This is a genomic window from Chloroflexota bacterium, from assembly GCA_020161265.1.
Taxonomy (GTDB): Bacteria; Chloroflexota; Chloroflexia; order Chloroflexales; family Herpetosiphonaceae; genus Herpetosiphon.
In genome coordinates this window covers 1-57,671 of record JAIUOC010000002.1, presented here as the reverse complement: position 1 = coordinate 57,671, position 57,671 = coordinate 1, and the positions used below count along the sequence as shown (strand labels likewise).

Here is a 57,671-nt window from a genome sequence, read left to right as displayed (position 1 = left end):
GCGACTTTGACAAAGCCACCCCGCCCAAACCGCGCCAAGCGATAGCGATCTTTGAACAATTTGCCAACACCCTTCAAGCCTTCAGGAAACACCCCAACCAACTCATCACGCTCTAGCAGCGCTTCGGCGTTGGCTGGTAATGCTTGAACTTGGCCTAAACGGCTGAGCAATGGCGAGATAAATGGCAACGATGAGAACCAGCTCAGATGCAAATTCCGCAACACGCGGCCAGCATCATGCTCAAAACTGAGTGCTGATCCAACCATCGCCCCATCCCACGGCAGCACACCGGAATGATTACAAACTAACAAGGCGCGGCCTGAATCGGGGACGTTTTCGAGGCCAATTGCTTCGACCCGCCAATATTTCCGGTACATAAACAACAAGAGCGGCTTGGCCAAATCGAGCAATTCATAATCCAGCCCAAATTCATCAACCGCGTAATCGCCACGCCAGCGCCGTTTGACCATATCGGCGTTGGCATCAAGCTGATAGCGTAGCACCAAGCCGATGCCTTTCCAAAAATCAGCATCAAGATAATCGCTGTTGATATTGGCTTTGAGCGTGGTTACGGCCATCTCGATTGCTTTTTTGGGCCAGCGGGTCAGCGATTCACGAATTAAATGAATCACTTCGGCGATTGCGCTCTCGCGTTCATCTTCCGATGGTGGCAAGGCCCGAATTTCGGTTTCTAATGCCGAGAGTAACGAATCGATCCGCGTTTGGCTGGTGCGTCGCAGATCATTATCGATATTAACGACCTCAATTGGAGTTTCAGGCTCGACTGGATATTCATCGGCGGCTGCAAGTGCAGTTTCTTCAGTGCTCGCATCGACGACCGGAATTGTTTGTTCGGCTTCATCAGCACCGCCAGCAGCGCGACGGCGACGTTTTTGGGGTTGATCGCTCATGCTTCATCCTCCTGACGGCGACGATTTAAAAAGGCTTGAATTCCATCGTAGGCTTTGCGTTTGGGCAATAAATCGCTGTAGCTTTTCAAGCGCAACGAGCTACGGAAGGCATCGAGAGCTTCCTCGGCAGTGTGGCGTGGCTCGTAATTTAATTCGCCGCGCATGGCCGTGGTATCGGCAACCCAAGGAAAGCGCAAATAATCTAATTCAAAAGGCATAATTTGGTTGGCTAGCCGATTGTGGCGCACAAAGCTAAACCGCCCAGCAGCGTAGGCCAAGGGGTGAAAAATTGGCAACGGTTGGCGACCAACCCGCCGAATCATTTGGCTCAGCGGCATCACGCCATCGGCAGCAACATTGAACACCCCATTGGCTTCAGCGACCAAGGCATGCAGCAAGGAGCCAATCACATCGGCCTCATGCACAATTTGCATCAATGGGTCAAAGCCAAGCAGGGTTGGTGGGGTTGGTTGGCCTAGGTAGCGCATAGTTGATGATGCGCCGCTGGCTCCAACAATGCCTGGAAAGCGCAAAACCGCGATATTCATGGCGTGGTTACGCCGAAAATCGGCGATAAAACGCTCGATTTCATAGCGATGGCGCAATAATGGCTTACCATCAGTGCCGCGCAGCGGCGCGTTTTCATGCAAATACAAGGGGTTATCAACGTGCGCCCCATAAACCATGGTTGTGCTTTTGATTACCACTTGTTTAACATCAGCAGCGTTTGCCGCCGCCAAAACCTCCATTGTGCCCATCACATTGGTTTGAAAGGCATCTTCGGGCGAAAGCAGGCCGCGACCTCCAGATAAACCAGAGGTAAAGACCATGTGTAAAATGCCTTCGACCTTCTCGGTGCGAAGCAATTCGACCAACAATGGGTTGCGTAAATCGGCCTGAATATACTCAACGCCATCAATTGGGCGTTCTGGTGGAGTAATATCAAGGCCAATCACGCGCACAATCGGAAATTTTGCCAATTGGCGGGCTAATCGCCGTCCCCAGCGACCAGCAGCCCCTGTGATCAGCACTGTGCGTCGTTCCACAAAAGCTCCTTATCCAAAAAAAGCCAAATGCGAGCACAACCGTGGTGAGCACATAGAGCGTGGCAGCGAACGTGGGTGAAGCTCTATGCAAAAAAACGTGGCTCCTCGGCAAGAATAAATCGGTTGACCTAGCGTGGTTGAATTGACAATGAGCCAGGTATCAGATGATCGTTGAACCATTGTAAAAGCTGCTCTTGGCTGCGTTCGGAACGCGCGGCGGCAGCGAGTTCATGGCTCAAGCCCTCGATATCTTCGATGGTTTGATCGTTGATATGGGCTAAACGTAAGGCAACTAACAAGGCGGTCGCAGTATTGCCCGCGCGAAACGGGCGATTTTTAATCAATGTATAGCTCAGGGCGGCTATTTTGGCAGGTAAATCGGGATACAATTCCTCGCCAAAACAGGTCTGGGTTTGACTTACCACCAAACCAATCAGTCGATCAAGGCTGTTGAGTCCGAGCCGACCGCCGAATCGTTCAACTAAATAGCCATGAATATCCAACATATCTTCACGTTTTAAGTAGTGCATATGCCACTTCATTGTTGAGTAAGCCTGCGCAACGTTGCGGCTGGCTCAGGTTATAAGCCGATTAATGATTGAAACTCGCGATCATAGGCATCGACCACGCCCTTGGCCCAAGCCCGTAATTCTGGGCTGAGTGGCTTGCGCAACACCAATTCGCCTTCAGTAAAGACTAATTCGACGGTATCGTGATGCTCAAGGCCGATTGCATCGATCCAGCCTTGCACCACGCTTGGTAAATTTTCCCGCTCGATTACTAATGAACGTGGCATTATGTGGGTCCTTTATATGTGGTTGTTGGTTGTCGGGAGTTGGGGATCGGTACGTTTGATTGGAGCTAGATGATTGGATCATGCTCCCGATCCCCGACCCCCAATTCCTGACAACCAGTTGCTACTCCTCGCCCTGCTTGCGCAAATGCGGGAAGAAGATTACTTCACGAATCGTCGTTTGATTGGTAAATAATAGACACAGCCGATCAATCCCGATGCCCAAGCCGCCAGTTGGTGGCATGCCAACTTTGAGCGCCTCAAGATAATCTTCGTCCATTTGCATGGCTTCGTCATCGCCAGCAGCATAATCGCGGCCTTGCTCCAAGAAACGTTGCTCTTGATCGAAGGGATCGTTTAATTCGCTGAAGGCGTTGGCAATTTCGGCTCCAAGCATAAATAGCTCAAAGCGCTCGACAAACTGTGGATCATCGGCTTTGCGTTTGGCTAAAGGCGAAAGTGGCTGAGGATATTCGGTGATAAACGTTGGCTGAATCAACTCAGGCTCAACAAACTCACTAAATAGCTCATCAACTTGCTTGGCCCAAGTTGGCTTGCGCTCAATTTTCAGGCCAGCTTCGCGAATTGCTTCCCATAGTGTATCAAATTCGCGGCACTCGCGAATATCAACCCCTGTTTTTTCAAAAATGGCATCGCGCATGGTCAAGCGCTGCCACGAACCACCAAGCTCGATCTGCTGCCCTTGGTATTCGATGCTGGTGCTGTTGAAAATTTGCTCAGCAGCAAAGCGAATCATTCCCTCGGTTAATTGCATAATCGATTCATAATCACCGTAGGCTTGATAGACCTCGATCATAGTAAATTCGGGGTTGTGGGTGCGATCAACGCCTTCGTTGCGGAAGTTTTTGCCAATTTCATACACGCCATCGAAGCCGCCAACGATCAAGCGCTTCAAATAGAGCTCAGTGGCGATCCGCAGGTATAAATCTTGGTGCAGTTGATTATGATGGGTGGTGAATGGTCGCGCCGCTGCGCCACCATAAATCCCCTGCAATACTGGCGTTTCAACTTCCAAAAAGCCGCGTTCATCGAGGTAGCGCCGCATTGCCGTGATCAAACGAGCGCGAATCCGGAAGATTTCGCGAACTTCGGGATTGGCTGATAAGTCAACATAACGTTGGCGTTGGCGAGCTTCTTGGTCGCTAAATTGACCTTCGCGCTTGTCGGGTGGCGGAGTGATCGCCTTGCTGAGCATCGTCCAGCTGGTGACATGTACGCTTGGTTCGCCCATTTTGGTGGTAAAGAGCGTACCTGTGACCGCAATAATATCGCCAAGATCAGTCAGATCAACAAAATGCTTGAATGGCTCATCGCCGACATCGGCTTTGCTGAGAAAAATTTGAAACGCGCCATGATCGTCATTTAAATGGGCGAACGCTGATTTGCCCATAACGCGACGTTGGCGCAAGCGCCCCATGATCGTCACCGTGGCGTTGGCCTCAACCAAGGCCGAAAATTGCTCACGCACGGCGGTTAATGTATGCGTGCGTTGCGGCACTCGGGCTGGATATGGCTCGATGCCAGCGGCTTGCAGCGCCTGTAGCTTGCCATAGCGTGTTTGCTGTAAATCGTTTAATTCCATGCTAATCTCAATAGTAGAGTAAAGCGAACCAACGCAGCCCGTGTTAATGCTAAAGAAAAAAGGGCTGTGCTGGATGGCCTACTGCTTGAATCCTGCTGGCTATTATAGCCGAGAACGCGCTGTATAATCCAAAAGGCGCACTCTCCAGTGCGCCTTAGGCTTTGTCACACACTGAATTGAGTGGGGATTGGTTAGCGAATTTTGAGAACTGTCATTTTCATAATCCCGCTGGGGGTGCTGGCGGTGGCTTTTTGGCGGGCGCGTTTACCCATCAAAGCGCTGCCAATCGGCGATTCATTGGAGATTTTGCCATCGCGGGGGCTAGCTTCGGCAGCACCGACAATCATCCATTCTTCTTCTTCGCCGTCTTCATAGCGAATCGTGACTGATGACCCTAGCCGTACCTCGCGGTTATCCCCATCTTCTTCAATCATTTGGGCGTTATTTAAAATGTTACGGATTTCGCGGATGCGCCCTTCGAGGAAAGCCTGCTTATTTTTGGCATCTTCGTACTCACCGCTTTCGGAAATATCGCCGAGTTCTTTGGCTTGACGAATCCGCTCGGCGACTTCCATACGGCCAGTTGTTTCAAGTTCCTCAATTTCCGCTTCCAGTTTCGCACGACCCTCTTTAGTCAGATAAAACGGCTTATCGGTCATAGTACTTGCCTCGATTATGGAATGAAAAAAAACCGAGAGGACTCTCAGTCAAAAGAAACGCCCACGCGATTGCTCACGTGAACGTGTTAGCCATTATACGGTATTCGCTCACCCTTGTCTAGCCATGAAAGTGTTAGAATTTTTGAACTACAAGCCCTCGATTTGTTGTAAAAAACGAGCTAACCATTGCACTCCAACGCACTTAAATGGCTCAGCCTCTGTAGCCAATTGTTGATAGATTTGGCTAGTTGTTGCATGCACTTGGTTAACTAGGCTTGCTGGCATTGGCCAACGTTGGCAAACTACCGTGAATTCAGCCTGATCGCGAATTTCGAGCCTGCCATCATCCATTTTTAAGAGATCAATTTCCAGATCAACTTCCTCAATCAGTTGATTAGCCCAAATATGAGGTAGCACAATATCCACATCAATTAGTTTACCGCTACAATTAAAACACGCTGACCAATAAGCGTTATAGGGGATCAATTTAACAAATGATTGTTCAAATGTACCTTGTTGACCATTACAGTGTTGCCAAACGCTACCAGCTATAATTCCCAGCCAATGTCCAAATTGATCTGTGCCAATCAGGTAACCAATTGCTTGGGCAGTCGGGCGTTTAGGCCATTTAAAGCCATGAATCGCTATTTTTGGATACATATCAAGTGCCATAGATAACCCTTTTAAATAAGCTATGAATTATAGCAATCACAGCATGTTGCTTGAGTGGCCCTTTTGCTCCACTAAAACTCAATTGCCCACTCAACCTACCTTCATCCTTCATCCTTCATCCTTCATCCTTCATCCTTCATCCTTCATCCTTCATATTTTCAGTTAGTGTGATATTGACAAAAAGCAGAATCGCGCTATACTACTCTGCACTTGGTGTCATATTGACTATTAAAGAAGGAATGGCTATGCAACGGGTTGGTATTTTGGGCGGAACCTTCGACCCAATTCATTATGCGCATTTGGCAATTGCCGAAGAGGCGCGAGTGGTTTTGGGTTTAAGTCAGGTGGTGTTTATTCCAACGGCTCAACAGCCCTTGAAACAACAGCACTTTAGCTCAGCCTACCAGCGCCTGGCCATGACCAAACTGGCGATTGCCGACAACCCAGCCTTTACGGTTTCCACGATCGAAGTCGAGCGCAGCGGCGTTTCCTATACGATCGATACCATCCAAGCACTGCACGCGGATCAACCAGATATCGAGTGGTGGCTGATTGTTGGCTCGGATAGTTTGGCGACTCTGCCGCGTTGGCATGCTGCTGCCAATTTAGTGCAATTGGCCCATTTTGCCATTTTAGAACGACCTGGCTTTGAATTGGATTGGCCAGCCTTGCTTGATCAATTTCCAGATCTAGCCAAGCGCAGTGTGCGGATTCAAGGCCCACGTATGGATCTCTCAGCGACTGAGTTACGTAGTCGCTTGCAGGCTGGCTTGCCTGTGCGCTATCTCGTCCCTGATGCTGTTGCCAGCTATATCGCCCAACAACAGCTCTATCTTGCTTAATGTAGCGCTTAACCACGAAAGGATTTACCCGTTCTATGAACGATTATATTATTGTTGGCTCAGGCATCGCTGGTTTATACACTGCCCAACTGGCAGCTCAACATAATCTTAAAGTTGTATTGGTGACTAAAGAGGCAGTTGAGGAATGTAACACGCGCTATGCCCAAGGTGGCATTGCCGCCGCGATTGGAGAACACGATTCGCCCGAATTGCACATTGAAGACACTTTGGTCGCTGGCGCAGGCATCAGCGATCCAGCAGCCGTGCGGGTTTTGTGCGAAGAAGGCCCAGCGCGAGTGCATGAGTTGATCAATTTGGGTGTGCCGTTTGATACGCACGATGGCGCGATTGCCCTGACTCGTGAAGCTGCCCACTCTGAACGCCGGATTTTGCACGCTGGTGGTGATGCAACAGGTGCTGCAATCGAAACAACTTTGGCGGGCGTGGTTGCCAATACCAATGTTGATGTGCGAGCCTGGACTTTAGCCACCGAAATTATGCTGGAAAACGGCCAAGCGGTTGGTGTGCGCACGCTTGATGCCCGAACTGGCGAGCGCGGTGAGGTTCGCGCCAAGCGGATTGTGCTGGCAACTGGTGGGGCTGGCCAATTATTCCAAGCTACAACCAACCCAACTGTGGCAACTGGTGATGGCGTAGCCTTGGCCTATCGCGCTGGTGCGGGTGTCTCAAATATGGAGTTCTTCCAATTTCACCCAACCGCTTTGCGTTTGGCTGGCGCACCTGGCTTTTTGATTTCCGAGGCAGTGCGCGGCGAAGGTGGCTTTTTGCGCAATGTGGCGGGCGAACGCTTTATGCTCAAATTGCACCCCGATGCCGAATTAGCGCCGCGTGATGTGGTGGCACGGGGGATTGCCGCCGAAATGGTTTCAACCGATGCTGATCATGTCTATCTTGATGTGACGCACTTGCCAGCCGATTTGGTGCTGTTGCGCTTCCCTACGATTGCCAAAGTCTGTCGTAGTCATGGCTTGGATATTACCAAAGAACCAATTCCGGTTGCGCCTGCTGCCCACTACATGACTGGCGGCGTGGTCACCGATTTACATGGCCGCACCAGCGTCGCCAATTTATTTGCGGTTGGCGAAGTTTCGATGACAGGGGTACATGGAGCCAACCGTTTGGCCTCGAACTCTTTGCTTGAGGTCTTGGTTTGGGCCAAACGGGTGATTGAAGCTCCCGATGGCGCAATCGAAGCACCAACCTTTCCCCAAACCACCCAAGCGATCACCATGGCCGCCGAAGCTGATGATACGCCATTTAGTCGGGTTGGTTTGCAACGCCTGATGTGGCGCAATGTGGGCATTGTGCGTGAAGCCGATGGTTTGGGTTCGGCCTTGCGGCAGTTGGTTGCTTGGCGTGATGCCCAAGCCGAGCCAACCACCGTTCGCGAGTATGAAGATGCCAATTTGTTGGTAACCGCAACCTTGTTAACCTATGCCGCCTTATTACGCGAGGAAAGCCGTGGAGCGCATGCCCGCCGCGATTTCACTGAAACCCGCGAGGTTTGGCAACGCTACTTGGTGTTGAAGCAAGGCTAATTATTTATTCATAGCGAGAATGGTGGATCAAACTTGATCCACCATTTTGTATTTAATTATTGCCATACATGTTCATTATTTGCTAGCACTTTAGCGCTTGGCTTGCACAGGCAAATCAAGCATGATCAATGTTTTATTGCTTGTAATGGCTAAAGGATGGAACTGCATGCGGCGTTGGTGGTTGTGGCTTGAAATGCTGGTTTTGTTTGGCTTGGTGCCGTTGGTGCTGCGCTTTGTTGTGCCAGCCCGTTGGTGGTTTGGAGTGCTGGGTTTGGCGGCGCTTGGGGCGTGGTTTTGGTTGCGGCGGCGAGCAGTGCCAATTGGGCTTTGGCAAGGGCGGTTTAATCCGCTTGAACAAGCTCAGTTTTGGCGTTTGCTGCAACGTTTTGGCTTGGCTAGTCTGTTGGCGGTGCTGTTGGTGTGGCTTTGGCAACCAGCTAATTTATTCAATTTGCCGCGCCAACAACCTTGGCTTTGGCTCATGATTCTGTTGGCCTACCCAATCTTTTCGGTTTATATTCAAGAATTGGTCTTTCGTGGTTTGTTTTTCGAGCGCTACCGCGATTTGTTGAATGAGCGTTGGCTGCTGCTGCTCAGTGCTGTGCTGTTTGGCTGGGCGCATATTATTTTTCGCAATCCCTACGCTGTGCTGTTGACCCTGATTGGCGGTTGGCTATTTGCTGATACCTATCGCCAAACCCGTTCGTTGCGTTTGGTGTGTTTGGAGCATGCCTTGTATGGCAATTTGATGTTTACGGTTGGCTTGGGCCATTATTTTTTCAGTCGAGGCTTGGGTTAATTGGCAATGATAGTTGGAAATTGCTGCCTTGACCAAGTTTGCTGCTCACCTCAATTGTGCCGCCATGGGCCTCAATAATTTGCTTGACAATTGCTAAACCCAAGCCACGCCCGCCTGTATCGCGGTTGCGCGAGGCATCGGCCCGATAGAAACGCTCGAAAATATGTGGCAAATCATGGGCGCTGATTCCCTCGCCAGTATCGTGGATGCTTAGTTTGATCGATGCATGATCGCGACTACAACTGATGCTGATCGCGCCATTCGCTGGGGTGTGGCGAATCGCATTTTTTAGCAAATTACCCAAGGCCTGCACAATCCGTGTGCGATCAACAGCGATCTTGGGGAGTGGTTGATCAATCCTAAGTTTCAATTGGATGCCTGCATTGAGTGCTGGTTGTTGCCAGCGTTGATGGGTTTCGTGGAGCAATTGCTCAATATCTAATGCTTCTTGGTTAAATTCTAGGCTGTGTGATTCAGTTTTGAGTAGCAAGGTCAAATCATCGAGCAAGCTGACGATCAATTTAATTTCGTGCTCAACATGGCGAGCAGCTTCATCGGCGCTTTGTAATTGATCAGCCAAGCCTTCCATTTCAAGCTGAATCACGCTGAGTGGAGTGTGCAATTCATGGGTCAAGTCGTGAATTAGGCGAGTTTGCAACATGCGCTGTTGGGCCAGCGAATTGGCCATATGATTGAAGGCCTTGCTCATTTGGCCTAACTCATCGTGCGAACGGATTGGCACTTGCGTTTGCCAATTGCCTGCGATAATTTGCTTGGTGGCTTGGGTTAATGCCAAAACTGGTGCGGTAATGGTACGCACCAAGATAAACCCCAAGGCCAAAACGATCATGCCAACGATTCCACCGCTCATCACCAAGGCTTGACCAGTGCTACGCAGAAATGCTCCTTGGTGCTCGGTGTAGGCATGCGTGCCAGTCACAATCAGGGCTGAGCCAATTGGTTGGTTGCTGATTAAATCGTATAGTGGCACGGCATGCTGGCGCAAATCGTCGTCTAGTTGCTGGTCGTTATTCAGTTGCTGAGCGCTGTCATAGCTCACATTGCCCATTGGATCGAGGATAATCAACCGTTCATCGCCATGCAGTAGCGCTTGTAATTCCCATTGCAGCAACATACTATCATGATGCAGCAGCCCCATTCGGGCGTTATTTGGCTGCGCTAGGCCTTGAGGATCGATAAAACTCCAGGCTGATTGGGCGATCAGCGGGAGTTCATTCAAAATGCTGCTGATTGGAATGCTCGACATGGATTTTAGGCGTGCTAGCTCGGCCTCAACAATAGCCTGCACGAGCAGCCGTGGCTCGCTTTGATAGCGCTGAGCTAGTGCCACGAAGCCTTGGGGATGTTGCAAGCTTTGTTGCACTTCAGTGGGGCTAGCATTAAGGTGTTTTTGAATCAGGCTGAGCCAATTGGGGCTGGTTTGATATTCAACAAAATAGCGAATCTCTGATTGTAAGGCTGCGCCAGCTCCAATTGGGGCGACTCCGCCCATGGCTATGGTCATTGGTGCAGTCATCGGGATGGTGGTTATTGGCATTTGGGCTTGCTCAAGGCTCACGATCAACGCCTCAGGATCAACATTATGTGCTAATGCAACGCTCTCGATACTACCGCCACTGCCAACCTCGCCCTGCAAATGCTCAGGGCTAATGCCAATGACCTCGGCGCTATGCTGCCAGAGTTGGCCGCTATCAATGCTGAAAATGGCTGGGGCTAGGCTCAGGGTGTGAGTTTGGCTCAAATTTTCGCTTTGCTGCAATAAAGTTGATATTGCCGACCAATCAGCGTTATAGGCATGACTGGCTTCGAGCCATGGCGCAAGTTGTTCGGTGCGCAACTGGCTTTGGTCGCCCACAAAAATATCAAAGCGTTGAGTCGTGAGCAAATAAGCGCTTAGCCCGCTCAACAAGAGGGTTGCGCTGATCACCAAGCCAAATGCTGCCCCTAATTTCCAGCGTAATGATTTGCCCATAACACCCTACCTAATCAACAAATTTATAGCCAAGTCCATACACTGTCACAATATACTGTGGGTTGGTGCGATCATGTTCGATGCGTTGGCGCAAACGTGCGATATGGGCATCGAGCGAACGATCAAAGCCAGCATAATCGCCAGCAAATACTGCTTCAAGTAGCTGTTCGCGGCTAAGAATTTGGTTGGGATGGCGCATAAATGTCGCCAGCAAGGCCAATTGAATTTTGCTCAATTCGACAGGTTGCTGATTGACGGTGCACGAATGTTGCTCCAAATCCAATTCGATCGGGCCGCGTTTCAAGGTTTGGCTAGCTTGGATTGGCTGGCTGCGCCGCAAAACTGCCCGCACTCGCGCCACCAATTCGCGGGCGTTGAACGGCTTGCCAACATAATCATCAGCGCCAAGCTCTAAGCCATGGATTCGTTCTTCATCACTGCTACGCGCAGTTACCATAATAATTGGCGTATTGCTGGTTTGGCGAATCGTCTTGAATACTGCTAAGCCATCCAATTTGGGCAGCATCAGGTCTAAAACGACTAAACTCGGCTGATAGTGCTGCACCAAAGCCAAGCCTGCTAGGCCGTCGCTGGCCAAATAGGTTGTAAAGCCCGCCTGCTCAAGATATAACTGCATCCAATGGGCAATCCGTTCTTCATCTTCAATAATGATGATTGTCTCGGCCATGCTGCTTCCTTGGTGTAGATTAAGGCTGGTTGCAGGCGTGGTGAATGCTGCAACCAGCCATGTGATCTAACGACTTGAATCGGTGGTTGGCGCGGCTGGTAGTGCGGGCACAGCTTCGATTGCTTCACAGTCAACCGCTTCTTCAGTTGTGCTGGTGCCTGATTCATCGAGTTCAACCGCGAAGCAGGTAATGCCTTCGCCTGGAATGAAATGTGGTGCAGTGCTAACGAAATGTTCGATCATTTCGGGCAGATCGGCGGTAAACAGCGTTGCATCTTCGGCACTCAGTTCGCCATCGCTTACCAGTTGATTGATGTTGGCAGTTTCGGCGGCCACAATTGCATCGATTACGGTTTGTTTGCTTACACCCTTGGCGGCAGCTTGATCGGCGATGCTCACCTCATTCTCAATCCCAGCTAGGAGTTCATCAACACTAACGCCAATCGTTTCAGCAGCTAGCTCAAACCAATCGATTCCAGCAATTGCCCCAACTGCGATTACTGCACCACAATCGCTTGATTCGTCGTCAGCATTGGTTAGCATAGCAAAGGGCTTGGTCACCTGTGCACTAGTGGCTTCAGTGGTGGTTTCAAGCTGATCGGCGGATGAGCCTGAGGCGCTACGCTGATGCAGCATGCCGCCAGCCATCGGTTTATGCATTGCCAATGCTGGCATGTGGCTTGAGTGTCCGCTTGCCTCGATTTCGCCGTGCAACGTGGGCATGAACATTCCTTTACCGCCAGCCATGCTACATTCAATTGTAACTTCCTCAGGATTTGAGCTGATCGTGATGGTTTCGGCTGGCTGCTCGTTTTTGTTGGCGGCAAACGCCGCAGTGTTGTTCGTCCAGAGATAACCACCACAGGCCAACGATACCACTCCAACTGCCAGCGCTAAATGTTTACGCATGTCCGAACTCCTTGTCAATCGCTAATCGGTTTCAATGGCAGTACTATAAAAAATGATTGTGATACAAATTCGACAATCATCACTGCTCAGTTAATAATTTGATGAGTGACCATGGGTTTGTGCTAAGCTTTTGAGTAGCAACAATTAATTGAGGAATTAACCAATGACGATAGATTTACTACATCGCGGCTTAACTGAACGCCAGCGCGGCTTTGTACAACTTGGGCAGGATTTGGCGGCGTTGATTAAACCAAGTGCTGGCTTGCATGATCAGGCTGCGAGCTTTCCCTTCGAGCATTTGCCAGCCTTTTTTGCTGCGCGATATCAGGCCTTGAGCGTTCCGGCAGCATTTGGCGGCCATGGTGCAAGCCTGTTTGAGGCAATTTTGGCTCAAGAGCAATTGGCCTATGGCGATGGCTCGCTAGCCTTGGTTATGGCCATGCCGATTCATGTGCTTGGTGGAATTATCGAAGGCGGCGCGTGGCAACCAAGCCAAATCGAACGGATTAGCCGTTTGGTGGTCGATCAGTCGATATTGCTCAATTCGGCGGCCAGCGAACGTGAAATGGGCAGCCCAGCCCGTGGTGGTTTGTTTGCCACGGTTGCGCGGCAGGTCGAGGGTGGTTGGTTATTGCATGGCCGCAAAATCTATACAACAGGTGCGCCAGCCCTGACCCACGCCCTAATTAGCGCTACGATTGCTGATACCAGCGATACCGCGATTTTTTTGGTCGATCTCAAGCAAGCAGGTATTACGATTGAGCCGACGTGGAATGGCACAGCGATGCGGGCAGCTCGCAATGACGATATTGTGCTTGATGCTGTGTTTGTGGCTGAGGCGAATCTTGTGCAGCGCCGTCAGCCTGGGCTGGTTGATCCAAGCCGTAACAATGCTGGGGCATGGTTTCAACTGAATATGGCGGCGGTCTATCTAGGAATTGCCCAAGCAGCGCGTGATGCTGCCCGTGATTATGCTCGCGAACGTCGCCCAACCGCCTTAGCGGGCAAAGCGATTAGCGAGCTAGAATCGATTCAACGCCAGCTTGGCAAGGTCGAGCAATTATTGTTGAGTGCGCGAAGTTTGCTCTACCAAACTGCCCAATTGTGGGAGCAAGCGCCCGCCGAACGCAACAATTTGCGCCCACTGATTGCCACAACCAAAGCGACAGCGATTGAGCATGCGATCGCCGCAGTTGAGCAAGCTATGATTGTAGTCGGTGGCGCTTCGCTCTCGCCCGATTTGGCCTTAGAACGCTATGCCCGTGATGTGCGAGCTGGTTTGTTTCATCCGCCGACGATGGATGCAGCGTTAGTCGGATTGGGTGCGTGGTTAGTCGAATAACTATTTTTGATGGCGACTGGCCCAGCCTTCGATCGCATCGGCAACCAATGGCCACGTTGGATCAAACATCAAATCATGAGCCGCTTGCGGCACGACAATCAATGGTGCTTGATAGGCATTGGCTAATGCACGCTGCTCAGCCAACGTAAATGCGCGATCACGCTCAGCCGCAATCACCATAATTGGGGTTTTAATCTTGCTTGGCTCTGGTTTATGCATGAGTGCATCGAGCAAAACCTTGACCGATTCACTGCTTAGTTGGCTGTGTAGTGCCTGAGCTTGGGTAGCGGAAGCGTTATCACGCAGAAAGAGGGCTTTGGCTAAGGCTGGCGTGCGCACAAAACTAAACCCGTCGGCAGTCAACAACGTGCGTAAAGCCACGTTTGGTTGATTACGGATAGTTCTCAATGTGAAACCCAATGGCCCTGTTTGAGGCATGCTAGCCAGTAATACCGCTGCTGGCAATTGGCGCTGGAGCAAGGCATGCTGCAACACATAGCCGCCAAGGCTGTGAGCAACCACAATTGGCGCTGGCTGAAGGCTATCAACCAGCGCTAGCAAATCGTCGATGTAATGTTGTAGCCCAACCAAATTAAACAAGCGCGGTATACTGCTGCTGCCATGGCCGCGCAAACTAAGCGTATGCACCGCAAAACCACGTTCAGCAAAATCGTGGGCGGCGTTTTGCCAGCACCAAGCGCCATGCCAAGCGCCGTGGAGCAGCACTAAAGGTCGTTGATAGAGCGGCTTTTTCGGCAAGTATTGCCAATATTCAAGCCTGTTGTTGCTCATGGGCTTCCTCTTGGGCCGCAGCCCGATCCCGTTCCTCGCGAATTAATTGCAAGGTTGTTGCTTGATCATCCAGCGCATGGAAAATTGCCTGCATGATAACGGTATCAGTTGTGTCAAGATCTGCCAAGAGCCGTTGGCGGTTGGTATCGCCTGCTACGAGCAAGCGTAGTCGTTGGGCGAGGGTTTGCCATTGAGCCTGAGCTTCAAGCTGGGGCAAAAATCCATCGAGATCAGTATAGGCATGCTGAACCCCAAAATGAGCAGCAGCTACGGTCAAAATAATTGGTCGCCATTCGCCGATCAGCTTAGCTAAGCGAGCTTCTTCAGGATCAGGCGTTTGGCTGACGGCAACCAAAATAGCCTGGACAATCGCCGCGCTATTAGTGTCGAGGCCAGCGCTGAGTTGGCTGAAATTGCGTTCGCCAGCCCAAATAGCCTCAACTGCTGCCTGAATTTGCCAGCCATTATTATCAATTTGCGGCAACAAAAACTCGACCTCGGCGCGGCGAGTGGCATCGCCATGGGCAATCGCAGCGATCACCTCAATTAAAGGGGTGAAATGGGCCACAGCATCGGTGGTAGCACGTTCAAAGCTTGGGTGGAGATCGAGCATGGCAATCTATCCTTTTTAGCTATTAAGCAAAACAACAGGCTTGATTAAGCTTGATGGGCAAAATCAAACCTGTTGCTATCATATGCGATTGAGTGACTTTGTGTCAATATAACACCTATTGAAGATAATAAAACAACGAGCCATCCTCATTGATGCCTCGTCGTTCGTGGCTGGTTTAAGTGTAAACCACCGAATTCGCACCGCCAAACTCGTTTGGCTCGTAACGATCAGCGCTCCAATCGTTGAGCCAGCGTCCATCGGCAAGATAGCGATACTGGTAACTGTGATTGGGTGGCAGATCCATGGTGGTACTCCAGCCTTCCCCAGAGCGCAACAGCGGGGTCGCGGTTTCGCTCCAATTATTGAACTCGCCAACAAGTGTGATCGTCTGGGCGGTGAGTGGGGCTGGGATGTTAAAGGTTACCCGCACGACCGTACCCTCGAGGCGTTTCTTCAGCATTATGGCACTCCTTTGTGCATTCCAAAATACAACGGCTCCGTTGCATTTCCTCTGCGTCCGAATCCTTGTAACTCTATCCTACATGGCTTTAGAAGCAAGATCAATACCTAAAGTATTGGTGTTTCCTAAGAAATCTAGGCCATAACGCTTGTTGCAAGACAGGACTAAAGAGCTAGCCCTGATCCTTGCCAGCTAGGTGAGCGCCTTCACCTCTGTGAGGAATTGGGTTGGGGCAATTTGACCAGCCTTGAGTTGTTCAAATAGTTGGCGATCACGCTCCAAAGCGGGATCATTGATGGTTGCCCGATAGTTGAGGCTTGCAGCAAATAAGGCCTGAGCTGATGCGATCTGCTGAGCTTCAACTAAGGTTAGGCCATATTGCCATTGGGCGTTGGCGGCTTCCCACCCATAGCCTTGCTGCTCAAACGTGATGATCGCCTGCTCATGGGCGGTGAATGCTGCTGGCTGATCGTGCAATTGCCAATAGGCCTCGGCCAAACTACCAAAAATACAGCCTTTGCTCTTTTTATTGCCAGTTTGATCAGCAATTTCAATTGCTGCATATAAATGCGGTAACGCGGCTTCAGCTTGGTTCAAACACACCGCAGCCTGGCCCAGATTGGATAACGCTAATAACTGTACATACATATTCCCCGCAGCCTGAGCTAATTCGTGGGCTTCGCTGAAATATGGTTCAGCTTCACTAATCATGCCCATATTGGCATAGCATGTGCCAATATTATTAATTTGGTTACACATTTCATAGCGATCGTTTGTTGTTCGACTAATTGATAAGGCTGTTTGATAGAGTTCAAGCGCTTTTTGATGATTCACTTTGCCGCCAAGCAAGCCATAGATCGTCGCCAAATCGTTAGCACTATTGGCAATAGTTTGAGCTGAATCGATTGAATACGCGAGATCTAAGGATTGCTCAAGATAGCTAATTGCCGCCGGAAGATCACCAATATAGCGCTTGACATTACCAATTAGCCTTAAATTATTTGCAATTAAACTTGGCTGATCGAGAATATACGCAGCTTCAAGCGCTTTTTGCACATAAATACCACGCTCTTGTTGATAGTTGTAGCTATGATGGCCAATCGTAGTGGTAAAATGCACAAGATCAAGCATTTGTTGGATATACTGGTTTGAATTTACATCATTAGCCAGCCACGCTAAACAATCATCAAAATGTTCTTTTTCATGATTGTAGGCATAAATTGTTGCTAACACAGTATGCCGATAAGCCTGATGTAATTGCTGAGCTTGGTCGATACATACCTGAACATAGCGTATTTGTGCTGTAACTTGCTCTTGTTGCTCAATTAATTGGTTTTTGGCAAAGCTCCGAATTAAATCGTGCATACTCCAGCGTTCGTTATGCCCATCGTATTGTAATAAATTGTGTCGTAATAAATAATATAGTTGATTTTCTGCTGCGAGATTATGCGGCAACTCCAACATTGCCAAGCCCATTGCGCTGGAAAAATCGGCAATTAACACCGCTAATTGGCGCATAAAATATTGTTGCTCTGGGCTAAGTTGGGCATAACTGAGCGCTAACGAGGCTTCGACATTCAATTGCGGATCATCAGGATCGCGCAGTGCTTGTAGTCGTTGGCTTTGATCGGCAAGTTGATTCAAGTACTGTTCAGGCTTCAAGGCTGGGTTATTTTGCAAAATACTGGCGCTAACTCGCAACGCTAACGGTAAGTAATTACAGGCGATTGCCAATTGTTCAGCACTAACCTGATCTAAACGTGGGCAAATTGCTTGAACAAGGCTGCTTGCATTTGTACTATTTAATGCCTCAAGTTGCAGATTGAGCATGGCGGGCAGGCTAAATCGTTGGCGGCTGGTGATAATCAAACAACAACCAACTGGCGGAATTAGGTCGCGCACCTGTTCAGCATCACGGGCATCGTCAACTACGATCAACACCCGCTTGTTGTGTAACACATTATGATAACGCGCCAGCAGTTGTTCGCGCTTTTCGGGCAATCGTGCTTTAGGATCAAGCGCATTAATCACCAACCCAAGCGCTTGTTCGGTCGTCAAGGCTTGCTCTCGTGCGCCATACATATTGAGAATTAATTGGGCATCGGGGTATAGATTCAACACATATTGGGCAACGATCAGGCTTAATTCGCTTTTGCCAATGCCACCCATGCCATGAATACCTACTAATGCAGCGCTGCGCTTGGCTTCGTGCGCAATTTGGATGGCATAGGTCAGCCGTTGTAGCTCAGTTTCGCGGCCCACAAAATCGCCAACCGCAGGCCGTAATTGGTGAATCGGAGCGCGATCAGCAGGCAAATTTGGGTTGTTTGGCTGGTTTTGATGGGGCTGATTGAGTACCCTGGCAATTTGTTCGAACAAGGCTTTTTGGTAACGATGATAGGTCGCTTGATGAATATTCAACATCTGACAATAGCTATCAACTGGCGCTCCAGGATAGGTCGTGAGCACCTTGAGCAGCGATTGTTGCGGCTGTTCCAAGGGTAATTGATTCAGCCAATGATAAAAATCGCCCAAACCACCAAACTCTTGCAAGCGCTGCCGCCAGATTTGGTCGTCCAATAGCCGCTCAGGCCGTTGAATTACTGTTTGAACTGTCTTGGCCGTCCATTCATAATCTTCACTCATTACGCGCTCCTGCTAGTCCAAATTCGCTTCGATTTTAGCATGCTCTACATGCTTGACAAGCTTTCTATTTAATGATACTTTGTATCAATATAAATCCTGATTCGTCATATGGTTATGGCGAGCACCAACACAACATGGAGACATGGGTCATGAATGAGCGTAGTACTGGCACGGTGGCGTGGTTTGATCCGGAAAAATCGTATGGCTTTATCACAACCCATGCAGGCGCATCGTTGTTTGTCCATCGACGGGCCTTGGGCGATGGACGACGCTGGTTAGTTGAGGGCGAAGAAGTTAGTTTTGTGGTGGTTCGCGGCATGAAGGGTGATGAAGCTAATGATGTTTTGGTGACGAGTGCCTTGCCGCCAACACCACGTATTCGCGCTTACGAACAGCGCGAGGCTGGTGGCTATAGCAGCGAACGCTCATTTGAACGTCGTGATCGCTTTGGTTCAGCTCGCCCAAGCCAACATGCCCAGCGGCGCGAGTGGAGCAATGGCCCGCGTGAGCGTAATCGCGCCTTTACTGGCAATGCGCCAACTGGCGTGCTTAATGCGCGGGTTGATTATATCGACCCTCAAGGGCGGTTTATGTTTGTCGCGCTGAGCGATAATCACGGCGATGCCTATGTTCATTCGACCCTATTCAACCATGTCAGCAATCGAGTGCAAGTCGGTGATACCGTGCGGGTCAGCGTTTCGGCAAGTGATCGCGGCTTACGCGCCAACTCACTTGAGCTTTAAATTGGGTTTTGCATATCCACTCAAGCAGCAAGGCCGACTCAAACGAGTCGGCCTTGCTGTTGTTATTATTGTAGGAATAGCTCGAAGTTGGGTTTCCGGTCGCGGCCTGTGAGGCGGCGGAAGCCTCGCCCGATCGCTCGAACCGTATCCTCGCCTAACGAATAAGCCAAGACCGAACCGAGAATCAAGCCTAGGGCACTTCCGGCTGCTGCTCCAAGCGCAAAGACGACATAGCGTTCGCGTTGTGTAGATTTGTTCATGATGTACCTCGCACGTGATCGTCCTTGACCCGCCGATTACTGAAGAACGACAACTGGCGTAGCTTTTTGCCACAATTTATCGAGCTTGTAAAAATCGCGTTGTTCAGGGCTAAATATGTGCACAACCACATCGCCAAAATCGAGCAAAACCCAGCCAGTTTCGGGTGAACCTTCGATTTTGGGGGTGGCTGCGCCTTCTTGGACTAATTGATCATCAATTTCTTTTACGACAGCCCGCACCATCCGCTCATTGCCAGCCGTACAAATCACCAGAAAATCGGCGAAGGTGGCTAATGGACGAACGTCGAGCATTATAATATCATTTGCCTGTTTCGAGTCTGCTAAATCAACAGCACGGCGGGCAAGAACTTGCGCTTCGATAGGTGGACCTCCACATTTCTAGAACTGTATTTTCTGCTTCCAGTGTACCATGAAACCTTAAATTAGCTGCATGCTCCGCCCAACATGTTCAAAGATGTTGAGGGCTTCGGCTAGATCGGCGTTGCTATGGCTGGCAGTGACGATTGTGCGCACCCGCCCTTTGTCTCGCGCCACGGTTGGGAAGGCGATGCCTTGGGCAAATACGCCTGCTTGGAACAACGCATCGGAGAATTGCATCGACTTGGCTCCATCGCCCACAATTACTGGGGTAATCGGGGTTTCTGAGATGCCAGTGTTGAAGCCAAGCTTGTTCAACCCCGCCTTGAAAAATTTGGTATTTTCCCAAAGTTGTTGATGCAATTGCTCGCCCTCGGCACTTTGCAGCAGTTTGATGGCCGCCAAACAAGTGGCAACAACCGCTGGTGGATGTGAGGTGCTGAATAAAAATGGTCGGGCGCGATGCTCCATTAATTGGCGTAATTTGCTCGATGTGGCGACGTAGCCGCCAACCGCGCCAATTGCCTTGGAAAGCGTTCCAACCTGAATATCCCAATGTTTGATGCCATAATGGCTGACCGTGCCGCTGCCGTTTTTGCCCAACACGCCCGAAGCGTGGGCATCATCGACCATGGTGATTGCACCATAATGCTCGGCTAGCTCGGCGATGCGTGGCAAGGGCGCAATATCACCATCCATGCTAAATACGCCATCGGTCACAATCACCGTGTTGCGATATTTACCTTGGTTGGCCTGCAAAACCCGTTCCAAATCGTCCATATCATTGTGTTGATAGACCGCCCGCGCCGCTTTGGTGAGGCGAATTCCATCGATGATCGAGGCATGATTCAATGCATCGCTGATTACCAAATCGCCATCGTTGAGCACAACCCCCAACACAGCAGCATTAGCGGTAAACCCCGATTGTAGCACTAATACTGCTTCGGTATGCTTGAATTCAGTTAAGCGTTGTTCAAGCTCCTCGTGGATGCTCATGGTGCCAATAATTGTGCGAACTGCGCCTGAGCCAACGCCCCATTCCTCGATTGCTTTGATAGCGGCGGCTTTCAAGGCGGGATGATTAGCCAAGCCCAAATAATTATTTGATGAGAGATTGATCACCGATTTGCCATCGATGGTTGAGCGTGGGCCAGTTGGGCTTTGCAATTCGCGCAATGTGCGAAAAATCCCCTGCTCACGCAAACTATTCAGTTGCTCATCAAGATATGCTTCAAATGAATGCGGCATCATCGCCCCCAATAACACGCTAGTTGCACCGATGACCAAATGCCATCTGGTTCAGATGCATTATAGGGCATAAGCGGCATTTGTTGATGCGGCTGATAGCTGATTTAAGCTGCAATGATTGTGCTGGTTTTTTGCTAGGATCGTGCATGTTGCCAATGCTGCCAAAAGCTACACTGAATTCAACTCATTACAAGTTGTGAAACGGAGTTGCTATGTTGCGCAGCATTCGGGAATTAGCTAAGTTTTTGATCGCCAGTTTGTTGGTGGTTGGCAGTTGCCTTGGGATTTCATTCTGGGCTTGGGGGCCGCCAATGCGTGATGATCTGCCTGTTACGCTCCACGAAGGTGGTTTGTATGATGAGTGGCAGCAAATCGAATCAGCTGATCCAAACCGACTCTATTTTGAAGTTACGCTCTATCATAGCGAATTATTTACCAAGGTACACGCCGAGCCGTTGAGCCAACCAAGCCTGGATTTGCAACTTGATCCATTAGATTCAACTCGCATCCGCCCATTTGCACCATTTGTTGTGCGTGGTTCAGTGGCACGGACAGCGTTAGTGGCTGGCGATTCAGTCGAGATTCGATTGCATGGAATGCAGGGGCAAGCATCGCGCACAATTAATTTAGATCGCCAATTCTACGCTGATGGCACTATAATAACACTACCCTAATTAGCTGAATTAATAACTAATTTTGCTGGTGGCGTAGCCAAGCCCACTTTGCACATCGCGGAAGGTGCGAATATGGCTGATATCAATGCCGGTATCGAGCAAGGCTTGGACGGTTTCGCTGCGTAAACCAACCACAATTGGCTCGGTGCCAAGCAAACGTACTGCACTCAAGGTTTGTACTAACGATTCAGCTACCGCCTGATCAATCGTGGTCAGACCCGTTAGATCGATCAAAATTGTATGTGGACGGCGTTGATAAATTGTATTCAGCAGTTCATCGCTGAGCAACGCCGCCCGCGAGAGGTCAATGCTGCCAACCAGCGGTAACACCAACACTCGTTCGGCGATTGGTAGCACTGGCACGCTCATCTGGCGAATCGTCTCGCTGGAGCGTTGTAATTCGTCGAGCGCTTTTTCAAGATACAGCGTGCGTTTCTGCACTCGTTCCTCAAGCACCGACTGATTACGCTCAAGCTCCTTGCCATGTTCAATGCTGGTTTTGAGCAGTTGGCGTAGGCGGCGGGCGGTAAACGAGGTGGTGGCGGCGGCAGTGCCAAAACATCCGCCTGCAAACAATGTATTCAAAATAGTAGTATTTAGTGAAAATGGCTGAGGGCTTAAAATATCGGTGCTGACGAAAACTACGACTGCCAGCGCTGCATAAATCAGGCTCCAACGGGCTGGGAGCAGCAGTGCCGCCGCTACAATTGGAATAAATAGCCCATACATGCCCCGGCTCGTCACCCCGACCGGAGTTGCCACCACCAAAATAATCAGCATGTAGGGTATAAACATTGCGTGGGTGGCCCATTCTGGCTGATCAATGCTGACCAGCCAGCCCGAAATGGCGGCGGCAACCAGCACCCCAATCAAACAGCCCAGCGCCAGCTGATTGCGGCCCACACTGAGATCAACCCCGAACACATAATATAAAATCAGTAGGAAAATAAAACTACTGCCAGTAATCAAAATACGTTGCAAGGCTCGCTTGCGCTGTTCACGTTCTTCATTCCAGAGGGCAATTTGACGATCGGCCATGCGCGGTATACCTATTGAGTAAATTGGGCATGGCGCATTATAACAGGCTTTTTTGCTGATGATTCAAGCCTGCCTGCATGCGACCGTCTGTGCTATAATCGCTGTAGGAGGATGCCATGTCGGATGCGTTTGATCAAGCTCAACGAATGATTTCACCCAAGCCTCGTGAAGAGGATCAAGTGGTGGAGAAAAGTTTGCGGCCAAAAAAATTGGCTGAATATATTGGCCAAGAAAAAGTGCTGGCCAACCTCAAAATTGCGATTGCTGCGGCCAAACAACGCAAAGAGCCGCTTGATCATACCCTGTTTTATGGCCCGCCTGGCTTGGGTAAAACCACGCTCTCAACCATTTTGGCCAACGAAATGGGCGTGAATATCAAAATTACCTCTGGCCCTGCGATCGAACGTGCTGGCGATTTGGCGGCAATTTTAACCAACCTCAAAAAAGATGATCTGCTCTTTATTGATGAAGTTCATCGCTTGAATCGCGCCGTCGAGGAAGTGATGTATCCGGCGATGGAAGATTTTGCGCTGGATATTATTGTGGGCAAAGGCCCAAGTGCCCGCAATTTGCGCCTGAAACTGCCTCGTTTTACCGTAGTTGGGGCGACAACCCGTTTGGCCTTGCTCACCTCGCCCTTGCGTGATCGCTTTGGCTCGGTGCATCGACTGGAATTCTACTCGGTCGAAGCCATGACCGATATTGTGCGGCGTTCGGCGGCCTTGCTCAAATCGCCAATGGATGATGCGGGAGCGTTGGAGATTGCGCGGCGGGCGCGTGGCACACCCCGCGTTGTCAATCGTTTGTTGCGGCGGGTGCGCGATTTTGCCTTGGTAATGGCCGATAATCACATTACGCTCGAAGTGGCCCAAGCAGCGCTGGCCAGCCTTGAAATCGATGATCTAGGGCTTGATGAGAACGATCGACGAGTGTTGCGTACCCTGATCGAAACGTTTAATGGTGGGCCAGTTGGCTTAACTACCCTCGCGGCGGCAACGGCTGAAGAAGTTGATGCGATTGAAGATGTGTACGAGCCATATCTCTTGCAACTTGGCTTTATTCAGCGTACTCCACGTGGACGGATCGCCACGCGCCGCGCCTACGATCATCTGGGTTTGAGCTTTCCCGAAGCGCCGCGCCCAGCCGATACTCAACAAGCTAGCTTTAATTTAGAGCAGTAGTCATTTGACATAAGCAACAGGCTGCTGATATTAATCAACAGCCTGTTTTGTTGGATTATTTGGCGATTGCCAGATCGTAGCGCCGCCCAACTTCGCCCCAATTGATCACATTCCACCAAGCGCTCAAAAATTCGGCGCGTTTTTGGCGGAACTTCAAGTAATAGGCATGCTCCCACACATCAACCCCAAGCAGCGGGGTTAGGCCTTCCATATATGGGCTATCTTGGTTGGGGTAGCTAGCCAGATAGAGCGTGCCTTTGCTATCGGTCGAGAGCCAGCCCCAACCTGAACCAAACCGCCGCGCCGCAATATCATTAAACGTGGTTTTGAAACTATTGAATGAGCCATATTTGGCATTAATTGCAGCGGCCAACGCGCCACCAGCATTGCCGCCACCTTTTGGCGAGAGCGTTGCCCACCAAATTGCATGGTTGGCATGGCCGCCAGCGTTGTTGCGCACGGCGGTTTGAATCGCGCTCGGCAAGCTGCTTAACCCATGTAAGAGTTCGGCTACATTCATACTTTGCAACTTAGGGTAATCGGCCAGGGCTGCATTTAAATTGGTAACAAGTGCTTGATGGTGTTTTTGATGATGAATGTACATCGTTTCAGCATCGAGGTGTGGCTCCAAATCGCCGTAATCATAGGGCAACGCTGGAAGGGTAAATTTGCCATTGGTTGGAACGGTTGCTTGATCGAAGGTTTTGCCTACGCCACCATATTTTTTGGCGCTGGCCCCTTTGCTGCCCCAAATCGCCGCCAAACTGCCCAACCCTACTGCACCCAAAAATCCCCGCCGCGATAGATTGAAACGTTCTGACATTATCAACAACCTCCAATAGACTATGGTTCCTGTGGCAACCATTCGTCTAAATTCGCGCTTTGGTTTTAGCCAAAATGCCGATAATTGTCAATACTTTATTAAAAAATAGCCTAAATTAGCCATCGATGGCTTTTATTGGGCGTGGGGAATTCGAAGCCTCAATCAGCTAGCTGTGAATAAGCTATGGTGAAATCGCAAGCTCAGCGACTGTCATCAAGCTGTCATCTGCAAGTCTCGTCATGGCGGGGACGAGCTGCTAAGCTTGTTAGTAGCAAAAGCAAATTCATCCCAGCCAATAAGGAGCGCATTTATGAAATTCATCAATATCAAAAATCACGAAGATGTCAGCGATTTTGCCGATACCGCCTTGGAATGCAAGCAATGCAAGCATCAAATGCGGATTTCAGGTCCATTGCCCAAGAATGCCAAATGTAGCGCTTGTGGCTCAACCAATGTAGTGCGCAAAAACGGCAAGTAAGCTAATCTATTCAAATTACCCCGCACCTTCAATCAAAAAGAAGGTGCGGGTTTTTTAATTCATTGTTGGGTTAAGAAAATTGGTGAGCCGGTTAGTTGAATATTACTACCGCTAACTGTGCTAGTTGTACCATTCCAAGCCACTTTGGTGTAGGTTCCAGTTAAATTAATTGTGGCACTGGCAGTTTCATTGCGATCAAGCGTGGTTTTAGCCCATAAAACATAACGCAATTGATTGTTTTTGCGAAAAGCCGCGCCGTCGATTGTACTGGGTAAATTTAACGCAGCCGTTGCAGCAGCATCGTAGCGCCAGCCATATAATTGATTATAGGTTGTGCGGTTAGCGATGCCTTCACTTGTCATAATCTGATTATTTGGTGCATCACGTTTGAGATTTTCGTAAAAGCCCATTAATTGGTATTCATCTTGAGCGGTGGCGTAATCTGCGCCCTCGCCAGTGGCAAACCAATAAATTTGCAAAATACCAAGTTGCTGGCCTTTGACGATGGCTTTGATGAGATAATTACGCTGAATTTCTTCGCCGCCAGCATAATTATTGAAGGCTTTGCGTGAAACATTAGTTTCAGTGATGATGCTAGGCTTGCGTGGAAAGTTTGTGCCGTTGTAGTTGCGGGCCGCTAAAGTTTCGTTCATGGTTTGGTATTGATTGACGAAAACTTGGCTCATACGGTCGCTATGCCGCACATAGACAAAACCACCAACCCCATTATCCCAATAGGAGCCACCATATTGCGGATAAATATGATAACTTAGCGCATCGAAATAAGCTCCGCCAGTTAATGGATATTGACTGCTGACTTTACCAGCATCGGGATTATCGGTATAGCGCAACAGTGCATCCAAAAATGAGGCATAGCCAATGCCACCTGGCGCAACATAACTATCAGGATCGGTCTTTTTGATCACAGTGTAGGCAATTCGCAATAAACGAATGTAGTTGTAAATTGGTGCATTCAGATTTGGTAATTCATTCGGAGTTGGTGCACTATCCCACCAACTGCCTCCGCTTGCACCTGGGCTGGCATATGAACGAGCGCTGTTAGTATAATCTGGCTCGTTGATAATTTCATAGAAGCGCATATATTTGCCGTAAGTGCTGGCAATTTGCCAAACATAGACAGCAAATTTGTTCGCATCGTTGACGGGTGTGCCATTCTCGCCATTATCCCAAATTGGCTCGTACATGCCTTGCCAAAGCTTGCTTTGTACAGGTGTGCCGTTATTGCTGTAGTAGCTGGCGGTATCGCGCCAAGCAGCGCGTGGCTCGCCTAAAAAGACCGTATTTTCACGAAAACTAAGCGTAGTAGAAATATATTCGAAGACCGGAACCCGAATGGCCGCGCCCCATTGGCCAATAAAACTATCTGGGAGTGAAGCACGGGCGCTATGTGCCCCAGCATCAGCCCCAATGGCATAAATTTTTTGATCATCCCAGCCGTTGCCGTAGTAACCAGGGTTTAGCCCAAATTGAAAAAGTGCAGAATAACTAGGAACATACGTATTGGCCGTGATCTCGTGATTGCCCATCACAATTGGCATATAGGTCGTACTTGGGGGTAAATAATTGGCCGCGAGGCTTGAAACCGATCCCAGCAGCAACAAAAGCAGCATAAGCCGAAAAAAGGCACGTTGGGACATACGACCTCCTGTGTTGGTTGTTAATTGCCGAAACGATTGGCAGTGGTTGGTTTGAGGCTAAATTGAATCTGTTCTTTGATTGGCTCGTTGGTTAAGCGGGGAATCACATGCATATGCACATGATGAATTACCACGCCGCTGACGGCCCCACAATTCCAGCCGATCGTATAGCCCAATGGTTTATGGCTGGTAGTAATGAAGGCCTTGACCTGATTGAGCAAATCTTGCATGGCATCCCACTCGTCGAGATCCATCTCGTGGCGAGTTTCGCAATGGCGTTTGGGAATAATCACGCCAGCGCCCGAGAGCACCTTATCGGGCTGTTGCAAAAATCGACAAAAACGATTTTCAAGCATGGTTTCGATCTCAAGGGTTTCGGGGTCGCAAAATGGGCAAGCGTTCATGGAGTTTCTCCATCGTCTTGTTCGTTGGCCTTCAACATATCACCCAGCCGCATCAAGGCCTCGATCAAACTATGATCATGCGGTTTTTCGGCCTCTTCCAAGGCGCGAACCATGCCTTCGCGTACCTGCATGCCCCAGGTTGTTTCGATTCGTGGATCTTCATGGACTAAAGCTTCTTGCAAATGGGTAATTGCATCGGGCACATGCAGTGCTGCTAAAGCTACGGCGGCCTCGTAGCGCACATCGCTATCGGGGTGACGCAACGCCAAGACCAAGGCATGAAACGCCCGAGGATCGCCAATTTTGCCCAACGAACGGGCGGCGCGGGCGGCAATTTCGGGGTCGAAATCGGTTAATGCCACCAATAAATGATTAAAAACTCGGGCTTGGCCGATAACTCCGAGAATTCGAATTGCTTCGATCCGCAGTTGGCGATTTTTTTGCTCCATCAGATCGAGCAAGGCTGGTACGGCGGCGGCTCCAATTACCCCGAGCGTCCAGGCGGCTCGCATGCGGATGTCGCGCTGAGGAGAGCGCAAGAGCGGAATTAAAAATGGGACGGCAGGCTCGCCAAACAAACCAAGCGTGAAGGCCGCTTGCGAACGCACAAACTCATCATCATGCTGCAAATCGGCGACTAATTGAACAATCGTTTCAGGTGTGCGCTCCATGCGTCACCTCCTTGTGACATCATCAATGCTTCGAAGAATGGTGCTGAGTTGAGATTGAGTTGTGCGATTATCGACAACAACTCGCGATGGGCGACGTAAGCCACTGGCAGCGGTGGTACCAGCAGGCAAGCCTGTGGAATCAATACCATTCCACGCGAGCAGGGCTTGACCAAGCTCAAATCGACTGAGAATTTGTGGGCCTACAAGGTGAAATATACCATAAAGGTTTGGTTTTTGTGCAAGCTCAATCAAGGCTAGGGCCACATCTTCAACCAAGACTGGGCAGCGCAGTTCGTCGGTAAAGAGCACGCCATGACGTTCGCCGCGCAGCATTGCCAAGGCCATGGTTGTGTTGGGGTCCAGCGGGTTTTGACCATACAACAACGAGGTGCGGGCGATCGCAGCTTGGGGCGCAAGTGCAGCTACGACGGCTTCGCCTGCTGCCTTCGAGGCTCCATAAGGATTAATTGGCGCTGGCACGTCGCTTTCAGTATAGGCGGCCTCGCGCCCACCCCAAACTGCATCCGATGAAACATGCACGAAGCGGGCTTGATGCTGGGCTGCCCAACGGGCTAGGGTGGCGCTGGCCTGGACATTAACTGCCCACAAGGCTTGGTCGGTCATGGCTGGCCCCATCGCAGGTGTGACCGCCGCCGTATGAATAATTGCAGTTGGCTGAATCTGCTCAAGCAATGCCTCAAGTTGGGCTTGATCGGCCAAATCGCAGGCTACATGCTCGCCAGCTGTTGGCGGGTTGCGCCAAGTTTGGCTATACACTTTATCCCAGATTGTTGTCTGCTGAGCAAAATAAGCGACCCGCTGACCAAGATAGCCCGATGCCCCAGTAATTAACAAGCGACTCATACACAACACCATCACTAAAAAGATCATTAATAACTCTATTGTAGCCCACGCTGCAAGTATTGTGGCTAGAGGCTTGGTTGCGGTGCTTGGATGGGTTCTGGCCTAGTCAATTGGCTCAGCGACTGGCTCAAATACCACCAAACTTGCCCGTTGTTGGTAGCCAAGGCCTTGATACAGCGGCAGACCCGCCTCTGAAGCCACCAAGACACTCCATTGTTCGCCATGGGTAGCGGCTTCATGCAACACATGAATCATCAACGCTCGTGCGATGCCGCGCCGTCGATAATCGCTGGCTGTATATAAATTCATCACATAGCTATGCTCGGCATCAATTCGGCAGGCTCGCACTCGTGCCACCACCCGCTGATCAAGCGCAATAAAGTTATGGCGCAGACCTGACTCATGCAGGCGGGTCTCGCTAATCCATGCCCGCTTGGCTGGATCATTGTTGTTCAGCCATTGCATTTCGGCGATGGTCTTGGCTTGACCAACCGAATAGCGTTGGTCAGACGGCGGCAGATCGCTGAGTTTGCGGACGAGCAGCACCTCGTTTGAGCTATGGTGATAACCGGCGGCTTGGTAGATAGCATGATCGCTGGCCGGCCGATCAACGAGAGTAATTCGATGATCGGCGGTTGGCTGGTAGCTGGCAAGAATTGCTAAAACAGCGGCAGGTGCATGGTTTTGCACAATCACCTCATCAGCAACATGTGGCTCCTGATTCCAAACGTCATCGACATGCAGAATGGTTAAGCCATCAATAACATGACGTTTTGAGTGATTTTCGCTGCTAGGAATGCCAATTTCGCCGTACATAAAGATTTCTAGGGCTTGATTGATCTGCATTTGTGGTTAGCTCCCAATTAGTTCAGCTTGAAACAGCATCGTATACTAGCCATATTGATGCTTGATCGGCCTAACGAGGGAATTTATGCTTGCGCCATTTGATGCAGGGTTGATTGCGACTTTACGCGCCGCCCGTTCGCTAACGATTTTGACCGGAGCAGGAATCTCGGCTGAGAGTGGGATTCCAACCTTTCGTGATAGCTTGGCTGGGTTGTGGAATACGATTGATGTTGAGCAAGTGGCAACTTTAGCAGGCTATTTGCAGCAACCTGAGGCAGTTTGGGGTTGGTATCAGGCGCATCGCCAACAGATGCTTGATGTTCAGCCGAATGCTGGCCATGGTGCTTTAGCTCAACTTGAGCAGCATATCCCAAGCGTAACGATTATTACCCAAAATATTGATGGCCTGCATCAGCGAGCTGGCTCAACCAGGGTGATCGAGTTGCATGGCACGATTAATACGGTGAGCTGTAGTGCGGCTGAGCATGGCAGTTTTGCTTGGCCAGATAGCCCAAATTTGCCGCTTTGTTCAGTTTGCGCTGCGCCGCTGCGCCCTGATGTAGTCTGGTTTGGCGAACGTTTAGATCTTGCCAAAATTCAAGCGGCTGAATTGGCTAGCCAAAACTGTGATGTATTTCTGGCAGTTGGTACATCGGGCGTGGTTGCGCCAGCCGCGACCTTTCCGATGACTGCCCGTGCTCATCGTGCCCGTTTGATCGATCTTAATCTTGAGGATACGCCGTTGAGTCGCCACGCTCGCCATCGGTTACGCGGCACGTCAGCACAGCTATTGCCAGCCTTGGTGGCTGCAACGTGGGCTTAATTTTTGTGCAAACTGCTTGGTTGAGGTTTAGGCAGTTTGCCCAACATTGGCGATTTTTGGCTCGGCTATACTGGCGTGGTGATGTTAACGAACGCTTTTGCTCAACTAAAATTGTTGCAACTTGCCGATAGCGCTTTGCCAATTGGCTCAACCGCCCATTCGTATGGGGTTGAGTCGTTGGTTGCCGAGGGTCAATTGGGCGTGGCTGGGCTGGGCCAGTTTATGCGAGCCTTCATTCAAGAGAGTGGCCAGCTTGAGGCTTACTTGGCGTATCAGGCTTGGCAATTGGCTGATGCTAGTGCATTTGAGCAGGCTTGGCTCAATTTGAATGATCATGCTGCGGCCTTCAAGCCTGCGCGTGAAAGCCGCCATGCCAGTGCGGTGCTTGGTCGGCGCTTGCTTGGCTTGGCTCTGCAACTGGAACCGTTGCCACGCTGGCAGCAGGCTAGCACTTTAGCCCAATCTCACCAGATCGAAACCCATCATAGCTGTGTTTTTGGCTTGGTGGCTGGCTGCATGGCGATTGAGGCCGAAGCCATGCTAGCAGCCTTATTGCAACAAATGACGTTAAGCTTGATTTTAGCATGCCAGAAAATTTTGCCACTCGGCCAGGTGCAAGCCCAACAATTATTGTGGCAGTTGCATCCCACAATTCAGGCGGTCGTTGCCCAAACTCCATACACGATGTTGGCTGATCTCGCGCCTTGCAGCATTGGCTTAGATGGAGCGAGTATGCGTCACCCCTTGCTGGGTACACGCCTCTTTATTAGTTGATGCAAACCGCGACCCGCCTTGAGCGCATGCATGGCCATTTGGCGCTCGATTTTACGCTTAAACAGCAGCGTACCCGTTTGACTGTGCGCGAACATCGCCCGCCCTTGCAGGTGGTGCGCGATTTTGGCTTGGCCGATGGCACAAGTTTTGTGCATTTGCATAATGTTGCTGGCGGTGTGTTGGCGGGCGATCAGCTAACCACTACAATCACGCTTGCTGCATCGACCAAAGCTCAACTGACCACCACCAGCTCAACCCGCATTTATCGCAGCGATGGTGAGCAAATCGCTTATCAACAGGTGCAGGCCACTTTAGCCGAACAAAGCTTGCTCGAATATTGGCCGGATACGACGATCCCGTTTGCTGAGAGTGTGTATCAGCAACAAACCCGCATCGATTTGGCTGCTGACGCTGGTTTATGTTGGTGGGAATTTCTTGCGCCAGGCCGCGAAGCCTATGGCGAACGTTTTGCCTATCGTCAGTTGCGCTTGGATTGCGATATTTATGCCTTGGGTCGGCCAATTGTGCTGGATCGAATGCGCTTGCAACCAAGCCTGCAACAACTCAGCAACCCCTTGTATTTTGGCAAATACAGCTATTTGGCAACTGGCTACATTTGTCGGGTTGGTTGGGATGCCGCTCAGTGGAAAGCCCTCGAAGCTGAATTAATGGCCTTTGCTGCCAGCCAAACCAAGCTTGGGCGCTGCTTGTGGGGCGTAAGTTGTCTGGCTGCTCATGGGCTGGTGATTCGCGGTTTAAGCAGCAACAGCCGCGATCTGTTGGCGACGGCGTTTGACTATTGGCGCTTCGCCAAACCAGCGTTGTACGGCACAACCCCCAATCTGCCGCGCAAAATTTATTAGTGTGAGGCTTGTGCAATGCACCTAACTCCGCGTGAACAGGAAAAATTACTGATTGTGGTGGCCGCCGATTTGGCTCGTCGTCGTCAGGCGCGTGGCCTCAAACTGAATTACCCCGAAGCGGTGGCAATTATCACCGCCGAATTGCTGGAAGCCGCCCGCGATGGCAAAAGCGTGGCCGAAATTATGAGCTATGGCACAACAATCTTAACGGTTGACGATGTGATGGATGGGGTCGCCAATATGATTCACGAAGTACAAGTTGAGGCGACCTTCCCCGATGGCACCAAGCTTGTGACCGTGCACGACCCAATTCGTTGAAGAGGAGCCGCAAATGCAACCAGGCGAATATTTGATCGATCAACCAACCGATGCGATTGCCGCCAACCTTGGCCGCGCAACCTGCGAGCTGTTGGTGGCGCATACTGGCGATCGGCCAATTCAAGTTGGTAGCCACTACCACTTTTTCGAGGTCAATCGGGCACTGGTGTTTGATCGTGGCCTAGCCTATGGCATGCATCTCAATATTCCGGCGGGCACGGCGGTGCGCTTCGAGCCAGGCGATAGCAAAATTATCAATTTGGTGGCTTTTGCAGGCACGCGCCAAATCTATGGCCATAATGGCTTGGTTAATGGGGCTTTGGATGCTGCCGATCAGCGGCAAACTAGCCTCAACACCGTTCAACAACAGCAATTTGGCCATCGGCCCCAAGGAGATTTGGAATGAGCTTATGGATTCCGCGCCAAACCTATGCCGATTTGTATGGCCCGACCAAAGGCGACCGCTTGCGTTTAGCCGATACTGAATTAATTATCGAAATTGAGCGCGATTTTGCCCACTATGGCGATGAAATTACCTTCGGCGGCGGCAAGGTGATTCGCGATGGCATGGGGCAAAGCAGCAGTGCCCACGATGTACTTGATTTAGTCATCACCAACGCGATCATTATCGATCATTGGGGCATCGTCAAAGGTGATATTGGGATCAAACAAGGCCGAATTGTCAAAGTTGGCAAGGCTGGTAATCCAGACACGATGGCGGGAGTTGACCCCGAATTGATGGTTGGCGCCAATACCGAGGTGATCGCTGGCGAACATATGATCGTCACCGCAGGCGGGATCGATAGCCATATTCACTTTATTGCGCCTGGCCAAATTCCCGAAGCGCTTTCGAATGGCGTGACAACCCTGCTTGGCGGCGGCACTGGCCCAGCCACTGGCACCAAAGCCACAACCTGTACCCCAGGCGTTTGGAATATGGCGCGAATGCTGCAAGCTGCCGACGCTTGGCCGGTTAATCTTGGATTTTTGGGCAAAGGCAATGCTGCTCAGCCCGAATCGTTGATTCAGCAGATTCAGGCTGGCGCGTGTGGCTTGAAATTGCACGAGGATTGGGGTACAACGCCCGCTGCCATCGATATGTGTCTGAGTGTGGCCGACCAATACGATGTGCAAGTGGCAATTCACACCGATACAATCAATGAAGCGGGCTTTTTAGAAGATACAATTCGCGCGATTGCTGGCCGTACTATCCACACCTATCACACTGAGGGCGCGGGCGGCGGCCATGCTCCCGATATTATCAAAATTGCTGGCGAAAGCTATGTGCTGCCCTCATCGACCAATCCCACCCGCCCATATACCGTCAATACAATTGCTGAACACCTTGATATGTTGATGGTTTGTCATCACCTTAATCCCCAAGTGCCTGAAGATGTAGCCTTTGCTGAAAGTCGGATTCGACCTGAAACTATCGCCGCCGAGGATATTTTGCACGATCTGGGAGTGATTAGCATGATCTCCAGCGATTCGCAGGCGATGGGTCGGGTTGGCGAAGTGGTGACCCGCACCTGGCAAACTGCCCACAAAATGAAGGTTCAGCGCGGCGCGTTGCTTGGCGATTCAGCTCGTAACGATAATCAACGGGTCAAGCGCTATATCGCCAAATATACGATCAATCCAGCACTGGCTCATGGCATTGCCCACGAAGTTGGCTCGATTGAGCCAGGTAAATTGGCTGATTTGGTGTTGTGGCAACCCGCCTTTTTTGGCGTAAAACCTGAAATTATTGTCAAAGGTGGCTTGATTGCTTGGAATGCCATGGGCGATGCCAATGCTTCGATTCCCACGCCACAGCCTGTGCTCTATCGCCCGATGTTTGGGGCATTTGGTGGGGCGATTGGCGCTACCAGCCTGACTTTTGTTTCCGCCGCCGCCCATGAATCAGGCATTGGTCAACAATTGAATTTACAAAAAACAACTGCGGCGGTGCGTGGTTGCCGCAGCGTCCAAAAAGCCGATTTAATCCACAACAATGCTACTCCGCTGATCGAAGTTGATCCAGAAACCTACGCGGTACGAGCTGATGGTGAGCTATTGACCTGCGAGCCAGCTACGAGTTTGCCCTTGGCGCAGCGCTATTTCTTATTCTAGAATGAGGAAATTATGACTGAACAATTATTACGAATTGGGATTGCTGGACCTGTGGGTAGTGGCAAAACTGCCTTGGCCCACTGTTTGACCATCCATCTGACCAAGCGCTACTCGGTGGCGGTGGTGACCAACGATATTTACACCAAAGAGGATGCTGAATTTTTGCTGCGCCAAGGTGTCTTGCCTGCTGAACGGGTGCGCGGTGTGGAAACTGGCGGCTGCCCGCATTCAGCAATTCGCGATGATGCCTCGATGAACCTCGAAGCAATTGCCGATTTGTGTGCAACCCTGCCCGATTTGCAGCTTGTGTTTGTTGAGAGCGGCGGCGACAATCTGGCGGCCTCGTTCAGCCCAGAGTTGGTTGACTATTGGATTTATGTGATCGATGTAGCTGGTGGCGATAAAGTGCCGCGCAAGGGTGGCCCTGGCGTAACTCGCTCCGATCTGCTGGTGATCAACAAAATCGATTTGGCGGAGTTGGTTGGCGCTTCGTTGGATGTGATGGATCACGATGCCAAACAGATGCGCGGCGAATTACCGCTGGTGTTCACCAACCTCAAAGCCGAGACAGGCCTAGATCAGGTGATTGCTTGGATCGATCACGTTTATGCAGCGCCACGGCCTGAGCCAATTCACGTTCACGACGATCATCATCACCATCATCATCATTAAAATTTGCGGGCCAGCAACATACGCTGTTGCTGGCTAATCGACCCACTGCGCCAAACATTTTTGCTCTTGCCAAAACTGCTCAAGCGTGGTGTCAGGGTCGCCAATCACGTGAATATGTAATGGGCTAAGCCGAATACTCAGTGGCTGACTGGCTTGGCCCTGCCATGAGCCAATTGCTACGCGCTCGTGACCTTGGAACTGCAAGTTTTGGCGTTTGAGATAGGCCAGAATTGCGGGCACTTGTAGATCAACATTATTGGTTGCTTGGGCGTGCGGGTTGTAAATCGTTTTGGCTAGTGCCAGTAATTCAGCCAAGTCGGCGGGGTTTTGCTCAAAATGAGCGGCATAGCTAGCATTGTAAATCGATTCGATTGCATGTTCTTGAAGCACAAATTCGCCAGCAATCTGGTAGCCAATTGCCCACTGATCGACCCCATAACGCTGATCCCAACGGCGTTGGCGCTGTTGCCGTTGTTGGGGTGTGCCCGCCCGCCCGATCCGCCGCTCAACAATCTGCCATGGCATAGGTTTGTATCCTTGAACTATGAAGCTGCTTGGCTCGATTGTAGGGTTGGTGGGCCAATTTGGCTTCATTCGCAGGGCCGATTAAGCTTAAATAACCGCATTTAACAAAATAATTGCTGTACGCTGTATAAAAATGTTATGAATTAATCATAAAAATATTGTCACTAGATAAACCTGGTAGCTTTTAATGGATATATTAATTCTATACCATGCTAGGATAAAAAATCATCTTGCAGGAAAAGTTAAAAATTGGTATAATTCGCCACGCGATCATAGCCTACATCCCAGCTTCTGAATTAAGAGCATACTAGGGCAGAGAGAACAGCCATCCACGCCGATAACTGCTTTCAGCGCCAATACTTGCCAATTGTGCCAGTAGCTGGCCTGCCAATGCTTACGATAGCCGATCATACGCAGCGCGGCGTAGCTAGTACAAGATTGTTGGGCTAAGGGTTCCACGCTGAATCTCCCATGCACAATATTTAAGGTGAGCAAGCCAACAGTTGGGATGTTGCTCATCGTAGCGCGAAATTGTAGGAGGAAGCATGACCTCACAAACCTCGGAGAATAGCCTATTTCGACCCTTACAACAACGCTTGTTTGCTTTGCTCTGGACGGGCCAGACGATTTCGCGTTTGGGCGATACGATGTATCAAGTGGCGCTCTCACTTTGGGTTTTGGAAAAAACTGGCTCGGCAACGAAGATGGGGATCGTCTTGATCTGCTCATTTGCGCCGATGATCATCTTTTTGCTACTTGGTGGCGCGGCAGTTGATCGCTTTTCACGTGGTTGGCTGATGTTTAGCTCGGATATGTTGCGAGCCTTGATTGTGGGTGGGGTTGGGATTCTGGCCCTAACGAATACGCTGCAACTCTGGCATATTTATGCGGCGAGTATCTCCTTTGGCTTTTTTGATTCGTTCTTCCAACCCGCCTATAGCGCTTTAGTGCCCGATGTTGTGCCGGCTGAATCGCTGCCTGGAGCTAATTCATTAACTGCTCTGAGCGCCCAAATGACCTTGATTTTGGGGCCATTGATTGCCGCCTTGGTTGTTGGTTTTGGTGGCTCGGCAACGGCCTTTTTATTCAACAGCGTTTCATTTTTGGTCTCGGGCTTGTGTCTGATTCCGCTGCTCTCGACTGATGCCAGCCGTGCCAAAGCCAAACGCTCAAGTGGTATCTTAAAGGATGTTGGGGCTGGCTTGAAAACCGTCAGCACCAATCCATGGTTGTGGATGACGATTATTCTTTCGTCGCTGGCCAACTTGTTGCTGGCTGCGCCTGCTCAAACCGCTCTGCCAATTTTGATTAATAAATTTTTGAATTTACCCAGCGAACGACTAGGCTGGGCGCATGCCAGCATTGCGTTGGGCGCGGTTTCGGCCTCGATTTGGTTGAGCAAAGGTAATCGCTTGCGCCGCCGTGGCTTGATGGGCTATGGTGCTTTATTTCTCGCTGGCTTGGCTACACTCTTGGTCGGGATTATTGGCTTCAATGTCAGTATGCTTGGGGGCACGATCGCCTTGGCTGCTTTGCTGGGCGTATTGGTCTTCCGCGGGATTGGGATTGCGACCTTTGGCTTGATTTGGACGCATACCATGCAAGAAATGGTTGAGCGCGAACAACTTGGGCGGGTTGCCAGTATCGATTTGCTTGGCTCAATCGCCTTATTGCCAGTTGGCTATGGGGTGGCTGGGTTAGTTGCTGACAAATTTGGTGCACCAGCCTTGTTTGCAACCTGTGGCGTGATTATGCTGGTGATGACCGTTCTGTTTAGCTTCCATCCAGTGGTCCGTAAATTAAATTAAGCCTAAACTTACAGATAAACACCAACCACGGCTCACCGCGAGTCGTGGTTTTTTTGCGCTATAATCGCCTATATTTGCAAAAGGAGCGTTCATGAATCGCCAATTAGATTCGCAGGCATGTTTTGTCTGTGGCAAAAATAACCCTAGTGGCTTGCAATTGGATTTCTTCGAGGAAGAGAAAACTGTGATCACGCGATTTGTCTCAACTGCACTTCATCAAGGTTGGCCTGGTTTTGTGCATGGCGGCATTATCGCGACAATTCTTGATGAAACACTAGGTCGGGTGGGATTTTTGATCGATGCTTGGACGATGACTGGGCGGTTTGAGGTTCGTTATCGCCAGCCTGCGCCGATTGATCAAGAAATTACCTTTACTGCCAGCATGGTGCGCGACCGCGGGCGAGCACTTGAGGTCGAAGGCTTTGCCCAATTGCCTGATGGTACGATTGTGGCTGAGGCAACTGGTTTATATATGCGAGTTTCGCCCGAACTGCGGGCAACGCTCTCCGAGCAAATTGCTGAAGGCTATTAATGATCTCGTGGTGCTAGTTTGTAGAATGATCATTAAGCTAGCACCAGCTTATTAATTTGGAGGATGTTTGGAATGAACAATCTTGAAGCCCAATTTCTCCAAGAGATGGAAGATGGTTATCGGCTAGCTGCTAAACAAGGTTATAAAGCTACCTATTATATGCAAATGGTACGCGAATTTGGTGCGATTAATGCGGCGAAAAGGCTCATTACTGATCCTGTGATTAGTAGCGGGTTGCAACAACTTTGCCTAATGGGTTTGCTGAATACTTCGGCAGAAGCGATTATTCTTAAACCCGAGTATGCTGAGTTGTTTACTGAAGAGGAACGCCAAATTGCCCGAGGAAAATTAGCTGAGCTTGGTTGGAATTCTGAATAATTAAGCCATTCATTATGATATTCCTCAGTACTTCTCTCTCGGCTCAGTAGAAATGCAGGGAAAGGCATTTCCCTGCACGCTCTGAAAATTTGACTCCTAGAATTTTATTGCTCTGAAGATTTAGCTATCAAGTTACAAAATTCCCCTGCGATCCTCACAATTTCTCCATAATTGGCTGCTATGCTAGCGTTTACTGCGGCTGTTTTGGGCTGGTTAGCATGGAGATTTGGCTGATGGACTATACCATTTTATTAATTGATGATGAAGCTAAACTGCGCCAAGTGATTCGGCTCTCGCTTGAGCAAGAGGGCTATCGCGTGGTTGAGGCCAGTAATGGGCGCGAAGCACTGTATCGGGCACGGATCGAAAAGCCTGATTTGGTGGTGCTCGATTTGATGATGCCTGAGATGAATGGAACTGAATTTTTGCTGGCCTTCAGCAAGGAATCTTCTACACCAGTGATTATGCTGACAGCGCGGGTTGAAGACCACGATAAAATTATTGGTTTGGAATTGGGCGCTGATGATTACATTACCAAGCCGTTCAATATGCGTGAATTAATTGCGCGGATTCGCGCCGTGCTGCGCCGCACCCATAAACCAACGCTTGAACCTGACCTGATTCGGGCTGGCGATTTGGTGCTCGATCGTGGGTCGGCAACAGTCTTGGTCGGCGAGCAACAACTAAGCCTAACTCGCTCCGAGCTTGAAATTTTGGCCACCTTTATGGCTGCGCCTGGCCTGATTTTCTCGCGGCTCGATTTGCTTGATCGCTTGTCGCTTGGCGATGCCTACGAAGGCTATGAGCGCTCAATCGATGTGCATATTCGCAATCTGCGCACCAAAATTGAGCCAGATTCACGTCAGCCACGCTATATCGAGACGGTTTACGGCATGGGCTATCGCTTTAAAAAACAATGAGGTGGGCTATGCGCCGAATTTGGCAGCTACGCCACTCGTTGGCAACCAAGCTGATCTTGGCTTTTTTGTTGGTTGGCTTAATTGGAATTTCCTTGGTGGCGCTGTTGGTGGTTGTGCGCACCCGCTCAGAATTCAGTCGCTTTCTCTCAGAACGTGATCGCACGGCTTTGGCGAATGCACTCGCTGAGCACTATGCGGCAACTGGCAGTTGGCAAGGCTTGAGCCAAGCGCTCGATGCCCAACCTGCATTAATCGAATTGCGCCAAAATGTGGTGTTGGTCGATGCCAACGGTGCGATCATCAATAGCCTGCAAGAATCAACCGCAACCCAAACCATGCAAGATATTTTGCGCTTTGCTGGCGAGCCAATTGTGGTCGATCAACAGACGGTCGGCTATATGCTGCCGCACCCGATAGCTGTGCCAAACCCTGAATTGCCACCACCCTCGCCTGAACAAGATTTTTTGGCGCGGGTGACCTGGGCGGCAACCGCTAGCGCCAGCGCAGCAATTCTTTTGGCGTTGTTGATTGGCGCATTGCTAGCCCAAACCTTAACGCGGCCAATTCGGGCCTTGATTACTGCTACCCACAAATTGGCTGATGGCACGTTTGATCATCGGGTGACGGTGCAATCGCACGATGAAGTTGGTCAATTAGCCCAAGCATTTAACCAGATGAGCGCTAAATTGGCCCGTGCTAGCCAGCAGCGCCAACAAATGACCGCCGATCTTGCCCACGACATTCGCACACCCTTGAGTATTTTACGCAGTTACACCGAAGGCCTGAAAGATCAGCGTTTTGCTGGTTCGCCGACCATTTATAACGTGCTGCACGAAGAAGTTGAGCATTTACAACGGTTGGTCGAAGATCTGCGGGTGCTTTCGTTGGCTGATGCAGGCGAGTTAGTGCTTAATCGCCGGATAATCGATCCACGTGCTATTTTAGAGCGGGTTGGCCTAGCCCATATTATGCAGGCCGAGGCCCAAGGTATTGCGTTAACGGTCGAAGCATCCGATCAATTACCTTCAATTGATGTAGATACCGATCGCATGACCCAAGTGCTGAACAATTTGGTCTCGAATGCCTTACGTTATGCCAGCGCTGGTGCGATTACCTTAGGAGCACAACAGCGTGGAGATCAGGTGTTAATTACGGTGCAAGATACAGGCAGTGGCATTGATGCAGCCGATCTGCCGTTTATTTTTGATCGGCTGTATCGTGCCGATAAGGCGCGTCAGCGCAACGCGAGTAGCACTTCGGGCTTGGGGTTGGCGATTGCCAAGGCGATTGTAGAAGCTCATGCAGGCACAATCAGCGTCGATTCGCGGGTAGGCAGCGGCACGACTTTTACGATTAGCCTATCAGTTGCAAACCCTCACGCGCAAATTCGCCCCAAAACTACATAGCAAATGCGAGATCTCCTAACAGTTTTATAACAATTCTTGGCTAAACTCTTAATCAGAAGCTAACACTGATGGCCGACCGCTCTGGCGTTGCGGCTTGCGAAGGAACAACGATTATGCTGCAACAATTGCGTTATCAACCAACCCTGATCTGGCCAGATGAGCCAACTTTGGCCGAACTATATTGCACCGAGCCACAAGCCTTGATTCAGCCAAGTTTGGCTGGATTTCGCTCGATCAGCCTGCAACAGATGGATTCGGTGGCCTTGCTCAATCGCACCGACAGCAAATATGTGTGTTCGATTCAGCAATTGGCCGCAATCTTACCCGACTTGGCGACTGATTATCGGGTGTTGGAGATCGCTGGGCGGCGCATGCATCGCTATCATACGCTCTATTTCGATACTGCCGATTTTGCCTTGTACCGTCGGCATCATGCTGGTGGCCGTAATCGCTACAAAGTGCGTAGCCGAACCTATCTTGATACACAGAACTATTTTCTCGAAGTCAAACATAAAGTGAATAAATATCGCACGATCAAGCATCGGCTTGCAACACCCTATGCTGTGGAAACGTTTACAGCTGCCAGTACCAGCTTTTTGCAACGAATTGTGCCGTTTGAAGTGAGCTTATTACAGCCAACCTTGACCAACAATTTCAGCCGCATCACCTTGGTCAATATCGCTGAGCAAGAGCGCGTCACACTCGATGTTGGGATTGGCTTTCAAGCCGATTCGCGCTCGGTTGAACTGACGGGTGTGGTGATTGCCGAAGTCAAACAAGCTGGGATAAATCGTGGTTCGCCGTTTATCCAAGGCATTCGCGGCCAACATTTGCACACGATTGGCATGAGTAAATATTGCAGTGGGGCGGCCTTGCTCTATCCCGATTTACCACGCAATAGCTTCAAGCCAACCCTTCGCTATCTGAATACATTGATGGAGTATGCCCAATGACAACCGATTTAACTCAATTTTTGCTGGGAGCGGGCTTTAATTTATTGGTAACGCTGCTGATTGTGCGCGGCGTGTACTATCCCGTTACCCAAGATAAAAACTTCGTTTTTACCTTTATTGGCTTCAATATGATCATCTACTTTGTGCTGGGCTTTCTGACCAGCGTTGAGGTAGGTGTAGGTGTGGGCTTCGGACTATTTGCGATTTTCTCGTTACTGCGCTATCGCACCGATGAGATTCCGATTCGCGAAATGACCTATTTGTTTATTTTGATTGCGCTGGGCGTGATGAATTCGCTGATGCATAGTGGCAGTTTGCTGCAAATTGGCATCGCCAACGCCGTGATTTTGGTGATTCTGTTTGTGCTCGAAAAAGGTTGGGGCTTTCAATTTGAAGCCAACAAGCGCGTAGCCTACGACAAAATTGAGCTAATTGGACCTGCACGTAGCGAAGAATTGCTAGCCGATTTGCGCGAACGTACCGGAATTGCTGTCAAACGGATTGAAATTGGCCGCATCGATTTGCTGCATGATATGGCTGACTTGAAAATTTTCTACGATGAAATGCCTCGTCTAAGCGCGAAACGTCAATCAACCACCACCCGCGTGCTGCGCGATCAGCATCAATTGCCCTAAGCGATTTTTGAAACTTGGAATGTGTCACAGAGCGTCGTCATACGGCGGCGCTCTGCTTGATGTTGTAACGTTTGTGAGGTTCCTATGAAATTTTGGCGTTGGCTTTGCTTATTGGCTATTGGATTAAATTTGGCTGCTTGTGCAACTTCGACTCCTGCGACCGTTGTGCCTGCTGAACCGACCGCCGAGGACGCGGCAGTTACGCGGCCAGCGGGCTGGAACGAGGCATCGCATGGTGATAGTGCTGAGCCAAATTATGCAGTGGTTTTTGCCCAAAATAAGGTCAATCAATTAACCATCACGATCGATCCAGCCTCGTGGCAAGCCATGCAGGATAATATGACCGAGCTTTTGGGTGAGCCAGGCAGCCGTCAGATGGGTGGTTTTCCTGGTGGCGTATTTACCGACACGGCGGGTTTGCCAATGATGCCAAGTGGCGCTTTTACTGATACTAACGGAATGCCAATGCTGCCAAATGGCGCTTTTACCGACACCGCTGGAATGCCGATGCGGCCAGGTGGCGCTTTTACTGACACTAACGGAATGCCAGGTGGTTTTGGTGGCGGAATGCCAAATATGGGTAATTTTTCGATCGAAAACCCCATGTGGGTCACGGCAACATTGACTTTCGAAGGCCAAACCTGGACGAATGTGGGCGTGCGCTACAAAGGCAATTCGTCGTTGATGAGCGCTTGGAACAGCCAACAAGCCAATTTGCCCTTTAAAATTGATTTTGATGAATTTGAAAAAAGCTATCCTGCGATTGAAAATCAACGGTTTTATGGCTTCAAACAATTGGCACTCTCGAACAATTTAGGCGATGCGACGGCCATGCGCGAGACGCTAGCCTACGATGTGTTTGAGCAAATGGGCTTGCCTGCTGCCGAGACTGCTACCTATGAAGTCTTGCTTGATCATGGTGATGGGGTTGAAAGTCTGGGTTTGTACACGGCGGTTGAGGTGATTGATGATACGGCGATTGCTCGTGTATTTGGCGATGATAGCGGCAATATTTATGAGGGCGATGGTAGCGCCGCCAGCTTCGCCGAAGGTACAAAGGACGCAATTGAGGAAAGTTTTCAGAAAGAAAATAACGATACGACGGATTGGGCTGATGTTGAAGCCCTGTATGATGTGCTGCATTCCAGTGAACGCACCAGCGATCCGGCGGCTTGGCGAGCCAAGTTGGAAGCGATTTTCGATGTGCCAAGTTTCCTCAAATGGTTGGGGGTTAGCACGCTGTTAGAACACTGGGACACTTATGGAGCCATGACCCATAATTATTATCTTTACAACAACCCTGCAACTGGCAAACTAACCTGGATTTCGTGGGATCATAACTTTGTCTTGGGCGCGATGGGCGGCGGTGGCATGCGTGGCAATCAAGCCATGCCAAATGCAGCGAATCCAGCTGGTAATGCTGGCAATCAAATGCCCAATAATCCTAATGCTGGTGGCATGCGTGGGCCGGGAGGCGGCTTTGGTGGTCAAAATAATACCTTTGATAAAGCCAGCATTACCAGCGATTGGCCATTAATTCGCTATTTGCTTGATGATCCAACCTACTATGCTGCCTACATTGAAGCGTTGCGCGAAACCAGTAGCCAATTTGATGCCGAGGCTTTGGTACAAAAATATACAGCATTGGCAGCGACGATCAGCCCAAGTGCTGCCCAAACAATCAGCCTCGACGACTATAACAGCGCAGTGACCACGTTGATGGAGCGAATTAAGACCCGCAGCGCCGATTTGAAAACCTTCTTAGCAACCCAATAGTTAAATGGAATGGATGGCCTGTGAGTTGGGATGAACTCACAGGCCATTATTGTTTTAGGCCAACAATCCGCCATCAACATTAATTGTCGCGCCAGTGATAAAAGCTGCGCCAGGGCTGGCCAAAAATGCCACGGTTGCTCCAACTTCTTCAGCCTTGCCCAGTCGTTTGAGCGCAATTGCTTGGGTGATCATATCGAGCATTGGGCCATCGCCTGGTCCCATATCAGTGTCGATTGGGCCTGGCTGAATATTATTAACTGTGATGCCACGTCGTCCTAGCTCATTGGCCCATGCACGGGTATAGCCTGCGACAGCTGCTTTGGTTGCTGAATAGTCGCCAAAACCAGGAATTGGAGCGGTATCAGCCGAGACTGAGCCAATCGAAATGATTCGTCCACCATCTTGTAAGAGTGGAGTTGCTGCCCGCACTGCACTGGCGACACCCTTCACATTCACGGCGAACATATGCTCAACGGCTTCCAAATCGGCGTTAGCATCATTCAATGCAGCTAATTGAATCACCCCAGCGTTATTGACCAAAATATCGAGCTTGCCAAAATGGGCCACAACCTTATTGACCAAGGCGGCTACTTGGTCGCTATCGGCTTGGTCGGCTTGGAAGGCCACAGCTTTAACCCCAAGCGCTTGCAATTGCTCAACCACGGCTTCGGCTTTACTGGCCGAGGCGACATAGCTAATGGCGACATCTGCGCCTTGTTCGGCCAAGGCAACCGCGCTAGCTGCGCCAATTCCGCGTGAACCACCAGTGACCAAGGCAACTTTTCCGGCTAATGGCTTGCTCATCGAACATCCTTCTACATTTCAATTAGAATAATATAGTACCGATCAGTACATATATTTTGTACTGATCGGTACTATATAGAAGATTCGCTGGTTTGTCAAGCCTTATTTTGATCCACGCAGGGGACGAAGAGCACAAAAGGGCCAGCAACGGATTGACACTTGCCCGCGCCCAATGTATCCCTGCGCCTTTGAGTCGCGCCTCAACCATGAGTTTGTGCTAACATCCCGCTTCCAAGCGGCCAGTCAGCCATTTGGAAGGTCAGGTGCCGTCGGGCACCGCCATAACCGGATTGGCCTGCTCGATGTCCCGGTGTTGGCGAAATTCGATAGGCATTCGATTATGAGAAAATTTCTTGGGAAAACTCATCTAAAACAATAATGATAAATGATCTCAATTGAGTTTTGCCATGGGGTGAAAATTGGCCTATCAACTAATAGTAACCTTTGATGCTACTAGATATAATATTTTTGTGTATAATTCTAAATGAATGTTAGGTTAATTTGATTTTTTGCCTAGCATTTCTAAGATTATTGATTTACATAATATTTATTTTTTTAGATATTAATGCTCTTTTATCTAATATTTTAGTATTTGATTTTCCCTACAAACCGTATATAATGCGTCTTATATTCTATACCAAACTATAAGCTTATAATCCTAAAGCTGCCTCATTGATAGACAAGTAAAGAAGGGACTTACCTTCTTAGGAGGAGGCTTTTCTAGCAAAACAGTTGGTTTATTGCTAAAAAAGAATGGTATACCATCCTTAGGAGCAATGATTGAATGAGTTATTTAAAAATAAACTGTTATTTCATGTTGGCAGTTATTTTAGGATAATTGTTTATAGCATACGTTCGAATCGGATTTTTACTGATAGTAAGTGCGTGGATTATTTTTGTACTTAAAATAGGAGAGCATTATTTTGCGTACAGCAGCTACTTGTTTAATGTTATTCCTAAGTATCACACTTATTTTTGTGTCTCAACCTAGAATCTATGCCCAAGATCTTGATCAGGTGATAATTGATGTTATCGATGTTGATAGCCAAGCATTTCCTGAGATTAGGGTGGTTTTCGCTTTGACTGATCCCTATGGTACCGTTATTGATACCCTCAAGGCTGATGATGTGCTGGTAACCCTTGACTCAGACACAATTTTAGTGCCCGAACTTACTTTCAATAAAGGCCAGCGGCCTGTTGCAGCCGCCATTGTGCTTGATACCAGCGCTGCAATGAATGATCAAAGTACACCCTTCCGAACCCGATTGAAAGATGCCAATGAGAAAATTGAAGATTTATTGCGCAAACTTCCGCCTGAATCGCAGGTAAGTCTAATTACCTTTAATTCCAGCAGTAATCTTGTCTTTCCCAGTAAGGCTGATGGCGGCGGGCTTCGCAATAGTTTACGCTCGATTACTTTAGATACCGCAATGCCTAATGAAACTCCATATGATATTAGCAATGCTATAAAATTAGCCATCGAAGAACTTCAACCGTTGGATGGCTATGCTAAAAATATTATCGTTTTTGCCGCAGGAACCCCTAATGCAGATTATCCATTTAGCGAAATTAAGGATTCTCTCAATGCGATAACAACTCAAAAGCCTAGAATGACGATTATAGGGCTTGGCTCTAGTCAAGCAGGCCAGTTTACTCAATATCCTGCCAATCCTGAAAGTCTTGAGCGTTTGGCCCAATCATTAGATGCTAATTTTACTGCTATTTCAGCTAGCACTATTGATGAAGTAGGATCAATTATGGCTAAAGTTGAGACGCTTTTTGATCAAGCGATTCAAAATGCTGATGCCTATGCACTTACAGTCGATGTTGGTTCAATAGGTGCGGGAGAGCATCGATTAAATTTAGTTATTGGCAACCAAAATGTTGAAATCCCATTTATTATTGCTGAAAGCCAAGTTAATTCGGATATTATTTTAAATGCCCCAGCAATATTAAATGAAACTGCTGTGCTAAGTGTGACCATGGGTTTTACTTCAAATCCAATTACAAAAGTTCAATATTTTTTAGATAATACACTGATTTATGAATCAACAAATGCTCCTGATTTTAATGTTTCAGTTGATATAGAGCAATTATTAGAATCGTATACACACGACCAGCCTCATACTATATTTGCCGCTGCTATCGATGCGCAACAAAAGTCATATCGCAGTTCTGAGAAGCAAATAGTCTTATCTCCAAAAGCCGATTCCATGAATATATCAATGCCTGTAATTATAGGAATTGTCGTTGTTTCTGTAGTTGTGCTTGGATTAATTATTTTTGGTATCCTGAAAATGATAAATAAAAGAAGAATTGATTTATCAGGCTCAAAAAGTGTTAGTAGAATACCACCAGTTAGTGAAAGCGGAGGAATAACCGGTGACTATGGTGGCGTAACAGGTGATTATACCGACCATTCTGGAAATATAAGCTCAAAGTGGGTTATTGAAATTCGCGAACCGAATAGAAATCCTCGCAAATACCCTTTAATGAATGATAGTGTTGTGCTTGTTGGCAGAACCTACGGCTCAATAAAGGCAGATATTAGTTTTGATAATGATCATATATCGAAAACTCATGCCAAGATTACAATCAAAAATAATGTCTGTTTTATTCATGATCAAGGAAGTAAATTTGGTACATTTATCACATCTCCTGGCATAAACAATCAGCGTTTGGATAAAATACCAACTGAACTACAACTAGGTGATGTGATTATTTTGGGTAAAACTGGAATCGAGCTTGAGTTGCAAGAGGCTTAAATGATGAAAGATTTACCTGAACAGCAGATTAATGGTTTTTATATTATTGATGCACTACGCCAGCCGAGTGGTCAGGCGCAAGTCTATCTTGTAACTGACTTATTTTCGGCCTATAAATCGCATTGGCTGCGATTTTTGATAAATTCACAATGTTTATCATTACGAACTGCCCAACGCTATCGAGTTATGGTATTAAAGCTAACTCGCCAAGAAAAAAATGCACTTGATATTCATAATGAAGTTGATCTGCTAAAAAAAATTCAACATACACATTTAGCACTGCTGATTGGTGAAAAAGAATCGTTACCGATTAAGTATCATGATCGATATTTTATTACATTAAAGTATGAATGTGGTGGATCACTAATCAGTCTTTGGCAGGCTAAAAAACAGCGATTTACCTCAGGCCAGGCTGTGCAATTAGGCTATCAAATTGCCCAGGTATTGGCCTATCTTCATACAGAGTGTCGTGTTGCCCATAATGATGTATCGATGGATAATATTATGCTGCGTGAACCATTATCAATTTGGCGTAAGAAACTACCCCATTATGTGCTGATTGATCTAGCCGCAGCCCAAGATAAGCTTAAGTTTTCCCGTTTAGGCAAAGAACGTTACCAACCTCCAGAATATCTTGATCCTCGGTTGCATCAATTTGCCCAAGGTGATTTAGTCGATTTATACGCGATGGGCATGTTACTTTATTTGCTACTTGGCGGGAAGCATCAGCTTGATTCAAATACTAACGAAGCTGGTAAGTCGAAAGAGGCCTGGATTAAACTAAAAGAAGGCTTACCTGCAATCAATACGGTGAATTCTGTTGTATCTGAGCAGTTAAATATGTTGATTATGGATGCCCTGGAGCCTAATCCTACCCAACGACGCTATAAGTTTGGTAGCGAAAATCTGATGACGTTGTTTCTGCAGCGAATTCAGCTTGTACCAGAATTCCAGCAATCAGGCCGAATCAGGCGACCAATATCAAGCTGGATCTACTTAAGTGTTATGGTGAGTCTGCTTATGGTGGTGTTAGGTGTTTGGCTAATCGATGCTGCATTTAATCAACCAATTCTAGCGTTAAGTCCTACCTCAACCAGTGCAACCGTTACGCCAATTCCTTCTAAAACGCCTATACCTAGCCCAACAGCCACTATAAGTATACCGACTATTGAGCCAACATCAACATTTGTGCCTAGTCCCACACCTTAGCCATCGATTAGGTTTTGTTTGGAGCATACACTATGGCTACACGTACAAAGAGTTCTTCTAAACTATTACCAGTATTTGATATTGGATACGCCTCGCATGTTGGCGGACGACGTGACTCCTATGGTCATGAATCCAGTAATGAAGATTCAATTGCGGTGCATCCATCAGCAAATCTCCTGAGGCAGCAACGTATGCCTCGGGCGATTGTTCTGGTTGCTGATGGAATGGGTGGCGGCGCGATTGGACGTACATTAAGTTCTCAAGCTACCCTGTCAGCTATTGACACGCTACGTGACGATAGTGAAGATTCGCCAGAACAACAGCTTAAAAAGGCTTTTGAGATTGCCAATCATTCCTTAGTAAGTTTTCAAAGTTTACGACCGGACTATTATAAAGAAGGTGGCAGTACCCTCGTTGCTGCATTAATGTTACGCCAAAAAGATCATATTCTAGTCCACATTGGTAATATTGGTGATTCACGGGCGTATCTGCTTAAAGCAAATAAAAATCGCCTCGAACAATTAACTCGTGACCACAATCGCTTACAGTATTTATTAAAAGAAGAAAGCATGTCATTAGATCAAGCTCAGCGTGAGCATGGGATCAATGGACTAACTCATCGATTAGGTCGTACTGAAGATTCGGTGCGCAATGCCCCAGAATTTTACCGTAATATTGCGTTTTATGCAGGTGACCGGCTTATGCTTTGTACTGATGGATTATCTGGCTTACTTGATAGTGGTAAGATAAGTGAGCAAGAAATTATTAATATTTTACATAAAAATTCATCATCAAATGCAGCTAATAAATTAACGAAATTAGCATTACAACGTAAAACGGCAGATAATGTTAGTGTTGCAGTTATTCAATATGGTCAATCGAATTTTTGGGGATGGCTACCGAATATTTCATGGAAGATGATTATTGGTATATTAGCACTAATAGTATTAGTTTCAGGTGCTTTATTTATTCTGAATACTATTTTCAACCAAGAATCGACCCTTTCGCCAACCTTAGCAATCCAAGGCAATCAAGCGACTGTAACTCCTTTAAATATCGATGGTAAGATGACTCTTCTGCCTGAGAATACAACCCAGCCAGGCCAGCCAACTTCGACCTTTGATTTACGCACAGCTACGCCTACTGCAACCCAAACGCCAAGCCCGACTCCTATTCCGCCAACACGGATTCCACCAACGCGGATTCCACCAACGCGGAATATTCCTAATGTTGTGCCACCTGTGCCAACCAATATACCGACGAATACGCTTGTACCAACACCATCAATCGTCCCAACACCATCAATCGTGCCAATACCATCAATCGAATCACCAATACCAACACCAAATACAAATCCGCCAACACCAACAACCGAACCACCACCTGATAATCCGATTGATCCAATACCTGATAATCCATATCCAATCAATCCACCACAGCCCTAAGTAACATGTTTCTAACAAGCGATAGGAGAATCTATGCGAGCACGTTGGTTTACTATGTTGATTTGCTTAATGCTAATTGTGGCCTGTGGTGATTCATCCAAGGGTATTAATACCTCAGTGGCCACAATTACACCTTTAGATGGCGCATCAACAACAGCAATACCCTCAATCACGATAACAATTGCCGAAGATCCGTTGGTACGAAGCCAGATTGATGCTGGCAAGGCTGCGATTGCTACTAACGATTTTGAAAACGCGGTGAATCATTATAATCGAGCCTATGCCCTTTCAAATAATTCACTTGAAGTTGGATTAATGCTAGGGCAAACATATCGTTTATGGGGTATATTAATTCTTGAAAAGGCTAACAATAACCCTGAACAATTACGAAATGCCTATGATAAATTTATTACAGGCCAAAAATTTACAGTTTCGACTGATTCATTATATGATGAATTGAAGTTGTATATTGAAACAACTTCGGGTACTTTGAATACCTTGCAGGCTTTAGCCGCATATCGTTTAGCAGTTGAGCAAAAAAGCGATCTAAATATTCAACGTCAATATGTAAACGAAGCACAATCCCAATATAATCTGGTGCTTGAAAAAAAGCTTCAACTTCCGAATAGTATCATTGTTCATTATGATGTTCTAATGGCCCTTGCTACGGTTATTGAACAACAAGCCGATGGGAGTGATCCAAAGAAAAGCAAGCAAGAACAATGGCGCGAAGCATTAAACCATTGTTCACGAGCAAATGACCTCTGGCCTGGCGATGTGCCTGAGGATCAAACGGCACGCGATTGTATGAAACGACTTGATAAAAAACTGAATCCCCCACCAACACCTACATCTGTTGCACTTCCAACCAAGGATACTAGACCAAAATTGCCACGTGCAGAGTTCAGGCAAGGATATTCTAAAGGCTCAGAAACAGGGAGTTTTAATTCATGTTTTCAAGGTAGGGTGATTAATAGCAATGGAGTTGGGATGGCTGGTGCTGTTGGCAATGTTAATAATGGTAAATCATCAGTTCCATGGACTACCAATGGTAATGGCGAATTTTCGGTATGTGGGTTAGGTTGGTCATGGTGGGCGGGCGTATTATTTTATGTTCCTGGACATAGTGGCTATAACCTAAGTGCTGCAACATGGCTGAATGGTGCTTCCGATCAACGAGCCTATTTAGTTTTTGTAGTTCAATGAACGATTGAAGCAATTGCTGGGTATTTTATTGGTGATTTTAGATACACAATGGCATACCCAGCAATTAAATGTATTTGATTAATCAAGATCGACTAAGCGTAGATTGATAATAAATGGCTTTGATCGGCCTATTTGAAGTTTTGCTTGGCTAGGAAGGGGATTCGCAATGCCTGGGCTTATGTATGTTCCATTTATTTGAATTGGTGGCTTATCAGCTTTAAGCATGATTGACCATGTTCCAACCTTTGGGTCGTAACTGAGGATAAAATGTCCGCCGTTTTGTTCGCGTGAGAGGCTATTCCATGCTGAGTGCTCTTGCTCGGATTGCTCTTTTGCCACTTGAAACGCATTTCGATCACGCAGCCAAACAATCTTGAGAAGCCATTCTCGTGATATTAACCAACTTCCTTTGCCAATAAGTGCTTCGCTACCATCAGGTAAGCCGAGTAAGCAACGAGAAGGTTGTTTAGCTGGATTAATTTGTTTTGTTCGAAGTAAAATATTGCTAAATTGTCTTATATTTAGCTCATACAATCTGCTTTCATTTTCAAGTAATTTAATTAGCTTTGATGGATTTTTATCATTAACAAGCCATAATTCATAATCGGAGGAAACATCTAATGAGTAATCACGACAAATATTTTTAATAATATTTGTAACTTGGTCGTGTATATTTACCGTGTAGGTATCTGATTGATTGATCCGATCAGCAAAGATTCCATATAACCGAATGTGTATGTTGGCCATGCTGTTACCTCTTTCAATTTAGATAATTGATTTAATCATAACATAAAATTTATGATTTTACGTGATTTTATCATAATAATATATTATTTTCTAAATTAAAGAATATATTATTATGTGAAATATAGTGTTAATGAAATAATTAACTGGAGGTGTGAATAACATTTTGGTTATCTACAATGACCGATCAATCGACCATCTTAAAGGAATTATAGCTTAATTGGAGGATCTTATGTCAGATGGTGAAGTTCGTTTTAGTTTGAGCAATGCAGCCGAAGTAGATCGGGGTTATCAGCATATTTTAGAAGAGATGGAAAGTATGCGCTCGATCTTACAATCTTCTGCTGATAATGTCTTAGAAACCTGGTTTGGTAATAGTAAAAACCAATTTCTAGAAGCATGGAATACCTATACATCAACTGTAAATACCCTTACTCAACGTGTTGAAGAATTACGAACTCGTCTCAATAGTGAGGCTCGTGAAATTGATTCAACATTCTCTGGATTTGGCGGATCATCATATTAATACCTTCAGGAGGATTAAACTATGAAAATTGGGATTGATGTTGATTTAGCTGATGCATTAAAAAGTGCTATCAATACACAAAGCTCTGAAGTTGAACAACAACTGGGGACATTGAAAAATACCGTCTCCACGTTATTAGAAACATGGATTGGGCGTAATCGTGCCCCTTTCGAAGAAGAATGGACGCGCTGGCAAAACGATGTTAATTCTTTGATTAATAGTATGCGCGAAATGGAAAGCCGCCTTAACAGTACTGCTAATGCATTCCGTGATGCTGATAAATTCTAAATGATCATCGTAAGAGTGGAGATCATGCACGATCTCCACTCCCATACCGTATAGGAATTACGCCGATGAGCCATATACCGCAAAACGAACAACGGCCATTCAATCGACCACCTCGAATTCTGCGCGAATTACCAGTTGAAGAAGTAGAACTGCCGGCTCCGCCGCAGCTCTCGCCAATTACTCCATTTCGTTGGGGAATGTTGCTTATTCCGGTGATTACAGCGCTAGTGTATTTTGGTGTAGCGATTATTCGAGGCAATGCAAGCCTATGGTTTGTGATTCCTATGGTTGCAATATCATTTGTATCAGCATCAGTTGCAATTGGATCATATATTATCCAACGAAAGCAGCAGATTACAAAAACAACTGAAGAACGCCGAGTTTGGCAACATAATCTTGAAGATAAAAGAGAATTAATTATTGATTTAAATGTTGCCCAAATTGATGTGTATCGGGCAAATAATCCAGCCTTAGTCGAAGCTGATCCTGCACCCGCATTTGGATCAAATAAGCCAAAAATCCATAAAGTATTGTTGGTTAAAGAAATTGTTGCGCAACCAGCTGAACGTTTGTGGGAACGTCGGCCAACTGATGATGATTTTTTAGTTGTGCGTATAGGCCTTGGTTCATGTCAAACAACTACAGCTATCAAACAACCCAATGCTAATATAATTAATGAACATACAAATTTACTAAGTTCAATTGCCCAAACCCATAAAATTATTACAAATATTCCTCGAACAATCAACTTACCTTTATATGGTTCGATTGGGATTATTGGTTCTAGAACGCAAACATCAACTATGATATTTGCCTTAATTGCGCATATTGTAACGCATCATACCCCAAATGATGTTCGAATATTTGGATTTTGGGAAGAAAGAGATAATCAACAATGGTCTTGGCTGAAAAGACTATCGCATGTTCAATCTTTGCAAGGAAATCAAGATTATCGTTTACTTGCTCACTATTACCCTAAAAAAACCGAAGATGAGTTGCAAAAGCTTGATGCTACTGAATATAGTCACTATCAAAAGAAAAGGAAAGAATTTGAGGAAATTTTAGGCGAATTAGAAAGAGAAATTCAACAAAGAACTCAGATAACAGCGATTAAGAATAATATTTACTTGCCATATCTAATAGTTATTTTACCGTATCATACAATGAATATACTTGATGAGCCAATTTTGTATCAAATTATAAACTATGGGCGTAGACTTGGAGTTAGTGCTCTATATGCAGTTAATAAACTAAAAGATGTTCCTACTGAGTGTGGTGCCTATATCGATTTATCTTCAAAAGAAGATAACAAGCAAGAATTAGCCACCATTGGCTATCAATCTGAGGGAGGCGGAAGGTTTAAAATAAAGGCTGATCAACTTAATTTTGAACAAATTGATAAAATAGCTAGTCATTTGGAAGAAATTCCTATAGCAGAAATAAATATTTCATCTGATATTCCACGTCAGATCGATCTATTAAAACTTTTAGAAATTGAAGATGCTGGAAGCTATGATCCTAGGAGTATTTGGGATAATCCACCGCCAGCAGATAGCAATCATCCATCAGGGCTATATCCAGTTCCAATTGGAAAAACCGGCGCACAACCTAATGATATTATGTGGCTTGATTTAAATGAGAAAAAAGAAGGTGTGCATGGTATGGTTGCCGGAACAACAGGTTCCGGTAAGAGCGAATTTTTAACCACGCTGTTAATTAGTCTTGCAATTATGCATAGCCCAAAGCGTTTGCATTTGATGCTGATTGACTTTAAAGGTGGGGCAACATTCCGTGATCTTGCCAAATTACCACATACATCTGGCTATATTACTGATCTTTCTGGCAGTCAAACGGAACGCGCTTTACTTGCAATTAATAGCGAGCTTGATAAGCGTAAGTTGTTCTTTGGTGAGAAAGGAGTATCAAATATCCGTGAGTATCGCGAAAAACGACTTACCCCAGAGATTCCTAATTTATTAATTGCTATTGATGAATTTGATGAGATGGTTAATGATCATGAAGAAGTTGTACAAGAACTTATTCGTGTGGTCAAACAAGGGCGAAGTTTGGGCGTTCATTTGTTATTTGCAACCCAACAACCCTCGAATCCAAAAATAAAGGAAGGTTTGAAGGCAAATTTAACCTATTGGCTCGCGTTAAGACTTGTAAATGTTGATGATAGCAAAACTATGCTTACGACCGATGATGCCGCAACCATTCAAAATAGTATGCCTGGGCGTGGTTACAAGCGGGTTAATCGAACAATTATTCCGTTTCAATCAGCAATTATTACCTTGCCTTACCGTTCTGGGCAGCAACAAGAACATATACGTAGTGGGCGGCGTGATGCAACGGGGCGGGTTATCCAAAATGAATCACTGATCCAGCAGCAAGATCCAAGCGAGGTAGAAAATGGCTTAGTACTTTCGACAGCAGAAGTCATTATTAGTCAATTACAGCTCACCCCTGCCTATCGATCAATTAATAACCAGACGTTTGCAGCAACCTCACGACCAATTTGGAATCCACCGTTTGACTCGAACCTTTTATTAAGTGAATTAACGCCGAGTGCTCATTCAATTGCGGTGCAAATGACTGTTGGCAAGTTAGATTTTCCAGAAGAAGCCCGTCAATCGCCATTTCAAATTAACCTTTCTGAGGTTGGGAGTGTGGTTGCAGTCGGTAGCTCAACATCTGGTAAAACCGCATTTCTCCAAACGTGTATCTTGTCGATAGCCCAAAACTACGACCCAAACACTGTGGTGATTTATACGATTAACCGCACTGGCGATGGCTTGGATCTCCATGGAATTCCGCATCTGGCTGATAATTTACGGTTTAACGATATTTTGAAAATCGAACGTCTTTTCAATCTCCTTTCAGACGAAGTGAATCAACGAGCACAAGTATTTGGAGGCTCACAAACATGGGTTTCATATCACCAATCTCTTAAATCAGATCAACAAGCAGCCATAGAAACAAGTACAAACCAACAAACTAATGATGAGCAGCCCAAACCTCGCCCAATGCCCGCCTATATTATCGTGATTGAGAACCTGCAAAGTTTTGTCCAAACCCATACAAATATATCGATTGTCGATCTACTCACAGCCAAATCATATGGCATCTACTTCCTCTTTACTAATGATCGCTGGCCTAAACAAGCCTTAGATATCGGCCAAAAACTCGTTTTACGCCTAAATAGTATTGATGAGTCGATCGCTGCATTAAACAAACGTTATGCCTATGAACTTAGCCCACAAGATTATGGACGGGGCTATCTCGTTGAGGTTCCATTGCCACGCGAATGTCAAATCGCTTACCCTACCCTAGTCGATGCAGCTGCTATTCGGCGATTATTACAACCAACCCAAGAGTCGATACCTTTACCTTTGAACACCCTTGATCGGAATAGCCAACTGCGGCAATCAGTTGAGATCGTTAAAGCGGCTTGGCGTAATTGCGAAATTCCTAACTATAAACTCAAAGTCCTTGATACGTCGATCGACGTTGATTTTGAGCGATGGCGGGAGCAGAAGGAACATGCCTTAGGCCTTTATAATGAAACTCTTTTGCTACCAGACCCAATAATTTATCTTGCGCGAAGTAATCGTTTTCTCGAAGATATTGCTATCGATTTCGCGACAAATCGGCATATGTTAATTGTTGGTGGTTCTAGTATGGGCAAAACAAGCCTTCTGAAGACCTTGCTCGCAGGATGGCTTTATTGGTATCGTAACACAGAACTTGAGATTTATTTGATTGATTATGTTGATACGGGTTTTGATTCATTTAGTCTATTTCCGAATGTTAAATTAATTACGAGCGATAATTTTATGGAGTTCTTTGGCAGCAATCAAAAAAATCCCGGAATAATTCAACATTCAATGCGAGAGCTGCAATTACAAATCAAGCAGGATAAATCATTCATACATCACCGTAAAACAATTATTGCAATTAATAAATATGAACGACTTGAACCTAAGCCTGATCCATCGATTATGACTGAATTGGCCAAATGGGCTCAGGATAAACGGATGAATTTGCATATTTTAATAACTTCTTCCTCAAATCCATCGCCAGATGCATTAATTAAAGTATTACAACTTGATCGAAATGCCATTGTTTTGGGTACAAGCCCTGAGCCATCGAATTTATCAATGGGTATACCTAATGCAGTAAAACTTCCTAACACAATGGATAATATTCCAGGCCGAGGATTTTTGATTCAGCGAGGGTTAGCCCAGATTGTACAGTTTTGGCAAACGCGTGAAATGTTATTCAACACCATTTTCAAAGAACTCCAAAGCCATGAAGAGTTGGCTGGTGATGTCGATCCACCAATAATTGATCTAACCAACGAACTGGCTGATGATGGTGAACCAACCTAACTAATCAAGAAGGGAGCGTAAATGAGTTATCGAATTCAGGCCGATGTGGAGCAACTGCGCATCACTGCCGCCGCTTTACGTGAGTTTAACGATGTGCTGCATAATCATCACCAAAGCATGCTCGGCAAAGCGCAGGCGTTTTTAAGCGATCTCTTTCGTGGCGATTTTCAAGCCATGTTTGAAGATGTCCTGACCACCTTTGACC

General features: G+C 47.8%; 57 protein-coding genes and 1 pseudogene (1 of these 58 running past the window's edge). 31 read left to right on the top strand and 27 right to left on the bottom strand.

The annotated features are described in order from the left end of the window. The 7 genes from LCH85_04550 to LCH85_04520 form a co-directional block, all read right to left on the bottom strand. Positions 1-911 carry the 5' portion of an acyltransferase family protein gene (locus LCH85_04550; protein ID MCA0351245.1) on the bottom strand. 331 nt of this gene lie to the left of the window's left edge, so the window shows 911 of its 1,242 coding nt (coding positions 1-911); its start codon is at positions 909-911; its stop codon lies off the left edge, out of view. Then, entirely contained in the window at positions 908-1,957 is a 1,050-nt protein-coding gene (locus LCH85_04545; GenBank protein ID MCA0351244.1) for an NAD-dependent epimerase/dehydratase family protein, read from the bottom strand. Before LCH85_04545 ends, LCH85_04550 begins: the two co-directional genes overlap by 4 nt. Before the next feature lie 128 nt (positions 1,958-2,085). Further along, positions 2,086-2,487: a Fic family protein gene (locus LCH85_04540; protein MCA0351243.1), complete on the bottom strand. Its 402-nt coding sequence runs from the start codon at positions 2,485-2,487 to the stop codon at positions 2,086-2,088. A 50-nt stretch (positions 2,488-2,537) separates the two neighbouring features. Next, positions 2,538-2,753, bottom strand: a complete 216-nt coding sequence (locus LCH85_04535; protein MCA0351242.1) for a hypothetical protein — start codon at positions 2,751-2,753, stop codon at positions 2,538-2,540. Positions 2,754-2,874: 121 nt separating this feature from the next. Next, on the bottom strand, positions 2,875-4,353 hold the full coding sequence (lysS, locus tag LCH85_04530) for a lysine--tRNA ligase (GenBank protein ID MCA0351241.1): 1,479 nt from the start codon (positions 4,351-4,353) through the stop codon (positions 2,875-2,877). Positions 4,354-4,544: 191 nt separating this feature from the next. Next, a complete protein-coding gene (gene greA / locus LCH85_04525) occupies positions 4,545-5,012 on the bottom strand; it encodes a transcription elongation factor GreA (protein MCA0351240.1) in 468 nt (155 codons plus the stop codon). A gap of 147 nt (positions 5,013-5,159) precedes the next feature. Next, on the bottom strand, positions 5,160-5,684 hold the full coding sequence (locus tag LCH85_04520; protein ID MCA0351239.1) for a DUF402 domain-containing protein: 525 nt from the start codon (positions 5,682-5,684) through the stop codon (positions 5,160-5,162). A gap of 239 nt (positions 5,685-5,923) precedes the next feature. On the opposite strand from LCH85_04520, the gene nadD reads away from it, so the two are divergent. The 3 genes from nadD to LCH85_04505 all read left to right on the top strand — a co-directional run bounded on the left by nadD (position 5,924) and on the right by LCH85_04505 (position 8,884). Then, positions 5,924-6,526: a nicotinate-nucleotide adenylyltransferase gene (gene nadD / locus LCH85_04515; GenBank protein MCA0351238.1), complete on the top strand. Its 603-nt coding sequence runs from the start codon at positions 5,924-5,926 to the stop codon at positions 6,524-6,526. Positions 6,527-6,561: 35 nt separating this feature from the next. Beyond that, on the top strand, positions 6,562-8,085 hold the full coding sequence (gene nadB / locus LCH85_04510) for an L-aspartate oxidase (GenBank protein MCA0351237.1): 1,524 nt from the start codon (positions 6,562-6,564) through the stop codon (positions 8,083-8,085). A gap of 166 nt (positions 8,086-8,251) precedes the next feature. After that, on the top strand, positions 8,252-8,884 hold the full coding sequence (locus LCH85_04505) for a CPBP family intramembrane metalloprotease (GenBank protein ID MCA0351236.1): 633 nt from the start codon (positions 8,252-8,254) through the stop codon (positions 8,882-8,884). Here LCH85_04505 and LCH85_04500 read toward each other — a convergent pair. The 3 genes from LCH85_04500 to LCH85_04490 form a co-directional block, all read right to left on the bottom strand. Then, on the bottom strand, positions 8,865-10,877 hold the full coding sequence (locus tag LCH85_04500) for a HAMP domain-containing protein (protein MCA0351235.1): 2,013 nt from the start codon (positions 10,875-10,877) through the stop codon (positions 8,865-8,867). The genes LCH85_04505 and LCH85_04500 overlap by 20 nt on opposite strands. A gap of 10 nt (positions 10,878-10,887) precedes the next feature. Beyond that, positions 10,888-11,565: a response regulator transcription factor gene (locus LCH85_04495; GenBank protein MCA0351234.1), complete on the bottom strand. Its 678-nt coding sequence runs from the start codon at positions 11,563-11,565 to the stop codon at positions 10,888-10,890. A gap of 66 nt (positions 11,566-11,631) precedes the next feature. After that, entirely contained in the window at positions 11,632-12,474 is an 843-nt protein-coding gene (locus LCH85_04490) for a hypothetical protein (GenBank protein ID MCA0351233.1), read from the bottom strand. A 163-nt stretch (positions 12,475-12,637) separates the two neighbouring features. On the opposite strand from LCH85_04490, the gene LCH85_04485 reads away from it, so the two are divergent. Beyond that, complete coding sequence (locus tag LCH85_04485) at positions 12,638-13,816, top strand: acyl-CoA/acyl-ACP dehydrogenase (GenBank protein MCA0351232.1); 1,179 nt, start codon at positions 12,638-12,640, stop codon at positions 13,814-13,816. Here LCH85_04485 and LCH85_04480 read toward each other — a convergent pair whose 3' ends face one another. The 4 genes from LCH85_04480 to LCH85_04465 all read right to left on the bottom strand — a co-directional run bounded on the left by LCH85_04480 (position 13,817) and on the right by LCH85_04465 (position 18,327). Further along, positions 13,817-14,608: an alpha/beta fold hydrolase gene (locus LCH85_04480; GenBank protein MCA0351231.1), complete on the bottom strand. Its 792-nt coding sequence runs from the start codon at positions 14,606-14,608 to the stop codon at positions 13,817-13,819. Beyond that, positions 14,589-15,221, bottom strand: a complete 633-nt coding sequence (locus tag LCH85_04475) for a hypothetical protein (GenBank protein ID MCA0351230.1) — start codon at positions 15,219-15,221, stop codon at positions 14,589-14,591. Before LCH85_04475 ends, LCH85_04480 begins: the two co-directional genes overlap by 20 nt. A gap of 175 nt (positions 15,222-15,396) precedes the next feature. Next, positions 15,397-15,681, bottom strand: a complete 285-nt coding sequence (locus LCH85_04470) for an isoamylase early set domain-containing protein (protein ID MCA0351229.1) — start codon at positions 15,679-15,681, stop codon at positions 15,397-15,399. Positions 15,682-15,873: 192 nt separating this feature from the next. Next, positions 15,874-18,327: a tetratricopeptide repeat protein gene (locus tag LCH85_04465; GenBank protein ID MCA0351228.1), complete on the bottom strand. Its 2,454-nt coding sequence runs from the start codon at positions 18,325-18,327 to the stop codon at positions 15,874-15,876. Between the two features lie 149 nt (positions 18,328-18,476). Between LCH85_04465 and LCH85_04460 the strand changes: the two are divergent. Further along, positions 18,477-18,677 (top strand): annotated as a pseudogene (locus LCH85_04460) (cold shock domain-containing protein). 458 nt (positions 18,678-19,135) lie between these two features. Here the strand turns inward: LCH85_04460 and LCH85_04455 are convergent. The 3 genes from LCH85_04455 to LCH85_04445 are packed head-to-tail and all read right to left on the bottom strand — an operon-like array spanning position 19,136 to position 20,956. Continuing rightward, positions 19,136-19,330: a hypothetical protein gene (locus tag LCH85_04455; GenBank protein ID MCA0351227.1), complete on the bottom strand. Its 195-nt coding sequence runs from the start codon at positions 19,328-19,330 to the stop codon at positions 19,136-19,138. Positions 19,331-19,366: 36 nt separating this feature from the next. Next, the gene (gene rsfS / locus LCH85_04450; protein MCA0351226.1) at positions 19,367-19,711 is read right to left on the bottom strand and encodes a ribosome silencing factor; all 345 of its coding nucleotides are present in this window, start codon (positions 19,709-19,711) and stop codon (positions 19,367-19,369) included. Between the two features lie 57 nt (positions 19,712-19,768). Beyond that, entirely contained in the window at positions 19,769-20,956 is a 1,188-nt protein-coding gene (locus tag LCH85_04445) for a glycine C-acetyltransferase (GenBank protein ID MCA0351225.1), read from the bottom strand. A 212-nt stretch (positions 20,957-21,168) separates the two neighbouring features. On the opposite strand from LCH85_04445, the gene LCH85_04440 reads away from it, so the two are divergent. Then, on the top strand, positions 21,169-21,630 hold the full coding sequence (locus LCH85_04440) for a hypothetical protein (GenBank protein MCA0351224.1): 462 nt from the start codon (positions 21,169-21,171) through the stop codon (positions 21,628-21,630). A 9-nt stretch (positions 21,631-21,639) separates the two neighbouring features. Here the strand turns inward: LCH85_04440 and LCH85_04435 are convergent, their stop codons facing one another. Next, positions 21,640-22,668, bottom strand: coding sequence for an STAS domain-containing protein (locus tag LCH85_04435; protein MCA0351223.1), 1,029 nt, complete (start codon positions 22,666-22,668; stop codon positions 21,640-21,642). Between the two features lie 116 nt (positions 22,669-22,784). Between LCH85_04435 and ruvB the strand changes: the two genes are divergently transcribed. Then, on the top strand, positions 22,785-23,849 hold the full coding sequence (gene ruvB / locus LCH85_04430; GenBank protein ID MCA0351222.1) for a Holliday junction branch migration DNA helicase RuvB: 1,065 nt from the start codon (positions 22,785-22,787) through the stop codon (positions 23,847-23,849). A 55-nt stretch (positions 23,850-23,904) separates the two neighbouring features. Here ruvB and LCH85_04425 read toward each other — a convergent pair whose 3' ends face one another. After that, the gene (locus tag LCH85_04425) at positions 23,905-24,672 is read right to left on the bottom strand and encodes a superoxide dismutase (protein ID MCA0351221.1); all 768 of its coding nucleotides are present in this window, start codon (positions 24,670-24,672) and stop codon (positions 23,905-23,907) included. A 310-nt stretch (positions 24,673-24,982) separates the two neighbouring features. Between LCH85_04425 and LCH85_04420 the strand changes: the two genes are divergently transcribed. Next, positions 24,983-25,150 carry a zinc ribbon-containing protein gene (locus tag LCH85_04420; GenBank protein ID MCA0351220.1) on the top strand — a complete coding sequence of 56 codons (168 nt, stop codon included), beginning with the start codon at positions 24,983-24,985 and terminating at the stop codon, positions 25,148-25,150. A gap of 59 nt (positions 25,151-25,209) precedes the next feature. Here LCH85_04420 and LCH85_04415 read toward each other — a convergent pair whose 3' ends face one another. The 5 genes from LCH85_04415 to LCH85_04395 all read right to left on the bottom strand — a co-directional run bounded on the left by LCH85_04415 (position 25,210) and on the right by LCH85_04395 (position 29,593). After that, the gene (locus LCH85_04415) at positions 25,210-26,808 is read right to left on the bottom strand and encodes a hypothetical protein (GenBank protein MCA0351219.1); all 1,599 of its coding nucleotides are present in this window, start codon (positions 26,806-26,808) and stop codon (positions 25,210-25,212) included. A gap of 20 nt (positions 26,809-26,828) precedes the next feature. Next, the gene (locus tag LCH85_04410; GenBank protein MCA0351218.1) at positions 26,829-27,212 is read right to left on the bottom strand and encodes an HIT domain-containing protein; all 384 of its coding nucleotides are present in this window, start codon (positions 27,210-27,212) and stop codon (positions 26,829-26,831) included. Continuing rightward, positions 27,209-27,883 (bottom strand): HEAT repeat domain-containing protein, encoded by a 675-nt coding sequence (locus LCH85_04405; protein ID MCA0351217.1) that lies wholly within the window; start codon positions 27,881-27,883, stop codon positions 27,209-27,211. Before LCH85_04405 ends, LCH85_04410 begins: the two co-directional genes overlap by 4 nt. A gap of 3 nt (positions 27,884-27,886) precedes the next feature. Continuing rightward, positions 27,887-28,747: an SDR family oxidoreductase gene (locus LCH85_04400; protein ID MCA0351216.1), complete on the bottom strand. Its 861-nt coding sequence runs from the start codon at positions 28,745-28,747 to the stop codon at positions 27,887-27,889. Positions 28,748-28,849: 102 nt separating this feature from the next. Continuing rightward, the gene (locus LCH85_04395; GenBank protein ID MCA0351215.1) at positions 28,850-29,593 is read right to left on the bottom strand and encodes a GNAT family N-acetyltransferase; all 744 of its coding nucleotides are present in this window, start codon (positions 29,591-29,593) and stop codon (positions 28,850-28,852) included. A gap of 85 nt (positions 29,594-29,678) precedes the next feature. Here LCH85_04395 and LCH85_04390 point away from each other — a divergent pair, with 85 nt between their 5' ends. Genes LCH85_04390 through ureG form a run of 7 tightly spaced genes read left to right on the top strand, consistent with a single transcriptional unit; the run spans position 29,679 to position 35,155 of the window. After that, positions 29,679-30,416, top strand: a complete 738-nt coding sequence (locus LCH85_04390) for an NAD-dependent deacylase (GenBank protein MCA0351214.1) — start codon at positions 29,679-29,681, stop codon at positions 30,414-30,416. 36 nt (positions 30,417-30,452) lie between these two features. Beyond that, positions 30,453-31,190: a hypothetical protein gene (locus tag LCH85_04385; GenBank protein ID MCA0351213.1), complete on the top strand. Its 738-nt coding sequence runs from the start codon at positions 30,453-30,455 to the stop codon at positions 31,188-31,190. Continuing rightward, positions 31,190-32,053, top strand: coding sequence for an urease accessory protein UreD (locus LCH85_04380; protein MCA0351212.1), 864 nt, complete (start codon positions 31,190-31,192; stop codon positions 32,051-32,053). The genes LCH85_04385 and LCH85_04380 overlap by 1 nt, the downstream gene beginning before the upstream one ends. A gap of 15 nt (positions 32,054-32,068) precedes the next feature. Then, positions 32,069-32,371, top strand: coding sequence for an urease subunit gamma (locus LCH85_04375; GenBank protein ID MCA0351211.1), 303 nt, complete (start codon positions 32,069-32,071; stop codon positions 32,369-32,371). Between the two features lie 13 nt (positions 32,372-32,384). Then, positions 32,385-32,777: an urease subunit beta gene (gene ureB, locus LCH85_04370; protein ID MCA0351210.1), complete on the top strand. Its 393-nt coding sequence runs from the start codon at positions 32,385-32,387 to the stop codon at positions 32,775-32,777. Then, complete coding sequence (ureC, locus tag LCH85_04365) at positions 32,774-34,483, top strand: urease subunit alpha (GenBank protein MCA0351209.1); 1,710 nt, start codon at positions 32,774-32,776, stop codon at positions 34,481-34,483. The genes ureB and ureC overlap by 4 nt, the downstream gene beginning before the upstream one ends. A gap of 12 nt (positions 34,484-34,495) precedes the next feature. After that, on the top strand, positions 34,496-35,155 hold the full coding sequence (gene ureG, locus LCH85_04360) for an urease accessory protein UreG (GenBank protein ID MCA0351208.1): 660 nt from the start codon (positions 34,496-34,498) through the stop codon (positions 35,153-35,155). A 33-nt stretch (positions 35,156-35,188) separates the two neighbouring features. Here the strand turns inward: ureG and LCH85_04355 are convergent, their stop codons facing one another. Next, positions 35,189-35,680, bottom strand: a complete 492-nt coding sequence (locus LCH85_04355) for a hypothetical protein (GenBank protein ID MCA0351207.1) — start codon at positions 35,678-35,680, stop codon at positions 35,189-35,191. 545 nt (positions 35,681-36,225) lie between these two features. On the opposite strand from LCH85_04355, the gene LCH85_04350 reads away from it, so the two are divergent. The 8 genes from LCH85_04350 (at position 36,226) to LCH85_04315 (ending at position 44,088) form a co-directional block, all read left to right on the top strand. After that, entirely contained in the window at positions 36,226-37,488 is a 1,263-nt protein-coding gene (locus LCH85_04350; GenBank protein ID MCA0351206.1) for an MFS transporter, read from the top strand. A 91-nt stretch (positions 37,489-37,579) separates the two neighbouring features. Next, the gene (locus tag LCH85_04345) at positions 37,580-38,020 is read left to right on the top strand and encodes a PaaI family thioesterase (GenBank protein ID MCA0351205.1); all 441 of its coding nucleotides are present in this window, start codon (positions 37,580-37,582) and stop codon (positions 38,018-38,020) included. Between the two features lie 72 nt (positions 38,021-38,092). Continuing rightward, on the top strand, positions 38,093-38,398 hold the full coding sequence (locus tag LCH85_04340; protein ID MCA0351204.1) for a hypothetical protein: 306 nt from the start codon (positions 38,093-38,095) through the stop codon (positions 38,396-38,398). Positions 38,399-38,631: 233 nt separating this feature from the next. Further along, the gene (locus tag LCH85_04335; protein MCA0351203.1) at positions 38,632-39,318 is read left to right on the top strand and encodes a response regulator transcription factor; all 687 of its coding nucleotides are present in this window, start codon (positions 38,632-38,634) and stop codon (positions 39,316-39,318) included. An 8-nt stretch (positions 39,319-39,326) separates the two neighbouring features. After that, positions 39,327-40,724 carry a HAMP domain-containing protein gene (locus tag LCH85_04330; protein ID MCA0351202.1) on the top strand — a complete coding sequence of 466 codons (1,398 nt, stop codon included), beginning with the start codon at positions 39,327-39,329 and terminating at the stop codon, positions 40,722-40,724. 113 nt (positions 40,725-40,837) lie between these two features. Continuing rightward, entirely contained in the window at positions 40,838-41,677 is an 840-nt protein-coding gene (locus LCH85_04325; protein MCA0351201.1) for a polyphosphate polymerase domain-containing protein, read from the top strand. Then, positions 41,674-42,312, top strand: coding sequence for a DUF4956 domain-containing protein (locus LCH85_04320; protein MCA0351200.1), 639 nt, complete (start codon positions 41,674-41,676; stop codon positions 42,310-42,312). The genes LCH85_04325 and LCH85_04320 overlap by 4 nt, the downstream gene beginning before the upstream one ends. An 84-nt stretch (positions 42,313-42,396) precedes the next feature. Further along, positions 42,397-44,088 carry a CotH kinase family protein gene (locus LCH85_04315; protein MCA0351199.1) on the top strand — a complete coding sequence of 564 codons (1,692 nt, stop codon included), beginning with the start codon at positions 42,397-42,399 and terminating at the stop codon, positions 44,086-44,088. Between the two features lie 54 nt (positions 44,089-44,142). On the opposite strand, the gene LCH85_04310 is transcribed toward LCH85_04315, so the two are convergent. Further along, on the bottom strand, positions 44,143-44,892 hold the full coding sequence (locus LCH85_04310) for an SDR family oxidoreductase (protein MCA0351198.1): 750 nt from the start codon (positions 44,890-44,892) through the stop codon (positions 44,143-44,145). 923 nt (positions 44,893-45,815) lie between these two features. Between LCH85_04310 and LCH85_04305 the strand changes: the two genes are divergently transcribed. From LCH85_04305 to LCH85_04290, 4 genes are read left to right on the top strand one after another with little or no spacing between them, the layout of a single operon-like run. Then, the gene (locus LCH85_04305; GenBank protein MCA0351197.1) at positions 45,816-47,657 is read left to right on the top strand and encodes a VWA domain-containing protein; all 1,842 of its coding nucleotides are present in this window, start codon (positions 45,816-45,818) and stop codon (positions 47,655-47,657) included. Beyond that, positions 47,658-48,866 (top strand): protein kinase, encoded by a 1,209-nt coding sequence (locus LCH85_04300; protein ID MCA0351196.1) that lies wholly within the window; start codon positions 47,658-47,660, stop codon positions 48,864-48,866. Positions 48,867-48,898: 32 nt separating this feature from the next. Beyond that, positions 48,899-50,311: a protein phosphatase 2C domain-containing protein gene (locus LCH85_04295; protein MCA0351195.1), complete on the top strand. Its 1,413-nt coding sequence runs from the start codon at positions 48,899-48,901 to the stop codon at positions 50,309-50,311. Between the two features lie 33 nt (positions 50,312-50,344). Beyond that, positions 50,345-51,517, top strand: a complete 1,173-nt coding sequence (locus LCH85_04290) for a hypothetical protein (protein MCA0351194.1) — start codon at positions 50,345-50,347, stop codon at positions 51,515-51,517. A gap of 78 nt (positions 51,518-51,595) precedes the next feature. On the opposite strand, the gene LCH85_04285 is transcribed toward LCH85_04290, so the two are convergent. Next, positions 51,596-52,264 carry a hypothetical protein gene (locus tag LCH85_04285; GenBank protein ID MCA0351193.1) on the bottom strand — a complete coding sequence of 223 codons (669 nt, stop codon included), beginning with the start codon at positions 52,262-52,264 and terminating at the stop codon, positions 51,596-51,598. A gap of 229 nt (positions 52,265-52,493) precedes the next feature. Here LCH85_04285 and LCH85_04280 point away from each other — a divergent pair, with 229 nt between their 5' ends. From LCH85_04280 to LCH85_04265, 4 genes are all read left to right on the top strand, one after another. After that, positions 52,494-52,787 carry a WXG100 family type VII secretion target gene (locus LCH85_04280; GenBank protein MCA0351192.1) on the top strand — a complete coding sequence of 98 codons (294 nt, stop codon included), beginning with the start codon at positions 52,494-52,496 and terminating at the stop codon, positions 52,785-52,787. Positions 52,788-52,808: 21 nt separating this feature from the next. Then, positions 52,809-53,075 carry a WXG100 family type VII secretion target gene (locus LCH85_04275; protein ID MCA0351191.1) on the top strand — a complete coding sequence of 89 codons (267 nt, stop codon included), beginning with the start codon at positions 52,809-52,811 and terminating at the stop codon, positions 53,073-53,075. 65 nt (positions 53,076-53,140) lie between these two features. Next, positions 53,141-57,466, top strand: a complete 4,326-nt coding sequence (locus tag LCH85_04270; protein MCA0351190.1) for a hypothetical protein — start codon at positions 53,141-53,143, stop codon at positions 57,464-57,466. A gap of 21 nt (positions 57,467-57,487) precedes the next feature. Beyond that, positions 57,488-57,671, top strand: a 184-nt coding sequence (locus tag LCH85_04265) for a hypothetical protein (GenBank protein MCA0351189.1), incomplete at its 3' end; no start/stop codon positions are given.

Excerpts from the sequence above, each read along its gene's own strand:
- LCH85_04540 (MCA0351243.1), bottom strand. The coding sequence starts at position 2,487 with ATGCACTACTTAAAACGTGAAGATATGTTGGATATTCATGGCTATTTA.
- LCH85_04535 (MCA0351242.1), bottom strand. The coding sequence starts at position 2,753 with ATGCCACGTTCATTAGTAATCGAGCGGGAAAATTTACCAAGCGTGGTG.
- lysS (MCA0351241.1), bottom strand. The coding sequence starts at position 4,353 with ATGGAATTAAACGATTTACAGCAAACACGCTATGGCAAGCTACAGGCG.
- greA (MCA0351240.1), bottom strand. The coding sequence starts at position 5,012 with ATGACCGATAAGCCGTTTTATCTGACTAAAGAGGGTCGTGCGAAACTG.
- LCH85_04520 (MCA0351239.1), bottom strand. The coding sequence starts at position 5,684 with ATGGCACTTGATATGTATCCAAAAATAGCGATTCATGGCTTTAAATGG.
- nadD (MCA0351238.1), top strand. The coding sequence starts at position 5,924 with ATGGCTATGCAACGGGTTGGTATTTTGGGCGGAACCTTCGACCCAATT.
- nadB (MCA0351237.1), top strand. The coding sequence starts at position 6,562 with ATGAACGATTATATTATTGTTGGCTCAGGCATCGCTGGTTTATACACT.
- LCH85_04505 (MCA0351236.1), top strand. The coding sequence starts at position 8,252 with ATGCGGCGTTGGTGGTTGTGGCTTGAAATGCTGGTTTTGTTTGGCTTG.
- LCH85_04500 (MCA0351235.1), bottom strand. The coding sequence starts at position 10,877 with ATGGGCAAATCATTACGCTGGAAATTAGGGGCAGCATTTGGCTTGGTG.
- LCH85_04495 (MCA0351234.1), bottom strand. The coding sequence starts at position 11,565 with ATGGCCGAGACAATCATCATTATTGAAGATGAAGAACGGATTGCCCAT.
- LCH85_04490 (MCA0351233.1), bottom strand. The coding sequence starts at position 12,474 with ATGCGTAAACATTTAGCGCTGGCAGTTGGAGTGGTATCGTTGGCCTGT.
- LCH85_04485 (MCA0351232.1), top strand. The coding sequence starts at position 12,638 with ATGACGATAGATTTACTACATCGCGGCTTAACTGAACGCCAGCGCGGC.
- LCH85_04480 (MCA0351231.1), bottom strand. The coding sequence starts at position 14,608 with ATGAGCAACAACAGGCTTGAATATTGGCAATACTTGCCGAAAAAGCCG.
- LCH85_04475 (MCA0351230.1), bottom strand. The coding sequence starts at position 15,221 with ATGCTCGATCTCCACCCAAGCTTTGAACGTGCTACCACCGATGCTGTG.
- LCH85_04470 (MCA0351229.1), bottom strand. The coding sequence starts at position 15,681 with ATGCTGAAGAAACGCCTCGAGGGTACGGTCGTGCGGGTAACCTTTAAC.
- LCH85_04465 (MCA0351228.1), bottom strand. The coding sequence starts at position 18,327 with ATGAGTGAAGATTATGAATGGACGGCCAAGACAGTTCAAACAGTAATT.
- LCH85_04455 (MCA0351227.1), bottom strand. The coding sequence starts at position 19,330 with ATGAACAAATCTACACAACGCGAACGCTATGTCGTCTTTGCGCTTGGA.
- LCH85_04445 (MCA0351225.1), bottom strand. The coding sequence starts at position 20,956 with ATGCCGCATTCATTTGAAGCATATCTTGATGAGCAACTGAATAGTTTG.
- LCH85_04440 (MCA0351224.1), top strand. The coding sequence starts at position 21,169 with ATGTTGCGCAGCATTCGGGAATTAGCTAAGTTTTTGATCGCCAGTTTG.
- LCH85_04435 (MCA0351223.1), bottom strand. The coding sequence starts at position 22,668 with ATGGCCGATCGTCAAATTGCCCTCTGGAATGAAGAACGTGAACAGCGC.
- ruvB (MCA0351222.1), top strand. The coding sequence starts at position 22,785 with ATGTCGGATGCGTTTGATCAAGCTCAACGAATGATTTCACCCAAGCCT.
- LCH85_04425 (MCA0351221.1), bottom strand. The coding sequence starts at position 24,672 with ATGTCAGAACGTTTCAATCTATCGCGGCGGGGATTTTTGGGTGCAGTA.
- LCH85_04420 (MCA0351220.1), top strand. The coding sequence starts at position 24,983 with ATGAAATTCATCAATATCAAAAATCACGAAGATGTCAGCGATTTTGCC.
- LCH85_04415 (MCA0351219.1), bottom strand. The coding sequence starts at position 26,808 with ATGTCCCAACGTGCCTTTTTTCGGCTTATGCTGCTTTTGTTGCTGCTG.
- LCH85_04410 (MCA0351218.1), bottom strand. The coding sequence starts at position 27,212 with ATGAACGCTTGCCCATTTTGCGACCCCGAAACCCTTGAGATCGAAACC.
- LCH85_04405 (MCA0351217.1), bottom strand. The coding sequence starts at position 27,883 with ATGGAGCGCACACCTGAAACGATTGTTCAATTAGTCGCCGATTTGCAG.
- LCH85_04400 (MCA0351216.1), bottom strand. The coding sequence starts at position 28,747 with ATGAGTCGCTTGTTAATTACTGGGGCATCGGGCTATCTTGGTCAGCGG.
- LCH85_04395 (MCA0351215.1), bottom strand. The coding sequence starts at position 29,593 with ATGCAGATCAATCAAGCCCTAGAAATCTTTATGTACGGCGAAATTGGC.
- LCH85_04390 (MCA0351214.1), top strand. The coding sequence starts at position 29,679 with ATGCTTGCGCCATTTGATGCAGGGTTGATTGCGACTTTACGCGCCGCC.
- LCH85_04380 (MCA0351212.1), top strand. The coding sequence starts at position 31,190 with ATGCAAACCGCGACCCGCCTTGAGCGCATGCATGGCCATTTGGCGCTC.
- LCH85_04375 (MCA0351211.1), top strand. The coding sequence starts at position 32,069 with ATGCACCTAACTCCGCGTGAACAGGAAAAATTACTGATTGTGGTGGCC.
- ureB (MCA0351210.1), top strand. The coding sequence starts at position 32,385 with ATGCAACCAGGCGAATATTTGATCGATCAACCAACCGATGCGATTGCC.
- ureC (MCA0351209.1), top strand. The coding sequence starts at position 32,774 with ATGAGCTTATGGATTCCGCGCCAAACCTATGCCGATTTGTATGGCCCG.
- ureG (MCA0351208.1), top strand. The coding sequence starts at position 34,496 with ATGACTGAACAATTATTACGAATTGGGATTGCTGGACCTGTGGGTAGT.
- LCH85_04355 (MCA0351207.1), bottom strand. The coding sequence starts at position 35,680 with ATGCCATGGCAGATTGTTGAGCGGCGGATCGGGCGGGCGGGCACACCC.
- LCH85_04350 (MCA0351206.1), top strand. The coding sequence starts at position 36,226 with ATGACCTCACAAACCTCGGAGAATAGCCTATTTCGACCCTTACAACAA.
- LCH85_04345 (MCA0351205.1), top strand. The coding sequence starts at position 37,580 with ATGAATCGCCAATTAGATTCGCAGGCATGTTTTGTCTGTGGCAAAAAT.
- LCH85_04340 (MCA0351204.1), top strand. The coding sequence starts at position 38,093 with ATGAACAATCTTGAAGCCCAATTTCTCCAAGAGATGGAAGATGGTTAT.
- LCH85_04335 (MCA0351203.1), top strand. The coding sequence starts at position 38,632 with ATGGACTATACCATTTTATTAATTGATGATGAAGCTAAACTGCGCCAA.
- LCH85_04330 (MCA0351202.1), top strand. The coding sequence starts at position 39,327 with ATGCGCCGAATTTGGCAGCTACGCCACTCGTTGGCAACCAAGCTGATC.
- LCH85_04325 (MCA0351201.1), top strand. The coding sequence starts at position 40,838 with ATGCTGCAACAATTGCGTTATCAACCAACCCTGATCTGGCCAGATGAG.
- LCH85_04320 (MCA0351200.1), top strand. The coding sequence starts at position 41,674 with ATGACAACCGATTTAACTCAATTTTTGCTGGGAGCGGGCTTTAATTTA.
- LCH85_04315 (MCA0351199.1), top strand. The coding sequence starts at position 42,397 with ATGAAATTTTGGCGTTGGCTTTGCTTATTGGCTATTGGATTAAATTTG.
- LCH85_04310 (MCA0351198.1), bottom strand. The coding sequence starts at position 44,892 with ATGAGCAAGCCATTAGCCGGAAAAGTTGCCTTGGTCACTGGTGGTTCA.
- LCH85_04300 (MCA0351196.1), top strand. The coding sequence starts at position 47,658 with ATGATGAAAGATTTACCTGAACAGCAGATTAATGGTTTTTATATTATT.
- LCH85_04295 (MCA0351195.1), top strand. The coding sequence starts at position 48,899 with ATGGCTACACGTACAAAGAGTTCTTCTAAACTATTACCAGTATTTGAT.
- LCH85_04290 (MCA0351194.1), top strand. The coding sequence starts at position 50,345 with ATGCGAGCACGTTGGTTTACTATGTTGATTTGCTTAATGCTAATTGTG.
- LCH85_04285 (MCA0351193.1), bottom strand. The coding sequence starts at position 52,264 with ATGGCCAACATACACATTCGGTTATATGGAATCTTTGCTGATCGGATC.
- LCH85_04280 (MCA0351192.1), top strand. The coding sequence starts at position 52,494 with ATGTCAGATGGTGAAGTTCGTTTTAGTTTGAGCAATGCAGCCGAAGTA.
- LCH85_04275 (MCA0351191.1), top strand. The coding sequence starts at position 52,809 with ATGAAAATTGGGATTGATGTTGATTTAGCTGATGCATTAAAAAGTGCT.
- LCH85_04270 (MCA0351190.1), top strand. The coding sequence starts at position 53,141 with ATGAGCCATATACCGCAAAACGAACAACGGCCATTCAATCGACCACCT.